The 57671-nt window shown below is 71.7% G+C and carries 52 protein-coding genes and 1 pseudogene (1 of these 53 running past the window's edge); 22 read left to right on the plus strand and 31 right to left on the minus strand.

The genetic code is table 11. The features are described from left to right. Positions 1-197 precede the first annotated feature (197 nt). Positions 198-611, minus strand: a complete 414-nt coding sequence (locus AC067M_RS24295; RefSeq protein WP_478699122.1) for a pyridoxamine 5'-phosphate oxidase family protein — start codon at positions 609-611, stop codon at positions 198-200. A 134-nt stretch (positions 612-745) separates the two neighbouring features. Here AC067M_RS24295 and clpB point away from each other — a divergent pair, with 134 nt between their 5' ends. Beyond that, positions 746-3367, plus strand: coding sequence for an ATP-dependent chaperone ClpB (gene clpB / locus AC067M_RS24300; RefSeq protein ID WP_478699123.1), 2622 nt, complete (start codon positions 746-748; stop codon positions 3365-3367). Between the two features lie 194 nt (positions 3368-3561). Continuing rightward, positions 3562-4092 (plus strand): YbjN domain-containing protein, encoded by a 531-nt coding sequence (locus tag AC067M_RS24305; RefSeq protein ID WP_393624973.1) that lies wholly within the window; start codon positions 3562-3564, stop codon positions 4090-4092. 42 nt (positions 4093-4134) lie between these two features. On the opposite strand, the gene AC067M_RS24310 is transcribed toward AC067M_RS24305, so the two are convergent. The 3 genes from AC067M_RS24310 to AC067M_RS24320 all read right to left on the minus strand — a co-directional run bounded on the left by AC067M_RS24310 (position 4135) and on the right by AC067M_RS24320 (position 7763). Then, complete coding sequence (locus AC067M_RS24310; RefSeq protein WP_478699124.1) at positions 4135-5304, minus strand: hypothetical protein; 1170 nt, start codon at positions 5302-5304, stop codon at positions 4135-4137. 255 nt (positions 5305-5559) lie between these two features. Continuing rightward, positions 5560-7092: a polyamine aminopropyltransferase gene (locus AC067M_RS24315; RefSeq protein ID WP_478699125.1), complete on the minus strand. Its 1533-nt coding sequence runs from the start codon at positions 7090-7092 to the stop codon at positions 5560-5562. A gap of 134 nt (positions 7093-7226) precedes the next feature. After that, positions 7227-7763, minus strand: a complete 537-nt coding sequence (locus AC067M_RS24320) for a DUF2617 family protein (RefSeq protein WP_478699126.1) — start codon at positions 7761-7763, stop codon at positions 7227-7229. Between the two features lie 1010 nt (positions 7764-8773). Between AC067M_RS24320 and AC067M_RS24325 the strand changes: the two genes are divergently transcribed. The 3 genes from AC067M_RS24325 to AC067M_RS24335 all read left to right on the plus strand — a co-directional run bounded on the left by AC067M_RS24325 (position 8774) and on the right by AC067M_RS24335 (position 11680). Next, positions 8774-9232, plus strand: coding sequence for a DUF8189 domain-containing protein (locus tag AC067M_RS24325; protein ID WP_478699127.1), 459 nt, complete (start codon positions 8774-8776; stop codon positions 9230-9232). Positions 9233-9374: 142 nt separating this feature from the next. Further along, a complete protein-coding gene (locus tag AC067M_RS24330; protein ID WP_478699128.1) occupies positions 9375-10568 on the plus strand; it encodes a pyridoxal phosphate-dependent aminotransferase in 1194 nt (397 codons plus the stop codon). Positions 10569-11092: 524 nt separating this feature from the next. Continuing rightward, positions 11093-11680, plus strand: a complete 588-nt coding sequence (locus AC067M_RS24335; protein ID WP_478699129.1) for a hypothetical protein — start codon at positions 11093-11095, stop codon at positions 11678-11680. 318 nt (positions 11681-11998) lie between these two features. Here the strand turns inward: AC067M_RS24335 and AC067M_RS24340 are convergent, their stop codons facing one another. Then, the gene (locus AC067M_RS24340; RefSeq protein ID WP_478699130.1) at positions 11999-15658 is read right to left on the minus strand and encodes a BTAD domain-containing putative transcriptional regulator; all 3660 of its coding nucleotides are present in this window, start codon (positions 15656-15658) and stop codon (positions 11999-12001) included. Positions 15659-15822: 164 nt separating this feature from the next. Here AC067M_RS24340 and AC067M_RS24345 point away from each other — a divergent pair. Next, a pseudogene (locus tag AC067M_RS24345) lies at positions 15823-16251 on the plus strand (aminotransferase class I/II-fold pyridoxal phosphate-dependent enzyme); the annotation flags it as partial. Between the two features lie 80 nt (positions 16252-16331). Here the strand turns inward: AC067M_RS24345 and AC067M_RS24350 are convergent. Further along, entirely contained in the window at positions 16332-16499 is a 168-nt protein-coding gene (locus AC067M_RS24350; RefSeq protein WP_478699131.1) for a hypothetical protein, read from the minus strand. 106 nt (positions 16500-16605) lie between these two features. On the opposite strand from AC067M_RS24350, the gene AC067M_RS24355 reads away from it, so the two are divergent. From AC067M_RS24355 to AC067M_RS24375, 5 genes are all read left to right on the plus strand, one after another. Continuing rightward, positions 16606-17175 carry a hypothetical protein gene (locus AC067M_RS24355; protein ID WP_478699132.1) on the plus strand — a complete coding sequence of 190 codons (570 nt, stop codon included), beginning with the start codon at positions 16606-16608 and terminating at the stop codon, positions 17173-17175. Positions 17176-17192: 17 nt separating this feature from the next. Further along, on the plus strand, positions 17193-18458 hold the full coding sequence (locus AC067M_RS24360; RefSeq protein ID WP_478699133.1) for a peptidoglycan-binding protein: 1266 nt from the start codon (positions 17193-17195) through the stop codon (positions 18456-18458). Then, positions 18455-19165: an ABC transporter ATP-binding protein gene (locus tag AC067M_RS24365; RefSeq protein WP_478699134.1), complete on the plus strand. Its 711-nt coding sequence runs from the start codon at positions 18455-18457 to the stop codon at positions 19163-19165. Before AC067M_RS24360 ends, AC067M_RS24365 begins: the two co-directional genes overlap by 4 nt. Further along, the gene (locus AC067M_RS24370) at positions 19162-20472 is read left to right on the plus strand and encodes an ABC transporter permease (RefSeq protein WP_478699135.1); all 1311 of its coding nucleotides are present in this window, start codon (positions 19162-19164) and stop codon (positions 20470-20472) included. The genes AC067M_RS24365 and AC067M_RS24370 overlap by 4 nt, the downstream gene beginning before the upstream one ends. A gap of 246 nt (positions 20473-20718) precedes the next feature. Continuing rightward, the gene (locus AC067M_RS24375; protein WP_478699136.1) at positions 20719-22356 is read left to right on the plus strand and encodes an ATP-binding protein; all 1638 of its coding nucleotides are present in this window, start codon (positions 20719-20721) and stop codon (positions 22354-22356) included. A 10-nt stretch (positions 22357-22366) separates the two neighbouring features. On the opposite strand, the gene AC067M_RS24380 is transcribed toward AC067M_RS24375, so the two are convergent. From AC067M_RS24380 to AC067M_RS24405, 6 genes are all read right to left on the minus strand, one after another. Then, the gene (locus AC067M_RS24380) at positions 22367-23086 is read right to left on the minus strand and encodes a response regulator transcription factor (protein WP_478699137.1); all 720 of its coding nucleotides are present in this window, start codon (positions 23084-23086) and stop codon (positions 22367-22369) included. Positions 23087-23252: 166 nt separating this feature from the next. Beyond that, the gene (locus AC067M_RS24385) at positions 23253-23438 is read right to left on the minus strand and encodes a hypothetical protein (protein ID WP_478699292.1); all 186 of its coding nucleotides are present in this window, start codon (positions 23436-23438) and stop codon (positions 23253-23255) included. A gap of 175 nt (positions 23439-23613) precedes the next feature. Further along, positions 23614-24270: a DUF433 domain-containing protein gene (locus AC067M_RS24390; RefSeq protein ID WP_478699138.1), complete on the minus strand. Its 657-nt coding sequence runs from the start codon at positions 24268-24270 to the stop codon at positions 23614-23616. 85 nt (positions 24271-24355) lie between these two features. Further along, positions 24356-25219 carry a hypothetical protein gene (locus AC067M_RS24395; protein ID WP_478699139.1) on the minus strand — a complete coding sequence of 288 codons (864 nt, stop codon included), beginning with the start codon at positions 25217-25219 and terminating at the stop codon, positions 24356-24358. Positions 25220-25496: 277 nt separating this feature from the next. After that, on the minus strand, positions 25497-25619 hold the full coding sequence (locus tag AC067M_RS24400; RefSeq protein ID WP_478699140.1) for a DUF397 domain-containing protein: 123 nt from the start codon (positions 25617-25619) through the stop codon (positions 25497-25499). Further along, positions 25576-26490, minus strand: a complete 915-nt coding sequence (locus AC067M_RS24405; protein ID WP_478699141.1) for a helix-turn-helix domain-containing protein — start codon at positions 26488-26490, stop codon at positions 25576-25578. The genes AC067M_RS24400 and AC067M_RS24405 overlap by 44 nt, the downstream gene beginning before the upstream one ends. Before the next feature lie 179 nt (positions 26491-26669). Here AC067M_RS24405 and AC067M_RS24410 point away from each other — a divergent pair, with 179 nt between their 5' ends. The 6 genes from AC067M_RS24410 (at position 26670) to AC067M_RS24435 (ending at position 32238) form a co-directional block, all read left to right on the plus strand. After that, a complete protein-coding gene (locus AC067M_RS24410) occupies positions 26670-27155 on the plus strand; it encodes an ATP-binding protein (protein ID WP_478699142.1) in 486 nt (161 codons plus the stop codon). A 64-nt stretch (positions 27156-27219) separates the two neighbouring features. Then, a complete protein-coding gene (locus AC067M_RS24415) occupies positions 27220-28101 on the plus strand; it encodes an SRPBCC family protein (protein ID WP_478699143.1) in 882 nt (293 codons plus the stop codon). A gap of 63 nt (positions 28102-28164) precedes the next feature. Beyond that, entirely contained in the window at positions 28165-28953 is a 789-nt protein-coding gene (locus AC067M_RS24420) for an aldose epimerase family protein (protein WP_478699144.1), read from the plus strand. A 10-nt stretch (positions 28954-28963) separates the two neighbouring features. Beyond that, on the plus strand, positions 28964-29512 hold the full coding sequence (gene pyrE / locus AC067M_RS24425) for an orotate phosphoribosyltransferase (protein WP_478699145.1): 549 nt from the start codon (positions 28964-28966) through the stop codon (positions 29510-29512). A gap of 146 nt (positions 29513-29658) precedes the next feature. Beyond that, positions 29659-30690, plus strand: coding sequence for a class II fructose-bisphosphate aldolase (gene fbaA / locus AC067M_RS24430; protein ID WP_478699146.1), 1032 nt, complete (start codon positions 29659-29661; stop codon positions 30688-30690). Positions 30691-30768: 78 nt separating this feature from the next. Then, the gene (locus AC067M_RS24435) at positions 30769-32238 is read left to right on the plus strand and encodes an MFS transporter (protein WP_478699147.1); all 1470 of its coding nucleotides are present in this window, start codon (positions 30769-30771) and stop codon (positions 32236-32238) included. A gap of 132 nt (positions 32239-32370) precedes the next feature. Here the strand turns inward: AC067M_RS24435 and AC067M_RS24440 are convergent, their stop codons facing one another. The 7 genes from AC067M_RS24440 to AC067M_RS24470 form a co-directional block, all read right to left on the minus strand. Then, complete coding sequence (locus tag AC067M_RS24440; RefSeq protein ID WP_478699148.1) at positions 32371-32790, minus strand: DUF3151 domain-containing protein; 420 nt, start codon at positions 32788-32790, stop codon at positions 32371-32373. Then, on the minus strand, positions 32787-34037 hold the full coding sequence (locus tag AC067M_RS24445) for an MFS transporter (protein WP_478699149.1): 1251 nt from the start codon (positions 34035-34037) through the stop codon (positions 32787-32789). The genes AC067M_RS24440 and AC067M_RS24445 overlap by 4 nt, the downstream gene beginning before the upstream one ends. Then, positions 34034-35263, minus strand: coding sequence for an ATP-grasp domain-containing protein (locus tag AC067M_RS24450; RefSeq protein ID WP_478699150.1), 1230 nt, complete (start codon positions 35261-35263; stop codon positions 34034-34036). The genes AC067M_RS24445 and AC067M_RS24450 overlap by 4 nt, the downstream gene beginning before the upstream one ends. Before the next feature lie 25 nt (positions 35264-35288). Beyond that, positions 35289-36383, minus strand: coding sequence for a hypothetical protein (locus AC067M_RS24455; protein WP_478699151.1), 1095 nt, complete (start codon positions 36381-36383; stop codon positions 35289-35291). After that, positions 36380-38176, minus strand: a complete 1797-nt coding sequence (locus AC067M_RS24460) for a B12-binding domain-containing radical SAM protein (protein WP_478699152.1) — start codon at positions 38174-38176, stop codon at positions 36380-36382. The genes AC067M_RS24455 and AC067M_RS24460 overlap by 4 nt, the downstream gene beginning before the upstream one ends. 206 nt (positions 38177-38382) lie before the next feature. Continuing rightward, a complete protein-coding gene (locus AC067M_RS24465; protein WP_478699153.1) occupies positions 38383-39279 on the minus strand; it encodes a homocysteine S-methyltransferase family protein in 897 nt (298 codons plus the stop codon). Beyond that, positions 39276-39926 carry a hypothetical protein gene (locus tag AC067M_RS24470; RefSeq protein ID WP_478699154.1) on the minus strand — a complete coding sequence of 217 codons (651 nt, stop codon included), beginning with the start codon at positions 39924-39926 and terminating at the stop codon, positions 39276-39278. The genes AC067M_RS24465 and AC067M_RS24470 overlap by 4 nt, the downstream gene beginning before the upstream one ends. Before the next feature lie 237 nt (positions 39927-40163). On the opposite strand from AC067M_RS24470, the gene AC067M_RS24475 reads away from it, so the two are divergent. Next, positions 40164-40712 (plus strand): response regulator transcription factor, encoded by a 549-nt coding sequence (locus AC067M_RS24475; RefSeq protein ID WP_478699155.1) that lies wholly within the window; start codon positions 40164-40166, stop codon positions 40710-40712. 136 nt (positions 40713-40848) lie between these two features. Beyond that, positions 40849-43926: an AfsR/SARP family transcriptional regulator gene (locus AC067M_RS24480; protein WP_478699156.1), complete on the plus strand. Its 3078-nt coding sequence runs from the start codon at positions 40849-40851 to the stop codon at positions 43924-43926. Here the strand turns inward: AC067M_RS24480 and AC067M_RS24485 are convergent. The 12 genes from AC067M_RS24485 to AC067M_RS24540 form a co-directional block, all read right to left on the minus strand. Then, the gene (locus tag AC067M_RS24485) at positions 43916-44068 is read right to left on the minus strand and encodes a hypothetical protein (protein ID WP_478699157.1); all 153 of its coding nucleotides are present in this window, start codon (positions 44066-44068) and stop codon (positions 43916-43918) included. The two genes, AC067M_RS24480 and AC067M_RS24485, sit on opposite strands and share 11 nt — an antisense overlap. Positions 44069-44146: 78 nt before the next feature. Beyond that, positions 44147-45325: an ATP-grasp domain-containing protein gene (locus tag AC067M_RS24490; RefSeq protein ID WP_478699158.1), complete on the minus strand. Its 1179-nt coding sequence runs from the start codon at positions 45323-45325 to the stop codon at positions 44147-44149. A 23-nt stretch (positions 45326-45348) separates the two neighbouring features. Next, positions 45349-45834: an SAM-dependent methyltransferase gene (locus AC067M_RS24495; protein WP_478699159.1), complete on the minus strand. Its 486-nt coding sequence runs from the start codon at positions 45832-45834 to the stop codon at positions 45349-45351. Positions 45835-45864: 30 nt separating this feature from the next. Then, positions 45865-47151, minus strand: coding sequence for an ATP-grasp domain-containing protein (locus tag AC067M_RS24500; RefSeq protein ID WP_478699160.1), 1287 nt, complete (start codon positions 47149-47151; stop codon positions 45865-45867). A gap of 123 nt (positions 47152-47274) precedes the next feature. Then, positions 47275-48024 carry a class I SAM-dependent methyltransferase gene (locus AC067M_RS24505; protein ID WP_478699161.1) on the minus strand — a complete coding sequence of 250 codons (750 nt, stop codon included), beginning with the start codon at positions 48022-48024 and terminating at the stop codon, positions 47275-47277. Between the two features lie 4 nt (positions 48025-48028). After that, positions 48029-49081, minus strand: a complete 1053-nt coding sequence (locus tag AC067M_RS24510) for an OsmC family protein (protein WP_478699162.1) — start codon at positions 49079-49081, stop codon at positions 48029-48031. Continuing rightward, complete coding sequence (locus tag AC067M_RS24515) at positions 49075-50151, minus strand: PLP-dependent transferase (RefSeq protein WP_478699163.1); 1077 nt, start codon at positions 50149-50151, stop codon at positions 49075-49077. Before AC067M_RS24515 ends, AC067M_RS24510 begins: the two co-directional genes overlap by 7 nt. Further along, the gene (locus AC067M_RS24520; RefSeq protein WP_478699164.1) at positions 50148-51632 is read right to left on the minus strand and encodes a radical SAM protein; all 1485 of its coding nucleotides are present in this window, start codon (positions 51630-51632) and stop codon (positions 50148-50150) included. The genes AC067M_RS24515 and AC067M_RS24520 overlap by 4 nt, the downstream gene beginning before the upstream one ends. 72 nt (positions 51633-51704) lie before the next feature. Then, positions 51705-52211 (minus strand): SAM-dependent methyltransferase, encoded by a 507-nt coding sequence (locus tag AC067M_RS24525; protein ID WP_478699165.1) that lies wholly within the window; start codon positions 52209-52211, stop codon positions 51705-51707. Then, on the minus strand, positions 52208-53287 hold the full coding sequence (locus AC067M_RS24530) for a thioesterase domain-containing protein (RefSeq protein WP_478699166.1): 1080 nt from the start codon (positions 53285-53287) through the stop codon (positions 52208-52210). Before AC067M_RS24530 ends, AC067M_RS24525 begins: the two co-directional genes overlap by 4 nt. Before the next feature lie 65 nt (positions 53288-53352). After that, positions 53353-54591 carry an MFS transporter gene (locus AC067M_RS24535; RefSeq protein ID WP_478699167.1) on the minus strand — a complete coding sequence of 413 codons (1239 nt, stop codon included), beginning with the start codon at positions 54589-54591 and terminating at the stop codon, positions 53353-53355. Beyond that, positions 54588-55349: an alpha/beta fold hydrolase gene (locus AC067M_RS24540; protein WP_478699168.1), complete on the minus strand. Its 762-nt coding sequence runs from the start codon at positions 55347-55349 to the stop codon at positions 54588-54590. Before AC067M_RS24540 ends, AC067M_RS24535 begins: the two co-directional genes overlap by 4 nt. Positions 55350-55567: 218 nt before the next feature. On the opposite strand from AC067M_RS24540, the gene AC067M_RS24545 reads away from it, so the two are divergent. The 3 genes from AC067M_RS24545 to metK all read left to right on the plus strand — a co-directional run. Next, positions 55568-57094: an amino acid adenylation domain-containing protein gene (locus tag AC067M_RS24545; protein WP_478699169.1), complete on the plus strand. Its 1527-nt coding sequence runs from the start codon at positions 55568-55570 to the stop codon at positions 57092-57094. A gap of 50 nt (positions 57095-57144) precedes the next feature. Next, positions 57145-57510, plus strand: a complete 366-nt coding sequence (locus AC067M_RS24550) for a hypothetical protein (protein ID WP_478699170.1) — start codon at positions 57145-57147, stop codon at positions 57508-57510. A 66-nt stretch (positions 57511-57576) separates the two neighbouring features. Next, positions 57577-57671 carry the 5' portion of a methionine adenosyltransferase gene (metK, locus tag AC067M_RS24555; protein ID WP_478699171.1) on the plus strand. Its footprint extends 1120 nt past the window's final position, so the window shows 95 of its 1215 coding nt (coding positions 1-95); its start codon is at positions 57577-57579; its stop codon lies off the right edge, out of view.

Consider the following 57671-nt stretch of genomic DNA (forward strand, 5'->3'; position numbering starts at 1 on the left):
AACCCCCCCCCCCCCCCCCCCCACCTCCCCCCCCCCCCCCCCCCGACCCCCCCCCCCCCCCCCCCCCCCCCCCCCCCCCCCCCCCCCCCCCCCCCCCCCCCCCCCCCCCCCCGCTGCAGTTTTCGGGGCATTCGTGCTGCTCCCGCCCTGTTTCCGACGCGTTCTGAATCGGCCGAAAATCATCTTGGCCGGACGGGTCAGCCCCGCCCCATCGCCCGCGTCAGCTCGATCTCGATCACCACGCGGGACGGGTTCGGCGCGGGCGTGCGCCCGTAGCGCTCCTCGTAGCGCCGCTCCGCCTGCGCCACGCGCTCCGGCTCGGTGCGGACGAAGGCCCGGCCCTCCAGCGTGGCCCAGCGGCGCCCCTCCACCTGGCACACGGCGACCCTGGCGCCCTGCGGGCCCGCCGCCCGCACGAAGCCCGCCTTCGCGCTCGCCTTGTTCGTGATGACCCGCGCCAGCCGGGCCTCGGGGTCGTACGTCACCCCCACCGGGACGACATGGGGAGTGCCGTCCGGGCGCAGGGTCGTCAGCGTGCACAGGTGACGTTCGCGCCAGAAGGCGAGATACGGCGCGTCGGGTGCGCCAGGATCCTGAGGGTATGCGGCCATGAGCCCGGAATTTAGCGGACGCCCGGGCCTACCGGACTCCCGCTCCCCGCCTTGGCTCACCACCTTGAGTGGAATAGACTCAACTTTACGTATGTTGATTGAGTCACGGCTGACGCAAGGAGGAGACAGGCAACGTGGACGCCGAGCTGACCAACCGGAGCCGGGACGCGATCAACGCGGCCAGCAACCGCGCCGTGTCCGAGGGACACGCCGACCTCACCCCCGCCCACCTGCTGCTCGCGCTGCTGGAGGGCAAGGACAACGAGAACATCATCGACCTGCTGGTCGCGGTCGACGCGGACCAGGCCTCCGTACGGGCGGGCGCCGACCGCGCCCTCGCCGCGCTGCCCAGCGTGACCGGGTCGACGGTCGCGCCCCCGCAGCCCAACCGCGAGCTGCTCACCGTCATCGCGGACGCGCAGGCCAGGGCGAAGGAACTCGGGGACGAGTACCTCTCCACCGAGCACCTGCTCATCGGGATCGCCGCCAAGGGGGGCGCAGCCGGTGAGGTGCTCTCCCGGCAGGGCGCCGACGCGAAGAAGCTGCTGGCGGCGTTCCAGAAGTCGCGCGGCGGGCGCCGGGTCACCAGCGCCGATCCCGAAGGCCAGTACAAGGCCCTGGAGAAGTTCGGCACCGACTTCACCGCCGCCGCCCGCGAGGGCAAGCTCGACCCGGTCATCGGCCGGGACCAGGAGATCCGCCGCGTCGTGCAGGTCCTGTCCCGCCGCACGAAGAACAACCCCGTCCTCATCGGCGAGCCCGGCGTCGGCAAGACCGCCGTCGTCGAGGGGCTCGCCCAGCGGATCATCAAGGGCGACGTGCCCGAGTCCCTGAAGGACAAGCGGCTGGTCGCGCTGGACCTGGGCGCGATGGTCGCGGGCGCCAAGTACCGCGGCGAGTTCGAGGAGCGCCTGAAGACCGTCCTCGCGGAGATCAAGGACTCCGAGGGGCAGATCATCACCTTCATCGACGAGCTGCACACGGTCGTCGGCGCGGGCGCCGGCGGCGACTCCGCCATGGACGCCGGCAACATGCTGAAGCCGATGCTGGCCCGCGGCGAGCTGCGCATGGTCGGCGCGACCACCCTGGACGAGTACCGCGAGCGGATCGAGAAGGACCCGGCGCTGGAGCGGCGCTTCCAGCAGGTGCTGGTCGCCGAGCCGACCGTCGAGGACACCATCGCCATCCTGCGCGGCCTCAAGGGCCGCTACGAGGCCCACCACAAAGTCCAGATCGCCGACGCCGCGCTGGTCGCCGCGTCCACCCTCTCCGACCGGTACATCACCTCCCGCTTCCTGCCCGACAAGGCCATCGACCTCGTCGACGAGGCGGCCTCCCGCCTCCGCATGGAGATCGACTCGTCCCCCGTCGAGATCGACGAACTCCAGCGCGGCGTCGACCGGCTGAAGATGGAGGAGCTGGCCCTCGACAAGGAGACCGACCCGGCCTCCCGCGAACGCCTGGAGAAGCTGCGCCGCGACCTCGCCGACAAGGAGGAGGAGCTGCGGGGCCTCACCGCCCGCTGGGAGAAGGAGAAGCAGTCCCTCAACCGCGTCGGTGAGCTGAAGGAACGCCTCGACGACCTGCGCGGGCAGGCCGAACGCGCCCAGCGCGACGGCGACTTCGACACCGCGTCCAAGCTGCTGTACGGCGAGATCCCGGCCCTGGAGCGCGACCTGGAGGCCGCGTCCGAGGCCGAGGAGGCGTTGACATCTTCCGCCTCCGGCGGGGGCGCCAAGGACACGATGGTCAAGGAGGAGGTCGGTTCCGACGACATCGCCGACGTCGTCTCCTCCTGGACCGGCATCCCTGCCGGGCGCCTCATGGAGGGCGAGACGCAGAAGCTGCTGCGCATGGAGGACGAGATCGGCAAGCGGCTCATCGGCCAGAGCGAGGCGGTACGGGCGGTGAGCGACGCCGTACGCCGGTCCCGCGCCGGCATCTCCGACCCCGACCGCCCGACCGGCTCCTTCCTCTTCCTCGGCCCGACCGGTGTCGGCAAGACCGAACTGGCCAAGGCCCTCGCCGACTTCCTCTTCGACGACGAGCGGGCGATGGTCCGCATCGACATGTCGGAGTACAGCGAGAAGCACAGCGTGGCCCGGCTCGTCGGCGCGCCTCCCGGGTACGTCGGCTACGAGGAGGGCGGCCAGCTGACCGAGGCGGTGCGCAGGCGGCCGTACAGCGTGGTGCTGCTCGACGAGGTGGAGAAGGCGCACCCCGAGGTCTTCGACATCCTCCTGCAGGTGCTCGACGACGGACGGCTGACGGACGGTCAGGGCCGCACGGTCGACTTCCGCAACACGATCCTGGTCCTCACCTCCAACCTGGGCAGCCAGTACCTGGTCGACCCGGTGTCGACCGAGGAGGAGAAGAAGGAGCAGGTGCTGGAGGTCGTACGCACCTCCTTCAAGCCGGAGTTCCTCAACCGGCTCGACGACCTGGTGGTCTTCTCGGCGCTCAACAAGGACGAGCTGAGCCGGATCGCCCGGCTCCAGATCGACCGGCTGGCCAAGCGTCTCGCCGACCGCCGCCTCACCCTGGAGGTCACCGACGCGGCCCTGGTCTGGCTCGCCGACGAGGGCATGGACCCGGCGTACGGCGCCCGCCCGCTGCGCCGCCTCGTCCAGACCGCCATCGGCGACCGCCTCGCCAAGGAGATCCTCTCCGGCGAGGTCAAGGACGGCGACACGGTCCGCGTCGACGCCTTCGGTGAGGGGCTGATCGTGGGCCCGGCGGCGGGCAAGACCCTGTAACGGCGGCACACGGCACGACGGGCCGCCCCGGATTCCGGGGCGGCCCGTCGTTCACATCGAGTACGCCTCTGGTCCGTTTCCGCCTCGTGACCGTCAGGATCATGTCAGCCCAGGGCTGACACCGTCCGTCGCACTTGCCACCCCCCTCCCCGGATGGGGGAGGATGGCAGGATCCGTACGAAGGGAAAATCACGGTGACCATCGACCCGTCCTCGATTCCGAATTTCGGGGGCCAGCCCGAGCCGCAGCCCCAAGGACCGGCGGGCCCCGTCGTCCCGGATCAGGACCTCGTGAAGCAGCTCCTCGACCAGATGGAGCTGAAGTACGTCGTCGACGAGGAGGGCGACCTCGCGGCGCCCTGGGAACAGTTCCGTACGTACTTCATGTTCCGTGGCGAGGAGGACCAGGCGGTCTTCTCGGTTCGGACCTTCTACGACCGCCCCCACAAGATCGACGAGAAGCCGCAGCTGCTCGAGTCCATCGACGACTGGAACCGCCGCACCCTGTGGCCGAAGGTCTACACCCACACCCACGACGACGGCACCGTCCGCCTCATCGGCGAGGCGCAGATGCTGATCGGCGCCGGTGTCAACATCGAGTTCTTCGTCTCCTCGACGGTCAGCTGGGTACGCGCCGCCATCGAGTTCGACAAGTGGCTCGTCGAGCAGCTCGGCCTCGAGCAGGAGGTCAACGACGCGGAGAAGCCCGAGGACGACGAGGAGTAGTCCTCGGGGCCCGGACGGACCGGATCCACCGGTCCGCCAGATCTACAGCGGCGTGTTCGCCAGGACGACCAGGTACGCGCCGTAAGCGAACGAGAGCCCGGCCAGGCTCGCGACCACCACGGTCGCGTGCCAGGGCCGGGCTCTCGCCGTCCGCACCAGCGCCCGCGCCAGTGGCAGCATCAGCGGGAACGCCGGCAGCAGGAAGCGCGGTTTGGACTCGAAGAAGCCCGAGCCGCCCAGCGTGATCAGCAGCAGGACACCGCTGTAGACGACCAGCGGCAGCGGCGCGCGGTCCACGAGCAGCAGCGCGTACAGCAGGACGGCCGCCGCGACGATCACCATGGTCATCGGGAAGACGAGCCGGTCCGCGTGCAGCAGCAGATGGCGGACGACGTGCAGCGAGCCGTGGCCGAGGTCGAAGCGCGAGCCCCACAGCCGCTGCACGGCGAAGTACCCGCCGAGCAGGTCGCCCCTGCGGTGACCGACCCACAGGACGTACCCCGTCCAGCCGATCGGGGCGAGCGCCACGCCCGTCCACAGCCTGTGGGAAACCCGTCCGCGCGACCGCCACACCTCCTGCGCCGCCGCCACGAGCACCGCCGCCGTGACCGCGACCCCGTTGGGCCGCGCGAGCCCAGCCAGCGCGGCGAGGGCGCCCGCCCACACCCAGTTCCGGTTCAGCACCGCGTACAACGACCAGGCGGCGAACGCGGTGAGCACCGGCTCCGTGTACGCCATCGACAGCACCACGGAGTGCGGCAGCAGCGCCCAGAGCAGTACGAGCGCGGTGGCGACGGCCCGGCCGTGCAGACGGGCGCCGAGGGCGTGGATCCCCCAGGCGGCCACCGCGGCCGCCGTCCACGACACGAGCAGTCCCGCGGTGCCCCCGTTCAGCGGGCCGAGCTCCGTCACCGCGCGGACCAGGGCCGGGTAGAGCGGGAAGAAGGCCAGGTCGCTGTGGACGATGCCGGGGCCGAAGGTCAGGGTGTGGCCGTAGCCGTGGGCGGCGATTCCCACGTACCAGAGGGAGTCCCAGGACCGGCCGAGCAGCGCCAGGGGCTGCCTGCCCGTCGCCCAGGCGGTCAGCGCGAGGACGGCAGCGCCGGTGAGGCGGGCGGCGGCGAAGAGGCCCAGGGCGGTGGGCGCTGCCGCCAGGGGGCGTCGGGAGAGGGCGACTGTGGGGCGGGAGGTGAGGGTGCTGGCGTGGCTCACACTCCCGCACCTTGCAGGGCCACGGCGTGGGGCGCGAGCTGGGGGAGCCGTTCAGGTGGGCCTGGGCTGTCGGGGCGCGGTGTGCTGGTGCCCGGGCCTGCTGGGGGCTGCCGCCCCCGGTCCCCCGCTTTCGGCCCTGAACGGGCCTCGTCCTCAAGCGCCGGACGGGCTGAAAGGGCTAGGGCCTCTCGTTTGGATCATGCCGGGCTCGCGGGGTCCGGCATGATCCAAACGAAAGACCCTAGCCCCTCTTCCTCAGTACCGCGGATGCACCAACGTCGACGCCGGCAGCTCCTCGGACCACGGGTCCGTCTGCTCTCTCATGTCCGCGGTGTCCAGCAGCGGCCGCGTGTCCGGGGACGCCAGGACGAAGCCGGCGTCGTGGCCGATCGCGGCGTAGGGGACGGTGTGCAGGCCCGCGGAGCGGATCGTCGTCTCTACGGTCCAGAAGACACGGGGGCGGGTGGTGAGGGAGCCGGCGTGGACGGCGAGGCGGCCGTCGGGGGCCAGGGCGCGTCGGGTGAGGCCGTAGAACTCCTGGGAGTGGAGCTTGGTGCCGGCCGTCGTCGTCGGGTCGGGGAGGTCGGCGATGACGACGTCGTAGGACGCCGTCGGCACCTCGCGCAGGCGGCTGAAGGCGTCGCCGGTGGTGATGCGGACGCGGGGATCGTCGTAGGCGTGGGCGTTCAGGGCGGACAGGGCCGGGTCGGTGCGGGCCAGGTCGATCACGGCCGGGTCGAGCTCGACGACGTCGACCCGGCGGACCCCGGGGTGCCGCAGCACCTCGCGCACGGCCAGTCCATCGCCGCCGCCGAGGACGAGCACATGGGCGTGCCGGCCGTGCATCGCGGGGCGGACGAGTGCCTCGTGGTAGGGGCGCTCGTCGTGGCCGTCGACGCTCAGTCGGCCGTCGAGGTAGAGGTCCAGGGAGCGGCCGTCCGTGCCGCCGGTGACGACGAGCTCCTGGACGTCGGTGCGCACGGCCACGCGCACGTCGTCGCCGTACACCGCGTGCCGGGCGGCCCGCTCGAAGTCGTCGGCGAGGACGGCGGCCGTGGCGAGGACGGCGAGCACGACGACGTTGGTGACCACGAGGAGACGGCGGGCCCGGCCGGTCAGGTCGCGGCGGAAGAGGCCGAGGACCAGAGCGCCGCCGGCGATGACGTTCACCGTGCCGGTGAGGAGTGAGCTCGTCAACTGGCCCAGGAACGGCAGGAGCAGGAAGGGGAAGGCCAGGCCGCCGACGAGCGCGCCGACGTAGTCCGCCGCGAACAGGTCGGCGACCGCGCCGCCCGCGTCCTGGCGGCGGATGCGCTGGATCAACTCCATCAGCAGGGGGACCTCGGCGCCGATGAGCAGGCCGATGGCGAGGGAGAAGACCACCAGGAGGCAGCGCGGGCCGTTCAGCCACAGGCCGCCCCAGTCGCCGGCCCAGGCGAACACCGCGTACAGCGCGGGCGCGCTGCAGCCGCCGACGAGCGCGAGCGTCGCCTCGATCGAGCCGAACGCGGCCGCGGCGAGCAGGCGCAGCCGCTTCGCGACGAGGGAACCGACGCCCATCGCGAAGACCATGACGGACAGCACGACGGACGTCTGTGTGACCGAGTCACCGATCAAGTACGAGGCGAGGGCGACGAGTTCGAGTTCGTACACCAGTCCGCAGGCCGCGCACACGAACACGCCCGCGAGCACCAGGAACCGTCCGGTGTCCGGCCGGACGGGGAGCCGCGCGGGGCCGCGCCAGGGCAGTGGGGTACCCGGCGGGGCCGGCGCGTGCGGTTCGATCACGACTGCGACGTTACGTCACGGGTGCGGCACGCTTCGTCACCCACATGAGTGGAACTCGGGGTTGATGGGAGGACCATGCGTTTGTGCGGGCGTCTTCGGGGCAGCCGCAGACGCCCGTCGGATCAGGCGTCGGGTCAGGCGCAGGACGGGCTCACCCGCTGCACCGGCACCCGCGTCCCCACGCGCGTCCTGGTCGCCACCAACTGCCCGTCCTGCGGGTACGCGTGCCAGGTGCGCCAGTGCACATGCCCGTCATGGCGCTGGGCGAGCATCGCGGTGAAGGCGTGCGGGCTGCCCGGGAAGACACCGGCGAGTCCATGGGGGTGGTCGGAGACGAGGGCGAGCAACTCCTGGGCGCGGCCCGCGAAGGAGCCCGGCGAGAGGACCTCGACATGGGCCGCGAACTCGTACTCCCAGTCGCCCACCCGCTTGGCGACGCCCAGCGGGAGCGGGGTGCTGCTGCCCGGAATGCACGCCACCGTCTCCGAACAACGGCCGCGCTCCTCCTCGAGAAGCACCTGGTGGGACGCGCCCAGCAGTCTCAACTGAAGCTTCGTGCCGGCCATTTCGAGATCCAGTGTGGCCAGCGCGGGGAGCGGCTCGCGCCCCAGGGTCCAGGCCAGGTCGGCCGCGCGCGTGTCGGTGTATGCGGTGTTCAGGGTCGTGAGCATGCATCGGCTCCACAAGCGCACAAAGATGAGGATGAGGAGGGGGTGTGGGTCCCGCGCACCCCGGTCGACTCCGGGAGATCGGCCCCGCTCAGCCCGGCCGGAAAGGCGTCCCGCTGTCCCGCTGGACGTCCGAGGGCTGCGTTGGTGATGGAGAGGGAATCATGAACAGCGGCGCTGCCACAGCGCTTTTACCCAACATATTGGGATTTCCACCCCTCAGAGGGCTCCCCAGCTCAACTGTTCAAACGCGGCGTACGCCGGGGCGCTCCGGGCATACGCGAACGCGGGGCCCGTGGTAGAGACGGGCCCCGCGTTGCGGATGCGTTTCCCCCTTGCCGGAGCTCGGCTGCCCCGTGTCAGCTGCCTCCGCCGCATCCGCCGCCCCCGCCACAGGAAGAACCGCCGCCTCCACAGGAGGAGGAGCTGCTTCCGCAGGAGGAGGAGCCCCCACCGCAGGAGTGGTGGCTGTCCGAGGACGAGCCGCACGACGCCGCGACTCCTCCCCCGGCGACCCACCAGCTGCTGCCGCTGTCACTGCTGGAGCTGGAACTGCTTCCCCCGCTGTAGGACCGCCTGGAGCCGCGGTACCGCCTGGCCCGCCGGTCCCTGCGTGCGGCGGAGATCACCATCGCCAGGGCGAAGAGCACGAACACCGCAAGGATGATGCCGAAAACCATGACGTCACCCTCCTTCCGTTTCCCCCGAAGCGGCCCCCCGTGGGCGCCTCGCTCGTTGCGTGAACGGGGGATGCCCGGCCCGAATCGCGGCCAAAGCAGAGTTGAGGAAGTTCTGAGGCTCCATCAGCGGTTCACCGAGCCGGACCCAGGCCGACCTTGACCGTCGCCCGTTCAACAATGGGCCGCCGGCCGAGCACGGTCCGGCCGGTTCTGGTACCCGCGCCCACCGCCCGGTGCCCGACTTGCGGATCCACCCGGCCGCGCGAACGCTGGAACGTACGCGGGGACTTAGGGACGTGAATGCCCGTTTGGACATGAGAAGGAGACGGATCTATGTCTGTTCGAAGCATGACGTCAGCACGGCTCACGGACGGCCGACCGCAGCTGTTCGCGGGAAGCGCCCAGGGGATGTACACCACCTGGAAGGTGACCGAGCACCCGGACGCCGCCTGGACCGGCTGGCAGCAGTTCCACTTCGACCATGGCCGCGCGGTGTCGCTCGCCGCGGCCCCGCTCACGGACGAACGGCCCCAGATATTCGCCGTGTCCGACGGCGGCGAGCTGTGGTCCACCTGGAAGCTGACCACCGACGCGAGCGCCGCCTGGGCCGACTGGACAAAGTTCAACGGTCTTCCGGGATCGGCCCGCAGCGTGGGTGTGGCAACCCTGACCGACGGCCGCCCGCAGATCGTGGTCGGCACCGACAGCGGTTCGGTGTCCTCGTGGAAGGTGAGCACCGACCCCGACGACGCCTGGTCCGACTGGACCTCCTTCGGCGGCCCGCCCGCCTGATCCCGGGGACAGCTGATCAACCGGCTGTGGCCAGGACCGCGGCGAGACGCCCGGCCGGGGGTTTCCGGCCGGGCGTTGTCCGGCGGCCGGCGCCGGACACGACCCCCGGACCGGTTGAGGAACTCCCGGGCTTCGGCGCAGGATGACCGGCATGACCTCCAGCGCACGTCCGATCCTCAATCGCCGCCTCGCCGAGTTCGGGACGACGATCTTCGCCGAGATGTCCGCCCTGGCCCTGACGACCGGATCCATCAATCTAGGGCAGGGCTTCCCCGACACGGACGGCCCCGAGGAGATCCGCGAGGCCGCTGTGCGCGCCCTGCGCGACGGCCGGGGCAACCAGTACCCGCCGGGCCCTGGCGTCCCGGAGCTGCGCACCGCGATCGTGGAGCACCAGCGCCGCCGCTACGACCTGTCGTACGACCCCGACACGGAGGTGCTGGTCACGGCGGGCGCGACGGAGGCCATCGCGGCGTCGCTGCTGGCGCTCCTGGAGCCGGGTGACGAGGTCGTCGCCCTGGAGCCGTACTACGACTCGTACGCGGCCTGCATCGCGATGGCGGGCGGCAAGCGGGTGCCGGTGACGCTGCGGCCGCACGAGAGCAGCTTCCGGCTGGACCTGGACGAGCTGCGGGACGCGGTGACCGACCGCACCCGGCTGCTGCTGATCAACACCCCGCACAACCCGACCGGCACGGTCCTCACCCGCGCGGAGCTGACCGCGATCGCCGAGCTGGCGGTCGAACGGGACCTGCTCGTGGTCACCGACGAGGTGTACGAGCACCTGGTGTTCGACGAGGCCGAGCACGTGCCGCTGGCGACGTTCCCCGGTATGCGGGAGCGGACGGTCACGATCGGGTCGAGCGGCAAGACGTTCTCGTACACGGGTTGGAAGGTCGGGTGGGTCACCAGCACCGCGGAACTCGTGACCGCCGTCCGTTCCGCCAAGCAATTCCTGACGTACGTCGCCTCCGGCCCCTTCCAGCACGCCGTCGCGGAGGCCCTGCGCCTGCCGGACAGCTACTTCGAGGAGTTCCGCACCGACATGCGGGGCAAGAGGGAGCTGCTCGCGGACGGGCTGGAGCAGGCGGGCTTCAAGGTGTTCCGGCCCGCAGGCACATACTTCGTCACCACCGACATCCGCCCCCTCGGCGAGAGCGACGGCTTCGCCTTCTGCCGCGCCCTCCCCGAGCGGGCGGGTGTCGTCGCCATCCCGAACGCGGTCTTCTACGACCACAAAGAGACGGGGGCACCCTACGTCCGGTTCGCGTTCTGTAAGCGCGTCGAGGTGCTGGCGGACGCGACGGAACGGCTCCGCAAGGCATTCGCGCGCTGACCACCGTCATACGCGGCCGGTCGTCCTCGGCCTTCTCTTCGGCTCCGGTCGGCCCAGCACCTGCACCGTCTGCCGAGCCGGTGCGTACAAGGCGGACGGAGCGCTTCATGTCGGGCGCGTCTCGGTGCGTCACACGCAGGCATCCCAGAGCGGCGGCTCTGGCTGCGACATGTCGGCCAGGGGGCCCGGCGGAGCGGGGAGGCGATCCGCGGCGCCTGCCCGCCGCAGGAGCTGAGCCGCTCGCCGAGAGCGGGCTCCCCAGGACATGCCCACCACCCGCCTGGCTGTGGAGAGCGTGCCCACAGCGGTAAGCGGCACCGCCGGGCAGCCGCACGCCTTGCCGGTTCTTGCCCCATCACCGTTGCCAGCAGGGGATTTCCGTTGCGTTGCGCGTGCGGCGGGTTGCACACGCCCACCCATAGTTTTGACATGTCCACTCCGGAGCTGGTGGAGGGGACACACACCTGGCAGGGGAGCCTGTCCAGGCTCTCAGCCCTCGGACAACAGGTAGGGAGTGCCTTCACATGTCTTCATCCACACGGGTTTCTCAGAGCCGACGCCGCCTCGGAGCCCGCCTCGCCGCAGCGGCCGGCCTCGCCGCGCTCTGCATCACCGCTGCGCCGGCCACGTCGGCCTCGGCCGCCGCCACCGCTTCGGGGATGTGGCTGCAGAACGGCAGGTTCACCGACGCCGTGCTGTGCGCCTCGCCCGACAACAACGGAACCTGGATGATGTCCAAGGAGGCCGCCAAGGGCAACTTCTACTGCCGGTGGAAGCAGTTCGGCATCGACGGGCAGTTCACGCTGTACAACCTGGGCAAGGACCAGGTGATGGCCTTCCACGGTGGCAACGAGACCCCTGTGGTGATGGAGCCCGAGGGGAGCAGCGGCAGCGGCGCGCACGACGAACTCTGGTCCTGGGGAGGACAGGAGAGCGGGGACGGCTGGGATGCCGCGGCGCTGCAGTCCTACTACGACAGCGGGCAGAACGTCGACGCCAGGAGCCCCTATCTCGACCAGCGCGACAAGCCCCGCACCGACCAGGTCCGCACCCGCGGCTGGCGCCACGGCGACCAGAGAGAACTGACCTGGAAGAAGGTCACAGCGCTCTGACCTCAACCAGGTCCACGACCGGGACGCGTTCGGCCGCCACACGTCGTCCGGTACGTCGTCCTGCGGCACGGGCGTCCGAACCGCTGCAACCAGCCGCGGGTCTGACCGTCCTCCCGGCCGGGCTCCCCGCTCAGGGGTGCCCGGCCGGGGCTCTGCCGCGCTTGGGCTCCCCACTCTCACCCAAGGCGTCAGCGCCCGCTGCCTCGACACCGCCCGGCAGCGCTTCGGCAGGCAGGCCCCGATCGCCGCGGTCCCGCTGCACCTGCTCGACGCCGCATGGGCCCCACCGGCTCACAGCGTGGTCCGGGCGGCACAAGGTCATGGCACTGGTGCGGGCGAGGCGCCCGGTCCAGGTGCTGTCGAATCGGCAGAGGTGTCGGGGGTGTCCCGGTGCCGGCGGCACACGCCCCTTTCCGCGGTGACGAGCCGCTGTCGTGCTGCTGCGGCGTGGCGGTCGCCAAGCGTGTCGAAGATCTCCAGGGCCTCTCGCCAGTACGGCGCAGGGTCCTCCTCGCCCGTCGCGTCGACGGCCTGGCCGAGCAGGTCCAGGGCCTGGGCCTGACCCTTGCGGTGACCGGAGCGGCGGTGCATGGCCAGGGCCTGCCGGGCGTACTCGGCCGCGACGGCGGGTTCGCCGTGCTCAAGGCCGCCGCGGGCCAGGACGGTCAGTGCCTCGCCTTCCACCAGGACGTACTCCGTGCGGCGGGCGATGCCCAGCGCTGTGGCCACCTGTTCGCGGTCCAGGGGACGCCGGCCGGACGCCAGCCCGATCAGGGAGCGCGCCTCCAGGTCATGCGCGCCGCGCTCACGGGCCAGCTTCAGCGCCTCCCACCACGCCTCGGAGGCTTCGCCGTACCGGCCGAGGGCGAGCAGTGCACTGCCGAGGGTGAGACGGGCGGCAGCCCGGAAATAGTCGTCGACGTCCTGGTCGCTGAGGACGGTGGCGGTCCGTGCCAGTTCCAGGGCGCGGACGAGGTCGCCCGCGTCCCTGCGGGAGGAGGCCGTCAGCCGCAGCACGTACGCCTCGCCTCCCAGATCGCCGCACTCCCGGGCCATCACCAGAGCCGCCTGAAGGTGGCGCGCCGCCTCCGCCGTGTCGCCGAGCAGGTGCCGGGTACGACCGAGGTCGGCCAGCCTGCGTATCCGGTTGTGCTGATTGTCCAGGGCGGCCGGAAGGCGCTCCGCCCGAACGAGGCAGTCGAGCGACTCGGACAGGCGGCCCAGGTCACGCAGTACGTGGGCCAGGTTGCCGAGGACGACAGGGTGCCCGTCCGACAGGCCGCCCCGCTGGTCGAGTTCCGCGGCCCGCTCCAGGTGCTCCGCGCTGCGCCGCAGCCGGCCGCTGAGCCGGGTGACCATGCTGAGGTTGGTGTGCGCGATGGCGGCGCCCTCCAGCCAGCCGACGGCCTCGGCGAGGGCGAGCAGCCGCTCGAAGTGGGTGATCGCGGTGCCGACGCGGCCCTGCTGCACGTGCGCGTGGCCGAGTAAGTGGTGCATGGCGGCCTCGGCGAGAGGCTCTCCGGCGGCGCAGGCAGCGGCCAGAGCGGCCTGGCCGAGGGCCGTCCAGTCCACAGTGTGCTTGCGGATCCAGGCATAGCCGCGCAGGGCGTTGGCGAGCAGCCAGGCCGCCGGATGGCCCTCGGCGGCGGCCCGGTGAACGGCCGCCGCCAGGTTGGGCAGTTCGGCATCCAGCCAGCGCATCGCCGCTGCGGCGTCAGTGATCTCCGGCAGTGCCGCATCGCTCCGGGCAGCGTCCTCGTCACCGGGCAGGCGCTGTTTCATCCCGGGGTAGAGCAGGAGCGCGCAGCGATCCACCGCGGCCAGCAGCCAGGTGTAGAGGGCATCCGAGGCGGATCGGCGGGAGGTGTCGGTCTCCTCCAGGCGGAGCCGTTCGGCGGCGTACAGTGCCACAAGGTCGTGGAAGCGGTAGCGTCCGGGCCGGTGCTCGCGGAGCAGGTGGGCGGCGGTGAGCCGCTCCACCAGCCGGGCGGCGTCCTCGATCGTGGTGCCCGTGACGACGGCGGCGGCCTGAAGGCCCGTTTCCGGGCCGGGCAGCAGGGCCAGCAAGCGGAACACCCGCCGGACCGGGGCGTCGAGAGCGTGGTAGGAGAGACTGAAGGCAGTCCGTACGGCGGTGGTCTGGTCGCCGGTGACGGACAGGGCGGTCAGCCGGTCGCCCTCGCGCAGCTCGTCGGCCTGGTCGCGCAGAGTACGCCAGGGGGTGTGGTCGAGGTTGGCGGCCGAGATCCGCAGGGCCAGGGGGAGGTGGCCGCAGGCGTGAGCGAGGTCCGCCGCAGCCTGCGGGTCCGCGTCGACCCGGCTCTCGCCCAGCGTGCGGCGCAGCAGCAGCCTGGACTCCTCGGGAGCCAGTACGTCCACCCCGATACGTCGGGCCCCGTCACGGGCGGCCAACCCGGTCAGCCGGTCACGGCTGGTGACCAGCACCACGCAGCCGGGCCCGCCGGGCAGCAACGGCCGGACCTGCTCCGGGTCCACGGCGTTGTCCAGCACGACAAGCATCCGCCGTCCGGCGGACAGTGTGCGGTACAGGTCGGCAGCAGCCTCGGGCGTCCCGGGAATGCGCTCCGCTGCCACGCCCAGCGCCAGCAGGAACCGGGCCAGCGCCTCGACCGGACGCACCGGAGCCTGCGCCGAGTGACCTCGCAGGTCCACGAACAGCTCGCCGTCCGGGAAGCGATCGCGTACCCGGTGCGCCCAGTGCACCGCCAGGGCGGTCTTGCCCACGCCACCGGTACCGGTGATCGCCGCCAGCACCGTCCCCTGCGTCCGGTGATGGCCGTCCCTCGTCGTCGGGTCGGGAAGCAGGGCGTCCAACTGCCGCAACTGCTCATCCCGGCCGGTGAAGCCGAGCGTCGGCCCGGGAAGCTGCGCCGGGACCGGCCTGTCGGCAGCGGGAGGTGACACCCGCCCGGGTAAGGCGGGTAGCGCGGGTGGCTTCGGGGGTATCTCTCCGCGGAGTACCCGCAGATGCGCGGCGCGCAGTGCAGCAGAGGGCTGAAGACCCAATTCGGCGTCGAGCCGCCTGCTGATCCGTGTGAAGACGTCGAGCGCAGCCGCCTGCTGCCCGCGCGAGGCCAGGGCCAGCATCAGCCGGCCGGCGAGCTCTTCGTGCAGTGGCTCTCGCGTACTGAGCTCACGCAGGTCGGCGACCACTTCCTCCGCGCTGCCGAGCACGAGCGCCAGGTCCGCCCGGGCCACAGCCGCCGCGACCTGACGACCGCCGATCGCAACCGCCGTCGGATGTGCCCGGATCCGCTCGCCGCCATCGGCCAACACCGGTCCTCGCCAGCACCCCAGCGCTCGGCCGTACGCCTCAAGCGCGGCGGCACGGTCGCCACCGGTCTCGGCACGCCGGGCCTGGCCGAGCAACTCGTCGAAGGCGGCCACATCGGACTCTTCGGCCGACAGATCGGCCCAATACCCGCCTTTGGTCGCCCGCAGCACGCGCCCCTCGTCGGGCCCCGGCCGGTCGGGGTCGATCAGATCACGGAGGCGTCTGACGTAGGTCTGCACCAACTGCCGGCAGGTACGTGGCGGCTGCTCCCCCCACAGCACGTCGACAATCTCGTCGGTACCGACCACCACGCCCGGCTGCATGGCCAGCAGTCCCAGCAGGCTGCGCTGCAGCACCGAGGGGAGCTCGACGAGGCTGCCGTCGCGGTGCAGTGCCAAAGGACCGAGGACCGTCACGCGCAGTCCTGCCGTCCGAGGCGGGGACGCCGCGGCTTCGCCGGCCTCCAGCAGCCGGGTGCGCGCGGCATCGGACAGGTTCAGCGCCGCCACCAGTCGCTGGATCGAGTCGGCGTGCGGTCGGCGGATCTGGCCCTGCTCCAGGTAACGCAGGGTCCGGACGCTGACCCCCGCCCGCTCGGCCAGCGCCTGCTGGCCGAGCCCGGCCGCGAACCGGTACCCGCGCAGCAGTTCCCCCAGTGTGCCGGGCCTTGGACGCCGACTCATCGTTGCCTGCCTCCCCCTGTGTCTGGCCCCGCAGCGGGGCCAGGATAGGGTCATGGGCCGATCAAGCAGGCAGGGTGTGAGATCTCGGCGTGGCGAGCGCAAGCCATGGCGGGGAAGAGGCGCGACGTGCCGCAGACGCGGATGCGTGCGTGCGTGAACGAGGAGTCGCTTGGTTCACGGCGGCGCCCGAGCTGGTGACGGCGGTGCGGTCGGCGAAGCAGTATCTGACGTACGCCGCCTCCGGCCCGTTCCAGTACGCCGTCGCCGAGGCGCTCGCCCTTCCCGACAGCTACTTCTCCGGCTTCCGCGCGGACATGCGGGCCAAGCGGGACCTGCTGTCGAGCGGCCTGGCGGAGGCCGGGTTCAAGGTCTTCAAGCCGGCCGGCACCTACTTCGTCACCACCGACATCCGTCCCCTCGGCGAGAGAGACGGCTTCGCCTTCTGCCGCGCCCTGCCCGAGCGCGCGGGAGTCGTCGCCATCCCGGACGCGGTCTTCTACGACTACCGGGAGGCGGGCGCGCCGTTCGTGCGGTTCGCGTTCTGCAAGCAGACGGAGGTACTTCAGGAGGCCGTGAAGCGCCTGAAGTCGTAGCTCAGGCCGCAGGGGCCCCACCCGCCCAGGGGAGACACCGGCGACTTGCCGACCGCGGACGGTCAGCCGGCAGGTGAGGGTCACAGCCGTGGGCAGGTGTCCGTCTCACGGCGGGCCGGCTCGACGACGCGTGACTGCCGGCCTGCCGCACCGGGCAGTGCCGGCACGGCGGGCTCGCCGAGCGGTTGATTCCGCGCCACCGTCGAGCGGGAGTCGCCGGCTGCCGTGGTGTCCTGTCCGAAGCGCACCGCATGATCGGATGACAGGTTCTTCAAAGGTTCTTCATCACCTCCGGCCTACGGTCGGCAGGCCCGCCGCGCCCGCGGTCGGGCGCGACAGGAGGCGGGAGAACCGATGAGGACGAACCGGGTGCTGATGGCCGTGGTGACGGCGTCGGTCATGGCGATCACCCTGGCCGGCTGCGGGGGCGAGGGCGACACCCCGAAGGTCCCGACGGCGGGCGGCGACAAGGCGTCCGCCAAGACGACCGCGCCGAGTGGTGGCGACGACGTGGCCGCGTATGTGAACGCCCAGCGCGAGTGGGTGAAATGTCTGCGGGAGAACGGGGTCGACGCCCCCGACCCGGACGCCAAGGGGCAGGTCGACTTCGGCGACAACGCGGCGCTGAAGAAGAACACGAAGTTCCTGGACGCCTCCGAGAAGTGCGCCTCGCTCAAGGCGGCCGTCCCCGAGAGCCTCGAGAACGCCAACCAGCCCAAGCTCACCCCCGAGCAGATCAAGGTCAAGCGTGACTACGCCGACTGCATGCAGAAGAACGGCGCCCCCGACTTTCCTGATCCCGGCCCCGACGGGACCGCGCAGGGCTCCGAGTGGAACCAGACGTCGGCGGGAGCCAAGCGTGCCACCCGTGTCTGCGCTCCGATCATCGGTGACCCGGCGGACCAGCCCGCGGGCAAGGGCTGATGATGGCGGAGACGGTTGTGCGGACCGATCACGAGCGCGGGGCGGCTCCCGTGCCGCCGCCGCGCGGTCGGCGAACGGTCCTGGTGGCGTCGGCTTTGGTCGTCGTGGCGGCAGTCGCCGTGGTCGGTGCGCTGGGCCTCGGCGGAGGCGGGTCGCAGGCGGGCTCCTCCGCCCCGCCCCGCTCACGCTCCACCGTCCCGGTCACCCGGACCACACTGACCGAACGCACCACGGTGGACGGCCAGTTGGGCTACGGCACTGAGATACCGCTGCCGGTCAAAGCGACGGGCACCGTGACCTGGCTGCCCACGGAGGGCACGACCGTGCAGCGCGGCGGCACTCTGCTGCGCGTCGACGACCGGCCGGTGGTGCTGCTGCACGGGACGCTGCCGATGTACCGGGAGCTGGGCCTGACCGCGGGCACCCAGCAGGGCACCGGGCAGGAGGCCGGGACCGAGGGGGACATCCAGGGCTCGGGTGACCAGGGCCGCACGGACGAGACCTCCGGGGCTCCGGACCCCTCCGGATCGCCGACGCCAGGTGGCGCCGGGGCCGGGGCCGGGGCCGGAGGGACAGGGGGCACTCTGCGCGGGATGGACGTCCTGCAGTTCGAGAGCAATCTCGCCGCTCTCGGCTACACCGGCTTCACAGTCGACGAGGAGTTCACCGACCTCACCGCCCGCGCGGTCAAGCGCTGGCAGAAATCCCTCGGACTCCCCCAGACCGGCACGGTCGGCATCGGGGACGTCGTCTACTCCACCGGCAAGGTACGGATCGGCCACGCGAGTGTCCGGCTCGGCTCGCCGGCCACCGATGACGTCCTCACGTACACCGGTACGTCCCGGAAGGTCGTCGTGAACGCCTCGGCGGCGGAGGACTCCTGGGCCGTGCGCGGCACCGCCGTCACGATCGCGCTGCCCGACGGGAAATCGGTGAAGGGCGAGGTGGCCTCGGTGGGGAAGAGCGCGACCGCGCCCGAGGGGGAAGGCGGGGAGGGTGGCTCCGCGGCACCGACGGTTCCGGTGACCATCAGCATCAAGGACCAGAAATCCGTGGGCCGGCTGGAGAGCGCGCCAGTCACCGTCGAGTACGTGGGGCGGGAACGGGCGGACGTCCTCACCGTCCCGGTCGCCGCGCTGGTCGCCCTGGCCGAGGGCGGCCACGGCCTGGAGACAGCGGACGGCCGGTTCGTCGCGGTGAAGACCGGGCTCTTCGCCAACAGCCGGGTGGAAGTGAGCGGAAGCGCGGTTCGCGAGGGCATGAACGTGAGGATCCCGGAGTGAGCGGAGCATCGGCGGTCGTGGAGTTCGACGCGGTCTCCAAGACGTACCCCGGTGGTGTGGCGGCGGTACGGGACGTGAGCCTGAGCATCGGGCGCGGCGAACTCGTCGCGGTCGTCGGCCCGTCGGGCTCGGGCAAGTCCAGCATGTTGAACCTCATGGGCAGCCTCGACCGGCCCTCCGCCGGGCGGGTGCTGGTCGACGGCCACGACGTGGCGAAGCTGACGGACCGTGAGGTGTCAGCGCTGCGGGCCACCCGGATCGGCTTCGTCTTCCAGCAGTTCCATCTGGCGGTAGGGGTTCCGGTCCTGGACTCCGTGGCCGACGGGCTGCTGTACGCCGGAGTACCGCTACGCCGCCGCCGGGCCGACGCGGCGGTGGCGCTGGAACGGGTCGGCCTCAGCCACCGCGTCCACCACCTCCCACACCAGCTGTCCGGCGGCGAGCGCCAGCGGGTGGCGGTGGCCCGGGCGGTGATCGGCGAACCGGCGGTCCTGCTGGCGGACGAGCCGACCGGCAACCTGGACTCCGCTTCCGGGGAGGCCGTACTCGGTCTGCTGTGCGAGCTGAACGCCGCCGGGACCACGGTCGTGATCATCACCCACGACCGGGAGATCGCGGCCGGGCTGCCCCGCCGTATCGAGATGCGCGACGGCCGCGTGGTGGCGGACACCGCGACCGATGCCGCGCCGAACGAGGCGGTCCGATGACCGACGTCACGACGAACGGCCCGTCCATGGACGACGCCCCACCAGCCCTGCAGTCCGGCCCCCGCAGGGGCGACGGACGTGGCCGCGGACGAGCGAGCGGTGACATCGGTGGCACGGGCGGCCGACTGCGGGCCGCCCGCCTCGGTCCTCAGGACATCGTGCGGCTCGGCGGGACCGGGCTGCGGACTCGTCCCCTGCGGATCTTCCTCTCCGCGCTCGGGATCGCGATCGGCGTCGCCGCCATGATCGCGGTGGTCGGAATCTCCGGCTCCGGCCGGGCGGAGGTGGACCGCCGACTCGACGCGCTCGGCACCAACCTGCTGCGGGTCGCCCCCGGCGACTCACTCGACGGCACCGAGGCCGAGCTGCCCCACGAGGCCGTCGCGATGATCGGCCGCATCCCGCCCGTGCAGCAGGTCGCCGCCACCGGCGCCACCGGCGCACACATCTACCGCAATGAGCACATCGCCATCGGACGCACCGGCTCCCTCGAGGTCCTCGCGGCCGACACGCACCTGCTCCCGGCCGTCGGCGGCCACGTCCGCCGGGGCCGCTGGCTGGATTCCGCGACCGAGCAGTACCCGGCGGTCGTGCTCGGCTCCACGGCCGCAGGCCGGCTCGACGTGTACACACCGGGGACCCGGGTCTGGCTCGGCGACCGCTGGTTCTCCCTCGTCGGCGTCCTCGATCCCGTACCGCTCGCGCCGGAGATCGACAGCGCGGCGCTGGTCGGCTGGCCGGCGGCCCGGACGTACCTGCGCTTCGGCGGCCATCCGTCGACGGTCTACTTGCGCGCCGAGGACGGCCAGATCGCGCAGGTGCGGGCCGTGCTGCCGGCCACGGCGTACCCGGAGAAACCGGGAGAGGTCCGGATCTCCCGGCCCTCCGACGCGCTCGCCGCCCGCGAGGCCACCGAGTCGGCGCTTACCGGGCTGCTGCTCGGCCTCGGTGGCGTGGCGCTGCTCGTCGGTGGCGTCGGGGTCGGCAACACGATGGTCATCTCGGTCATGGAGCGGCGCCCCGAGATCGGCCTGCGCCGGGCGCTGGGGGCGACCCGCGGCCAGATCCGGACCCAGTTCGTGACGGAGTCGCTGCTGCTGTCGCTCATCGGCGGCCTCGGCGGGACGGTGCTGGGGACGGCGATCACGGCGGCCTACGCCCTCAGCCGCGACTGGCCGACGGTCGTCCCGGTGTGGGCGAGTGCGGCGGGGATCGGCTGCACCCTGGTCATCGGCATGATCGCCGGACTGTATCCGGCGGTACGGGCGAGCCGCCTGCCACCGACGGAGGCCCTGTCCGGCTCCTGAGCGGCCCGTCCGTGTCAAGGGCGGCCTCGGTGAGACCGCCCTTGACGCACCGTCAGTCCTGCTTGCCCAGCACTCCTGCGGGAGTGCCGGCGAGCGTACTAGGTCAATTACTGCCCACGAGAGACCGAAAATACCGGGAGAGGAAATGCGCCACTCCACAGTCCTTTCTGCCGGAAGCGCCCCCTTGACGAGCATCCGAGTCCCGTTGAGCACACACGTCCTGGCATATGGGCGGGGTGGCACGCGATGAGCTTCCGGCTCCGGGTACTCGGCCTGTTGATGCTGGTCGCGATGGCCGCCACCGCCGCCACCGCCTGGTTGACCCTGCGTCAGGCGAACCTCCAGGTCCAGGAGAGTGTCACCGCGGGACGGCAGGAGGTCTCCCGGATCACCGGCGACCTCCGCGCGTACGGGTTCGCGCACGGCACCTGGGAGGGCCTCTCGCCGACGGTGAGCCGCCTGGCCAAGGACACCGGCCAGCGCATCCGGGTCGCCACCGAGAACGACGTCCTGCTCGCCGATTCCGACGCGCTCGAGGGCCGTGCCCCCCGCCCGGTGAGCAGCCAGCCGCCCGTGCTGGTCGATCCGCGTCCCCTCCTGCGGATCCCCGCGGGACAGCTACCGCGGACCTCGATGAAGCTGACGGCGACCGCGATCGCCCAGTACCGGGCCGAAGCGGCGTACGCGGCCTGTCTGACCCGGGCGGGGGCCGAGGTGACGGCCCGGCCGGACGACACCGGCGTACCCCGGATCAGCACAGACCGCCGGCCGGAACAGTGCAAGGAGCCGAAAGGCGAACCGGACCCGCAGACTCCGCAGGACCTCGAGGTGATCCGGACATGCGAGTCGGAGCAGCAGTTCATCACCTGCCTGCAGCGGGTGTTCAACGAGCGCGTGGGCTCCGCCGCGCCGCCACGCCTGGTGATCCGTCTCGGCGTCCGGGACGAGTCCCCGCCCACCCTGGCCGCGGCACCCACGATGGCCGTCGCAGGCGGCGTCGCCCTCGCCGCCGTGCTCGGCGCCCTGCTCCTGAGCCGGGCGGTGCTGCGCCCGGTCCGTGCCATGACCCTGGCCGCCGCGGGGCTGGGCGAGGGAGACCTGGGACGGCGGGTCCCCGTCTCCGGCCGGGACGAGATCGCCCAACTCGGCCGTGCCTTCAACCGGATGGCGGAGTCCATACAGGCCGGCGAGGAACGCCAGCGCCGCCTCACCGGTGACATCGCCCACGAGCTGCGCACCCCGCTGGCCAATCTGCGCGGCTATCTGGAGGCCCTGCGGGACGGGGTCGTCGAGCCGACCCCCGAGCTGCTCGATTCCCTCCACGAGGAGGCACTGCTGCAGCAGCGGATCGTCGACGACCTCCAGGATCTCGCGCTGGCCGAGGCCGGTGCACTCACCTACCACCGGGTGCGCGTCGACCTGCGCGAGCTCCTCGAAGCCGCCGCCACGGCTCACCGTGCCCAGGCCGACGCGGCAGGAGTCGCTCTGCGGCTGGAGGCGCCGCGAGCTGTGGACGTCATCGCCGACGCCGACCGACTGCGCCAGGTCGTCGGCAATCTGGTCGGCAACGCGCTGAGGGCCACGGCACCGGGCGGCACGGTGACACTGGCCCTGGACCGGCACGGCGATCTCGCGTTCCTTCAGGTGCGGGACACCGGAAAGGGAATACCCGCCAAGGACCTGCCGCATGTCTTCGACCGCTTCTGGCGGGCGGACGCGGCACGGGGCCGCGCCACCGGAGGAAGTGGCCTGGGGCTGTCCATCGCCCGCCAGATCGTGACCGACCACCAGGGGACGATCGCCGTGGAGAGCACCGTAGGCGTCGGCACGGCCTTCACCGTCACGCTCGCCACGATCCCGCCGTCGCCGGCCGACGCCGGCTGATCGACCGCGGTCAGGACCCCGCGAGCGCTTGGGTGGGCGCCGACCCGTCCACCAGGCGGTACCCCCGGCCGTACACGGTCTCCAGATGGCGCGGCCGGGCGGGGTCGTCCCCCAGCTTCCGGCGCAGGTTGCGCACATGGGCGTCCACCGTGCGCTCGAGTACGTCGCTGTCGAAGCCGAAGGCGCGCTCGATGATCTGGGCCCGGGTGAACACCCGCCCCGGCTCGCGGGCCAAAGCCTCCAGGATCGAGAACTCCTTGGAGGTCAGCGCCACCGGACGGCCTGCCACCCGGACCTCGAAGCGGGCGGTGTCCAGTTCGACCGCGCCGACCCGCAGCACCTCGCTCCCGGCCGCGCCGCCTTTCCTGGAGCGCCGCAGCAGCGCCCGTACCCGCGCGGTGAGTTCGCGGGGACTGTACGGCTTGGTGAGGTAGTCGTCGGCCCCCAGGTCGAGGCCGAGGAGCATGTCCTCCTCGGTGCTGCGCGCGGTCAGCAGCAGAATCGGTACCTCGTAGGCCTCGGCACGCAGAATGCGGCATACGTCGAGTCCGTCGACGAGCGGCAGCATCACATCGAGAACGATGAGATCCAGCCCCGTCGAACGCGCCCGTTCCAGCGCTGCCCGGCCGTCGGCCACGACCTGCACCGCGTTGCCTTCCCGCTCCAGATAAATCCGGATGAGACGAGACTGTTTTTCGTCATCTTCGGCGACCAGGATGCGCGCGCTCAACGATTCTCCTCAGCGAGGCCTGCACGATTCCAGCACCGTAATATCAACGCGCCTCCGGAATTCCCGCCTCCGGAATTCCCGGGCTGACATAGCCGACTACCAGTCCGGCACCCCGACGGCCCTTGCGTGACTCGGGCCGTCTGCCGGTCATGGCGGCCAGGTGCGCTCATATGCGGTCGCGTCGTACCGCATATGCTGCGGGGCCGCCTTTGTCCACCGCCCGGTGGATCGCTTCACGGTGTGCGTCCAGGCGTTCGACCATCTGGACACTGCGTAGCTGCTGGTTGTCGAGGTAGAACAGCACCGCCTCGCGTTCAAGGACCGGCCGGATTTCCAGGTCCCGGCTCTTGATCCGGCCGTCTTTCGAGAGCGGAACCCATGAGCTGGTCGAGACCGTGAGCGATCCACTCCTCGTCGGCCACGTCCTGTCCGTCGTCGGAAAAGGCGTCCCCGATGCGGTGAACGGTCCAGCCGCACGCCCTCAGCCTTCCGCGACTCGGCGCCCGAGGTTGCGGTCGAGGAAGAACTCAGGCGGCAAGGCGCACCACTGCCCGGCACAACGCGTCGACCTGCTCGGGCGTCATGTCGAAGTCGTACGCGATGTCCTCGACGCTCTCTCCGGCCTCCCACAGGTCGGTGATGGCGTTGACCGCGACGCGATTGGCGGCCACGACCGGCCTGCCGTGCCCGAATCTCGGGTCGATCACTACGGGGACGGAGTCCGGGTACTGCCTGAGCCGCAGGCTGGAGGGAAAGTCGTCGTCGGGCTCCCAGTTCAGGTAGCGGAGGTAGCCGGAGACCACCTCATGAATGGGGGCCTGACCGTCCCGGGCCCTGCGGAGATCCCCGAGACCATGCTCGACGAAGATGTCCACACCATCCGTCGCGATCCGCCTCGACACAAGGCCGTAGGGCGTGGCGAAGGCGTCCCGTACGGCGGCGGCTGCCTCCCTGATCTCGCTCATACGGAGCCCCAGGGCGCGCAGGGAACGAAGGACGTGCGCCTCGGCCACCGCGATGAACGGCACCGAGGGCTGCCCCTTACGCAGCGGATCCACCTGGTGGACCAGCGGCGCCCCGGCGGCCCTGCCCTTCAGCCACGACGCGAGCGTCGACTGCGGAATCTCCAGGTAGGAGGCCGTTTCCGTGGGAGTCAGAAGTCCGTCCCCGAACCTGTCGACCATGCCCCGCCTCCTCTTGGTGCCAGGTTTCGCATCGTCGCACATCAAGACTCCCACCCGAGGTCCGGCCGCACACCCGCCCACCGGCTCAGCCGGCCGCGCGGAGTCGGTCCCGCGAGCGGCAGTCACGGCAACGGCCGGGGTGCGCCGCGCGGAACCCCCGGTCGCAGCCGTCGCAGTTGCGCATGGGTGCGACCGCCGGACGGGCTGGGGGTTCTGCGCTTCTGGCCGGTGCTCGCAGAGGAGTCTCCTTGAGCCGGTAGGCGAGGACGGCCGCGGGACGGGCGCGGAAGTGGTCGGGGAGGCGCGCGGTCAAGGACTCGGTGATCTGATGGGCTCCGACGCCCGCCGCGAGCCACTCGGCGACGGCTGGTGCCAGGCGGGCGGCCTCCTGGCCGGACAGGATCAGCCGCGGATCCACCCTGCGCAGGGCGGTGAGTACGGCGACCGCTTGGGGGTCGGCTTCAGCGAGGGGGGCCGGGGTCTCCGCCTCCGTCTTCGCCTTCGCCTTCGCCGGCGCCTGCGTTGGCACTGTGGCGGCGCGCTGCTTCCGGGGGCGGCGCGACTTCGGCGGTCCCGCAGGACCGTCCGGGTCCGGGGCGCCGCCGGGGACGTCGTAGAAGTATGTCCGGGTGCGGATCTGCCCGGCGGGCAGGCGCTCGCGGCGGCGTTCCAAGTACCCGGCGGCTTCGAGTTCCCTGAGCGCTCGCGAGATGAGGATCTCGCCCTCGCTGAAGTGCTCGCAGAGGGCGGTGATGGTCACGGGGGAGCCGTCGGGCAGGGAGGAGATGTACGCCGCGACGCCGACGGTGACCGCGCTGCCGCGTCGCTGGGCGAGGGCGTTGGAGATCACGGTGAAGTCGGCCGTCAGCCGGGTGCGTACGTGGATCACACCGGAGGTCGGAGCTCCGGCGTCGGCGCGCAGGCGCGCGTTAGACTGCGGGTCAGCCATCGGGAAGGTGCTTTCTTCCTGATCGGTGAGGCCCTCGTTCGGGATGCCAGTCCCGGCCGGGGGCCGTATCTGTTTGCGGTTGTCGCGGCGAAAGTAACCGCCCGGATCACGCGCCTGCAAGCCGGTCACTCGGACGGGTGACGCGGGCTTCGCGGACGGGGAGGGTGGGTGGGCGGGAAGTTCTTTCCCCCGGTTCTTTCAGGAGGTCAGTGGCCTGCCGGACCCTCGCGGGCAAGGGCCCGGTGAGCCCGGGAGACCTGGAAACCGGAGGGCGGCGTCAGGCCTTCAACTCGCCTATGAAGGCCGCCCAGGAGGCGGCTTCGAAGCACAGCGCCGGACCGTGCGGGACCTTGCTGTCACGGACGGGGACGACGGCCCGGAACCCGTCGGCCACCTCCACGCAGTCGCCCCCCGCCTGATTGCTGTAGCTGCTCCTGCGCCACACGACGCCGTTCAGATCGGGACGGGAGATTCGCGCCACGGTAGTTGCCCTCCATCGTGGACTGGATCATGTCGAGTGACATGAGCGGGGGCAGCGCAGCCGCCCGCAGTCGATCGTAAATCACCTTGTAGCGACTGACGTTGGCTGGTTCCTCGATGAGTTGGCCGTAGTCCGAACCCTCTGTGTAAGCCACTTCTGAGCCGTCCGGCAGGGTCAGGGTCGTCAAGGAGCCGCCCATGGCCTCATGCCCGCCTTGGTCGAACGGCAGTACCTGCACGGTGATGTGACGCTCCGCGGCAGCGTCGAGCAGCCGCGCCAACTGCTTTCGCATCACGGCATGGCCGCCGATGGGCCGCCTCAGTACCGCCTCATCCAGAATCACCCACAACTCCGGCCGGTCAGGCGAGGAGAGCCGTTCCTGCCGTCCCATACGGGCTGCGACGCGCTCCTCCAACTGCTCTTCGCCGTCCAGCAGAGCGTCCAGGCTGAGAACGGCATGTGCGTAGTCCTCCGTCTGCAACAGACCCGGCACCACATGAGCCGCGTACTGCCTGATGACCACCGCCCGCGCCGAGTACTCCATGAACCTGCGCGACCAGTCCGGAAACGCCTCCCGGTACACGTACGGCCACAGCTCCACGAGTAGATCGTCCGCACCGAGGGCCGCGTCCAGCGCACGCGCCAACTCCAGCGTCGGCTTCGCCCCGGACGCCCGCTCGATCTGCGTGATGCGCGTACTCACCACGTGTGTCCTGGCGCCGAGTTCGGCTTGGGTCAGTCCGGCCGCCGTACGGAGCCTGCGCACCCGCGAGCCGAACAGCGCCGCCATCGACGTGCTGGGGTCAATTCCGTTGGCCAAAGCGTCACTTCCGTTCCTTACCGACCGAGATGTAAGGCTGTTGCACCTGTCGAGCGTAGGGCGACCAGACGATTCTTGAGCACGGAACGTGACGACTTGTGTACGTCACGGCATGACGCAAGCTCGACAGAAGGCAAGGACGACAAGCCGTGCTGACAGGAACGACCACCCCGGGAGACGAACTCCACCCCTTCACGGAGCAGTTCGTCTCCTCACCCCGAGGTGCGCAGCTCGCCCGGCGGCTCGCCGTCCGGCATATGGGGGAGTGGGGGTACCCACCGGCGTCGGACGCCTCGTGCACCGTCGCCCTGGTCGTCGGCGAACTCGCCGCGAACGCCGTACAGCACGGCCGGCTCCCCGGACGCGACTTCGGTCTCCGGCTCGCTCTCGACTCGGCCGTGGGCCTGGTTCGCATCGAGGTCGCGGATGCCGCCTCCGCGAAGCGGCCGCCCGCGGTCCCGCCCTCGTCGTTCCCCGAGGGCGAGTCGGGTCGCGGCCTGCTCCTGGTGGACGCCCTGGCCGTGCGCTGGGGATCGGCGCCTCGTCGCCCGGTGGGCAAGACGGTATGGGCGGAGGTGTCCGTCGGGTCCGCCGACCGAGTTGGTGAGACCACTTCGGGAGCGCCGGCGGGGTGAGAGTGGGGGGCGGGACGTCCGATGGGAGGGTATTCGTGCCGCCCCGTGGGTAGGCTCCGCTGTCATGGAGCATGAGGTGTTCGTTCCGGTTCCGGCCGAGCGACTGCGGGTGGCGCTCGCCGACCCCGCGCAGGTGGCCCGGGCGCTCCCCGGCCTCCAGCAGGACGCCGGGAGCGAGCCCGTCGCCGGGCGACTGAAGCTCCGCGTCGGCGGCCACACCATCACCTACCGCGGCACGGCCCGCGTCTCTCCCAGGGACGACGACACGTACGCCGTCGAGGCCGAGGCCACGGAGGTCCGCGGCCACGGCACAGTCAAGCTGACGCTGACCCTGCGCCTGGCGGAGGCGGACGCCGGCTCCACCCTCACCTTCGCCGGTACGGCCTCCGCGGACGGCCGCATCACCGAGCAGCCCGCGGAGGTGGTGGACGCGGCGGTGACCCGGCTGCTGAGCCGCTTCGCGGAGAACCTGGGGGAGGGGGAGCCTCCGGCGGAAGGGACCGCCCGGGGGGAGCGAACCGCCCAGGCTGACGTGGACGCCGGTTCCGGGACGGTGGAGAGTGCGGCCGCCGAGGATTTCGAGCCTGCCGCGACCGGGGACTTCGAGGCCGCGCCGGACGCGGAGGACGCCCCGGCTCCCGAGCCGCCCGAGGCAGAGGCCGGTGCAGAGGCCGGCGCGGAGGCCGCCGAGGCCGCCGAGGCCGAGCCCCCCGACGGCTTCGAGGAAGTCGGTGAACCGCCGGCCGAGGCGGCGCATGCGCGGCGGACGATGATCGGGCGGAGCGCGGAGGAAGTGGATCACGCGCCGCCGCGGGGGCGGTACGCACCGGTGCCCGCGCCCCAGGCCGTTTCCCAGAACCAGGCGCTGCGGTGGGCCGTGCCCGCGGCCGCGTTCGCGGTGGCGTCGGCGATCGTCGTGGGACGAGCCCTGCGCAAGCGCCGCTGACGCCCGGCCTGCCGTGGGCCGTGGCGCCGATGCCCGCTTGATCGGACCAGTAGGGTCGCTCTCGTGAGTAGTGAAGACATCACGCTGACCGCGGGTGACGCGGAGGTGACCGTGCAGCCGGGGAACGGCGGACGGGTCGGAGGAGTGAGCGTCGGGGGTGTCGAGCTGCTGCGGCAGGGGGAGCGGTTCGGGTGCTTCCCGATGGTTCCCTGGTGCGGGCGGATCAGGGAGGGGCGGTTCCGGGACGGAGCCGTCGTGCACCAGATGCCGCTGAACTCGCCGCCGCACGCCATCCACGGCACCGTCCGCGACGGCGCCTGGAAGGTCGCCCGCGTCACGGCCGACGAGGCGGTCCTCACCTACGACCTGGTGGAGCCCTGGCCCTACACAGGGCGGGTCACGCAGATGGTGGCCCTCACCGGGGACGCGCTTACGCTCACCATGTCCGTGGAGACGTACGACTCCTCGTTCCCGGCGCAGATCGGCTGGCATCCGTGGTTCCGGCGGAACGTGGGAGGGGAGGACGTGCGCATCGATTTCCACGCCGCCTGGCAGGAGCAGCGCGGGGACGATCACCTGCCGACCGGGGACCGTGTCGAGCCGAAGCCGGGGCCGTGGGACGACTGCTTCGGGATGCCGGGCGGCGTCGACGTCACCCTCACCTGGCCGGGGCAGCTGGAGCTGAAGGTGACCAGCCCCGAGGAGTGGGTCGTCGTCTACGACGAGCAGGAGGCCGCGGTGTGCGTGGAGCCGCAGACCGGTCCGCCCAACGGGCTGAACACACTGCCCCGTCTGGTCACCCCGCTGGAGCCGCTGGAGGCCACGACCACATGGTCCTGGCGCCGCCTCTAAGCTGTTCGGCATGACGGACGTACGTGGCGCGCTGCTGCAGCAGATCAAGGACAAGGCCGTGGTGCACGGCAAGGTGACCCTCTCGTCGGGTCTCGAGGCCGACTACTACGTCGACCTGCGCCGCATCACCCTCGACGGTGCGGCCGCCCCGCTGGTCGGGCAGGTGCTCCTGGACCTGACCGCCGACCTCGACTTCGACGCGGTGGGCGGCCTGACCATGGGCGCCGACCCGGTCGCCGCCGCCATGCTGCACGCGGCCGCCGCGCGCGGGCGGAAGCTGGACGCCTTCGTCGTACGCAAGGCGGCCAAGGCGCACGGCCTGCAGCGGCGGGTCGAAGGGCCGGACATCGCCGGCCGCCGCGTCCTCGTCGTCGAGGACACCTCCACCACCGGAGGCTCCCCGCTCACCGCCGTCGAGGCCGTGCGCGAGGCAGGCGCGGAGGTCGTCGGCGTCGCGACGATCGTCGACCGGGCGACCGGTGCCGCCGAGAAGATCGAGGCGGGAGCGGGGGTGCCGTACCTGTACGCGTACGACAAGGACGAGCTGGGACTCGACTGACCGGGCGGCCGAAACCACGACTGACCGGCGCATTGAGCATCGCCCCATGTCTGGAAAGATGGGGACGACGATGACGTCGCCCCCAAGGTCTAGGTCAGGGCCGTAAACACGCAGAACGCCAACCCGCACACTCAAGGAGCGGACGTATGCCCATCGCAACCCCCGAGGTCTACAACGAGATGCTCGATCGGGCGAAGGCAGGCAAGTTCGCCTACCCGGCCATCAACGTCACCTCGACCCAGACTCTGCACGCGGCTCTGCGCGGCTTCGCGGAGGCGGAGAGCGACGGCATCGTCCAGATCTCCACGGGCGGCGCCGAGTTCCTGGGCGGCCAGTACAGCAAGGACATGGTGACCGGCTCCGTCGCCCTGGCGGAGTTCGCGCACATCGTCGCCGAGAAGTACCCCGTCAACATCGCCCTGCACACGGACCACTGCCCCAAGGACAAGCTCGACGGGTACGTGCGTCCGCTGCTCGCGGTCTCCGAGGAACGCGTCAAGGCCGGCCGCAACCCGCTGTTCCAGTCCCACATGTGGGATGGCTCCGCCGAGACCCTCGCGGACAACCTGTCCATCGCGCAGGAGCTCCTGGAGCGCGCCCGCGCCGCGAAGATCATCCTCGAGGTGGAGATCACCCCGACCGGTGGCGAGGAGGACGGCGTCTCCCACGAGATCAACGACTCCCTCTACACCACGGCCGACGACGCGATCCGTACGGCCGAGGCGCTCGGCCTCGGCGACCGGGGCCGCTACCTCCTGGCCGCGTCCTTCGGCAACGTGCACGGTGTGTACAAGCCGGGCAACGTCGTCCTCCGCCCCGACCTGCTGAAGGAGCTGAACGACGGCGTCGCCGCCAAGTTCGGCCTGCCGGGCGGCAGCCAGCCGTTCGACTTCGTCTTCCACGGCGGCTCCGGCTCCACGGAGGACGAGATCCGCACCGCGCTGGAGAACGGCGTCGTGAAGATGAACATCGACACGGACACGCAGTACGCCTTCACGCGTCCCGTCGCCGACCACATGTTCCGCAACTACGACGGCGTCCTGAAGGTCGACGGCGAGGTCGGCTCCAAGAAGACCTACGACCCGCGCACCTGGGGCAAGCTGGCCGAGGGCTCGATGGCCGCCCGGGTCGTCGAGGCCACGCAGAACCTGCGCTCGGCGGGTACGAAGATCAAGTAAACCCCGCGCGGTATCCCTTCGGGAAACTCGCGAGCCCGGTGCCTGCCCACGGCGCCGGGCTCGCTGTATACCTGGGGGATGCCCGATGTCAGGCTGGCCTCGCCCCAGGGCAAGTGGATCCTGTTCACCACGATCCTCGGCTCCAGCATGGCCCTGCTGGACTCGACCGTCGTCAACGTCGCCCTGCCCCGGATGGGCCGCGACCTCGGCGCCGACCTCGCGTCCCTCCAGTGGACCGTCAACGCCTACATGGTCACGCTGGCCGGGCTGATCCTCCTCGGCGGCTCGCTCGGCGACCGGTACGGCAGGCGCCGGATCTTCGTCATCGGGGTGGTGTGGTTCGCCGTCGCCTCCCTGCTGTGCGGGATCGCCCCGAACGCCGGGGTGCTCATCGCGGCCCGGGCACTGCAGGGCGTCGGGGGCGCGCTGCTCACGCCGGGCTCCCTCGCCCTCATCCAGGCCACCTTCCATGCCGAGGACCGGGGGCGGGCCGTCGGCCTGTGGTCCGGGTTCGGCGGGGTCGGGGCGGCCGTCGGGCCGTTCCTGGGCGGGTGGCTGGTGGACGGGCCGGGCTGGCGCTGGGTGTTCCTGATCAACGTGCCGCTGGCGCTGGTGTGCGCCCCGGTCGCCGTACGCCATGTGCCCGAGTCCAGGGACGAGCGGGCGCACGGGCACTTCGACGTGCTCGGTGCCGCGCTGGGCGCGCTCGCCCTCGCCCTGCTCACCTACGCCCTGATCGAGGCCCGCGAGGGCACCCTCGCCGTCGCCGTCAGCGGCGTCGCCGGGCTGGCCGCCGCGGTCGCCTTCGTGGTGGTCGAGCGGCGCAGCCCCGATCCGATGATGCCGCTCGGCATCTTCGCGTCCCGGCAGTTCAGCGCGGTCAACCTGGTCACCCTGTGCGTGTACGCGGCGTTCGGCGGCTTCTTCTTCCTCGCCGCGCTGCAACTCCAGGTCGTGGCCGGTTACTCGGCGCTCGGCGCCGGTACCGCACTGCTGCCGATCACCGTGCTGATGCTGCTGTTCTCCGCCCGCTCCGGAGCCCTCGGCGAGCGGATCGGGCCGCGGGCGCCGCTCACGGTGGGGCCGCTGGTAGCCGCGGTGGGGATCCTGCTGATGCTGCGGGTCGGGCCCGGTGCCTCGTACGCCACCGATGTGCTGCCCGCGCTGGTGGTCCTCGGCCTCGGCATGGTCACGCTGGTCGCGCCGCTGACCGCGACGGTGCTGGCGTCCGTGGACGTCACCCGCGCGGGGCTGGCGAGCGGGGTCAACAACGCGGCGGCGCGGGCGGCCGGGCTGGTCGCCGTGGCGGCGCTGCCGTTGCTGGCGGGGATGGGGGAGGAGGCGTATCGGTCGCCGGAGGCGTTCGATGATGCGTTCGGGCGGGCGATGGTGTGGTGTGCGGGGGCGTTGGTCGTGGGCGCGGTGGTCGCCTTCTCGACGGTACGGCGCCCGCCGCCGGACTGCCGGCGTCCTGAGTGCAGGACGCATGGCTCTGTGACGGCGCCGCCGCTGGAGGGGCGGGTCACTCCGGCGCGGCGCCTGGAGTGACCACTGTGCCTTCTCGTCTGCGTGGTTGCCGATCGTCGGCGGCTGCGGGTGTTCGATGGCTGGTCGCGGCCACGCGGCGGAGCCGCATGTGACACAGCCCCGCGCCCCTCAGGGGGTTGCAGGTGGCCTGCGCTACTGCTTCAGCTCCGTGTAGGCCTCCGCGCTGCTGTCCTGGAGGAACTGCCAGCAGCGGTCGGCCTCGGGCTTTTCGTTGATGGAGTCGGCGGCGCGGGCGAGGCCGGCGAGGCAGCGGAGGAAGCCTCGGTTGGGGCGGTGGTCCCAGGGGATGGGGCCGTGGCCCTTCCAGCCGGCGCGGCGGAGCTGGTCGAGGCCGCGGTGGTAGCCGGTGCGGGCGTAGGCGTACGACTCGACCACGCGCCCCGCCTCGAAGGCGTCGTCGGCGAGCATGGCCCAGGCAAGCGAGAACTCGGGGTGGTCCGCCGCGACCTGGGCCGGGGGCAGGGACTCCTCGCCCAGCTGCCGATAGGCGTCCTCGTTCTCCGGCAGGTACGTCGGGTCGGGGCCACCGAGCAGGTTCTTGTGCGTCGTCATGAGTGCAGTCTGCCACTCTCCTTCACCCCGCCACGGTCGACCTTCACCCGGTCACGGCCGAGCGCCGCGCTGAGCAGCGCGCCCAGGACGGCCACCGCGGCGAAGGCGGTCCACAGACCGGCGGGTGAGGCGAGCAGCAGCCAGGCACCCGCGACCGGCACGGCGACGGAGGCGATGGACCAGGACGCCTGGTACACCGCCATGCAGGGGGCCTCCATGCCGGGTGCGGCGAGTTCGGCGGCGTAGGCGTCGCTGGTCGGGGCGATCACGATCTCGCCGAGGGTGTACACGGTCATCGCGACGAGCGCCACGGCGACGGCGACCGCCGGGAGCTCCCGCAGGGGGGAGATCAGCGCGAACCCCAGCCCGGCGGACGCGTACAGGGCGCCGCCCGCAGCCATCATCCGGGGCGCGCTGTGGTCCGCCGTGCGTTTCACGAGTGACTGCTGGAACAGCACGACCAGCGCGCCGTTGAGTGCCAGCACGGTGCCGGCGGCCCAGCCGGCCAGGCGGGCGTCGTCCACGAGGTAGAGGCCGGTGAACGTCGACATGACCGTGGCGCACACCGTGAAGCACGTCTTGGCCGCGGTGAGCAGCGCGAAGCCCGGCAGGCGCAGCACCTGCGAGGCACCGGCCGAGTCGGGCTGCCGGGTCCCGGAGGAGGGAGGGGCCTCCGGTGCCGCCCGCCCCCGCAGCCGTAGCAGGACGACCGTGGTGACGGCGAAGCTCGCCGCGTTGACCAGCGCGATCGCCCGCAACCCCGTCGAGCTGTGCGCCGAGGCCAGCACGCCGCCGACGAGCGAGCCGAGGCACAGGCCGACGTTGCGGGCCCAGCCCACGGTGCTGAACGCGCGCCGGGAGGCGGGCCCGCGGGCCAGGCGGGCGATGGTGGCGCCGAGCGACACCCACACCGCCTTGTCGAGTACGGCGGACAGGACGAGCGCGCCCACGGCCACGGGCGCGGGCAGCGTCACCGCGTACAGGACGAACAGCGGCGCGCGTACCGCGTTGCCGATGATGAGGGAGCGCAGGTGGCCCACGGACTGCACGAGGCGTCCGAGGGCCGCGCTCGACACGATCAACGCCAGGTTCACCACGGTGAGCGTGGTGCCGACGGACGCGACGCCGAGGTCCTGCACCCGCACGAAGTACAGCAGCGCGAAGGGCATGAACATCCCCGAGCCGACCGCGTCGACGATCATCGCCGACACGAACAGCCGGGGCAGCGGCCCGTCCGTCCGGCTCACGCGTCGGGGACCCTGGTCAGCCCCAGGAGGTCGAGCAGCCGGGAGTTGGCCTCGGCGAGCTGGGCCAGGGTCTCGCCGCGGTCCGGGCCGCTGCCCAGGACGTAGCCGGCCCGCCACCAGTTGGCGTCGACGCTCGCGAGGGTCGAGCCGGGCGGCAGCAGGCGCTCGGCGTGCGAGACGAGCGGCAGGCCCTCGCGGACCCCGGCCATCGTGGGGGCGTCGGCGACGGTTCCGGTGCCCGCGACGAACTCGACCGCCGCGACGTGCGGGGTGACGTCGGGCCGGGTGCGGGCGGGGTCCTCGTCGCCGAGCGCGACGGAGAGCGCGGCGTCGTACAGGTCGAGTCCGGTGGCGCGCAGCAGCACGTCGCTGATGAGTCCGCCGGCGGGGCGGAAGGCGATCTCGATGAGGTGCCAGCGGTCGCCGTCGCGCTTGGCCTCCAGGTGGAGCACGGCGCTGTCGATGCCGAGCGCCTTGACCACGCTGTCGACGAAGCGGGTGGCCGACGGGCCCAGTTCGCGCTGCACCGCGGGGTCGATCACGTGCCGTGTCTCCACGAAGGAGGGCGGCGTGGTGCAGGTCTTCTCTGTGACCCCGACGAACAGGGTGCGCCCGGCCGTGACCACGGCCTCCAGGGACAGCTCGGGGCCCGGCACGAAGTGCTCGGCCAGCGCCCGCGGCTGGCCGGTGGTGGACATCACGGCCGACAGGGCGCCCGGAAGGTCGGCGGGGTCCGCCACGCGCCGGATGCCGAGGCTCGCCGCGCCGTCGACGGGCTTGACGATGACCTCGCCGGACGGTGCGGAGCGCAGGAGCGCCTCGGCCTCGGCGGGGTCGGAGGTGAGGACGAAGGGCAGGTCGGCACCGGTGCCGGCGAGCCTGCGCCGTACGTCGGCCTTGTGGGCGAGGTCGTCGGCGACGGCCGCTCCGGCGCCGGGCAGGCCCCACTCCTTCGCGAGACGGGCCGCGATGCGGGTGCCCCAGTCGTTGAAGGCGAGGATGCCGTCGACCTTGCCCTCGAAGGTCTTCAGGCGGTCCAGGTCGGGGCCCGGGTCCTGGTGGTCCGTCAGTCGCCAGGCGTGGTTCTCGGTGGCCAGCCGGTCGTAGCGCGAGTAGGCGGTCTCGTCGACGAGGATCGTGTCGACGCCTCTGCGCTCGGCCGCCGCGAAGAAGCGTTCACGCAGGGGGCCGATGCCGATGATCAGGACGGTGGGGCGTGCGTTCAAGGCACTCTGCTCCTTAAGAGGTGGTTCAAGCGGTGAGCGCGGCGAACGCCGCGTCCGTGCGGCGCAGCAGCGCGGTGTGGGCGGGCGCGCCGGGCGGTACGGCGCTCAGCAGCGGCCGTGCCGTGGCGCCCCTGCGCAGCTTGGCCGTCGCGGTTCCGGTGCTGAGCAGCACACTGCGGGCTCCGGCGTCGCGGGCCAGACGGGTCAGCTGGTGGTAGGCGACGTGGAAGTACGCGCCGATCTCCTCGCTTCCGGGGCCGAGCCCGACCATGCGCAGCAGCACGTCACGGGTGCCGAGGACCGAGGTGGAGCCGGCGACGGCGGTCCCGTGCCGGTCCCGGACGAGCGTGACGCGGTACCGTGCGCCGAAGGCGTGCCGCAGGCGCTCGTTCACGCGCAGCAGCCGGGCCGGGTCGCCGGGGATGCCGTGCTTCTCGTCGGAGCACGCCTCCAGCCAGGCGACCTCCTTCTGGATCTCCTCGGTCACCTCGTCGCCCCGGTGGATCTCGGCGCTCGCACCGGCCTCGTCCAGCGACGCCAGCTCCCGGCGCAGCCTGCGCCGCCGGTCCGCCGGGAAGCCCGCGAGGTAGGCGGCCTCGTCCTCGCCGACGTCGGCGATGCGGAAGTAGTGGTCGGTGACGCCCACGCTCCAGCCGCGTTCCCGCAGGCACGGCAGCACGGGGTCGTCCTCGTCGAGGTGCAGGAAGGTGAGCAGCCGCCCCTGCGCGCGGGCGTACTCCTCCAGCGCGGTCACCAGCGCGTCCGCGTCGAACTGCGCGCCGGCCGCGGGGAAGACGGACTGTCCGTATCCGAGGGCGCAGACGTTCAGCTGACGCAGCCCCTCCGCCCTGGCCTCCTCGAGGTCGCCCTCGGGCTGGGTCACGTCACGGCCCGCGCCCGCGGTCACCTCGGTGCAGTTCATCCGGGGGAAGCCGGAGTGGTCGTCCTGGGTGCGCACCGCGCAGGCGGCCCCGGCACCGGGTATCTCCAGGAACCGCACGCCGTCCTCGGGCCAGCGGTTCGCGGCGAGCCAGGCTTGCGAGGACCTGGGGTCCGGCGGGTCGGCGTTCCAGTACTCACCGGGCAGGCTCTCCGCCGTCGCGTACTCCGTGACCGTCACATCGCCACCGCTTCCACTCCGTTGCGCACCTGCCCCCACCGCACCCTCGACTCCCGGTGGATCCGCCAGATGTTGTCCTCCGTCAGCAGACGGGAGACGACACCGGGATACGCCTCCTCGAAGAAGGAGTACGGAGGGGGCACCTCGATTCCCTGGGAACCGTAGTCGAGCCGGTCTTCCATGCCGTGCCGTCGGGTGATCTCCGTACCGGGGTGGTACGTCAGGATGTTGGGGCTGGCGAGCATGAGGTAGCCGTCGTCGATGAGGCGGCCCACCTCCTCGATGGTCTCGGCAATGCTGTCGTCGTCCTCGCCGTCGAGCCCGAAGAGGACCGAACTGCCCACCCGTATCCCGGCGTCGCGCAACAGGCCCAGCGCCAGGCGCACCCGCTCCTTCCACGGGGTGCCGCGCCGGACGTTCTTGTGGACGTGCCGCATGACCTGCTCGGACATGCTTTCGATGCCCACGTAGACGTAGGTGCAGCCCGCCTCCCGCATCGCGGCCAAGCCCGCGCGTACGAGCTCGGGCTTCGGGCCGGTGAGCACGTCGACGGTGAGCTGGGCGCCCCACTGCAGGACGGCCAGACCGCGGTCGATCTGCCGCGCCTCGGCCAGCTCGGAGCAGAACTGCCGGATGCGGGGCCAGGATCCGGACCAGAAGATCGAGTCGTCGAAGAACGCGGCCTCGGCGCCGTACTCGACGTACTCCCGCAGCCGCTCCACCATCATCGCGGTGTCGCCGGGCGTCGGGCGCCGCACCTGGCCCAGCAGGGCCGACTCCGAGCAGAACGTGCACCGCATCGGGCAGGTGCCCGAGACGAGGACATGGGCGCACCGGGCCACCGTGCCGTCGTCCCGGGTGAAGATCGGGAACCGGGAACGGATCAGGAACGGGGCGTACGGCGACGGGGACCGCTCCGCCGGGACGGGCGGGCCCTCGACCCGGAACGCCGCCCAGTCGTCGCCGTCGCCGTCTTCGTCACGGACGAGGATGCTGCCGCGCCCGTACTCCTGGCCTCCCTCGCCCGCCATCCGCTCCAGCTCGGCGGCGACCGCCCCGGCGGTGGCCGTGCGCGTCGACAGGTCCATGGCGCGGGCGACGGCCCGCAGGGTGAGGTCGAGGAGGGGACCGCCGTCGCCGCTCACCAGGACGTCGACGGGGCGAGTGGCCGCGGTGGCGGTGGAGCTGGGCGCGAGGTACACCTCGGCCGACTGCTCGTGGCGCACCGTCTCGTCGGCGTGCCGTCCGCCCATCACCACCAGGGCGCCGGGGCACTCCTCCTTGACCAGCGCGGCGATCTCCAGGGCGTAGCGGTGTGCCGGTGAGACCGCGCTGACCAGGACGACGGACGGGGCGCGCCGGCGCAGCAGACCGACGAGGTCGGCACGGGTGCGCGGGGTCCACGTCCGGGGGTCGAAGATCGTGTCGTCGGTGGTCCGCACCTCCGTCTCCAGGCGGCGGGAGACGTCCGGCCGCTCCTTCTTGCCGGGCAGGCGCGGCCAGAGCGGACACAGGTCGTTGTACACGTCGGTGGGCCCGAAGGGGTCGGTGAAGGAGGCCGTCGCCCGGGACATGGGGTAACTGAGCGCCGAATAGAGGGCCATGGGGTCGCCCGGGTAGGCGACGTCGTTGTCCTCGTCGGTGATCACCGGTGCGAGGATCCCCAGCACCCCGAACGCGCGCACCGTCCCGACGGCTTCGAACCCGGCGTCGGCCAACTCCGCCCGCAGCCGCCCGCGTCGGGCCCGCAGGGCGTGTTTCGAAAGTCCCGTCTGGCCTGCGACGCCTGGCACGGCGCCTCGCTGCGTTGTCGGGATCGTCCGCGTACGCCCAGTACGCGGACGCCCCTCCGCCTTGCGATGCACCGCACCAGACGCCGCAGGCCCCGCCCTCCGGGCGGACGACGCTACTTTCGAAACACCCCCTGGGGCGGGGTCGGTGTCGCGGCCGCCGATGTGCAGCAGGGCGGACCCGAACGTGGCTCGTACCTGAAGCTTCGTCACGATGCCGCCTCTTCCTTCCACTGGTCCGCCAGGGCGCCGATGTGCGCGGGAGTCGTGCCGCAGCAGCCGCCGACGAAGGCCGGTCCGAACGCGGCGGCCCAGCCGTACGCCAGGTCGGCGAACGCCGACGGCGACAGGGCCGGGGGGAGCGTGTGCGCGCTGTGCTCCCACTGGTCGAGGGCCGTACGGTCCTCGAGGTTCGGGTAGACGCCGACGGGCACCCCGAGGCCGGTCAGCCGCTCCAGCGCGCGCGGTACGGCGGCGAGGGGCAGGCAGTTGACGGCCACCGCGGCCGCGCCCGCGTCGACGCAGGCCCGGGCCGCCTCGTCGAGGGCGTCACCGTCGGGCAGCGTGGCCTCGTCCGTGACGACGAAGCTCACCCAGGTCCGCAGCCCGTGCCGCACCGCGGCATCCACCGCGATCACCGCCTCCCGACGTGTGCACTGCGTCTCCACGAGGACGAGGTCGGGCGCCGCGTCCGCCAGGACGCCGGCCATCCAGTCGTGCTCGCGGCGCAGCGCGTCGTCGTCCGGGGTGAGCGCCGGGGTGTAGCAGTCCTCGACGGGGGCGACCGAGGCCGCCACCAGGGCGTGCGGTGTTCCGGCGGCCGCACGGGCGCGCTCGGCGCAGGTCACGGCCCGGCGCACGTAGGCGGCCTGCTCCGCCTCGGGCACGCCCATGCGGGTCAGGGCCCGGGCGCCCACGCGAAAGGTGTTGGCGGTGACGATGTCGCTGCCGCTCTCCAGGAACTCCGCGTGCACCTTCACCAGCGCGTCCATCCCGGCCGCGTCCCGCAGCGGCGCGCTGGTGAGCCACGGTTCCAGCATGGGGATCCCGGCCGCCTGGAGACCGGTGGCGGTGCCGCCGTCGAGGATCCTGGGAAGGCGGCTCATACGGTGTCCCCGCTGCCCCACGCCAGGAACTCCTCGACCCACGCGGCGGGCATCAGGTTGATCTTCTGGTCGGCGAAGGGGCGTTGCTCGGGGGCGATCCAGTCGTCGTCGCCGCGCAGGGGAACGGAGCCGTCGGGTCTGACGATGTGCGGACCGTAGTAGAACCAGGCGATCTGCCCCACGAACTCGTTCAGAACCGCCCGGTGGATGCCGGGCGAGAACATCCGCAGATGCGCGTACGCCACGGACAGTTCACCGAGGAGGTTGAAGGGGGCGCGCATGAGGTAGTGCCCGAAGTAGTCGTGCGTGGCGCGCAGTACGTCGTTGTGGAGGGCCGGCGCCCCGTCGATGTCGATGCCCGACGGCGACAGGAGCGGGTTGTCCGGGTCCTCGTACCCCTCCGGCCCGTGTCCGTGCTCCGTGGGGAACACATACAGGTCCTCGCCGGAGTCCATGGCCAGGCACAGCTCGCGGGAGGCGGTGTAGGGCTGCCCGGAACCGCGGAAGAAGCGCACCTTCAGCCCCATGTCGGTCATGCAGGCGAGCTGGTCCTGCGCCTCCAGGGCCATGCGCAGGTACTGGCCGCGGGCGTCGGGATCGTTGGGAAGGTGCTGTTGTTCGTGAAAACGCCGGGCTATCTTCCGCACCAGGCGTTCCGGAACGGCGGACGCCCGAAAGGGAGAACGGAGCCAGTCCTCTTCCGGATCGGCGCGGCGAAGATACAGCCGAGAGACCTCGCGTACATCAACGACCATGGCTTCCATGGTTGTTGCGGCCGCGCGCGAGGGCATGCCGCAGGATCCGGTGACACCGTTTCCGGGGACGTGACGGGGGCGGGAGCGTACCGGTATCGATTCGGGAAGGCCCGGGTGGATGGTCCCTACATGCGAACAGCGATATGCGAGCGGCGGCCGTTGGTGCTCATGGGCTTGGCGCACCTGCTGAGCACCCAGTCGTCCTACGAGGTGGTGTTCACGTCGACCGACGCGCTCCCCGGGCAGGGGGACCGGGTCGACGTCCTGGTCGTGGGGGAGAGCCTCGCGGACGACGTTCCGGGGCCGTGGGCGCGGTCCGTCGACGCGGGCGACGGGCCGTGCACGGTGGTCGTACGGGCGGACGCGACGGCCGAGGAGGTGTTGCGGTCGGTGAACGAGGCCGCGGCACGCCCCTCGGCGTCGTCGGTGACGTCGTCGGTGGCATCCGCGGCGTCGGCCGCCTCCGTGGCGGAGCGCTCCGTGGCCGCCGCGCTGTCCCCGCGGGAACAGGAGGTGCTGCGTTTCATCGCGCTGGGCATGACCCACGGGCAGGTGGCGCGCCGGATCGGCATCAGTCACCACACCGTCGACACCTACGTCAAGCGGGTCCGGTCGAAGTTCAGCGTGGGAAACAAGGCCGAGCTGACACGTATCGCACTGGGCTTGATGCCCATGTGAACGGCCCCCGCAACCCTGTGAATTTCGCCGTACCATTCGCCCCGCAAACCTCTTATGATCGCGAGGCGAGGCCCCACCCGGGCCTTCTGCAAGGCCCTCACCTGGGCCTGCTGGATGACGGGGGGACAGGGCATCCATGTCCGAACAGGGAGACGGAGCACTACGGTTCAACATCCTCGGACCGCTCGAAGGCTGGTCCGGGTCGACGCGACTGCGCCTGGGCGGAGCGATCCAGGAACGAGTTCTGACGACCCTGCTGCTCGAACCGGGCAGGGTGGTGCCGGTGGCGCGCCTGGTGCAGGCGGCGTGGGACGACGATCCCCCGGCCACCGCGACGCACCAGATCCGCAAGGCCGTCGCCGATCTGCGGCGGCGGATCCCGGGCGGCGGCGGAGTGATCCTGACCGACGGACCGGGCTACCGGGCGGTGGTGGCCGCCCGTGAACTGGACCTGACGGAGTTCGCCGACCACCTCCGCGACGCGGGCCGGGCCGTGTCCGACAGCAAACCCCGCGAGGCGGTGCAGGCACTGCACCGGGCGCTCGCGCTGTGGCGCGGGCCCGTCATGGCGGACACCGGCACCGCCGTGATCCAGGCCGCCGGCACCGCGCTCGACGAACGCCGGCTCGCGGCCGCCGAGCAGCTCTTCGAGCTGCGCCTCGGTCTCGGTGAGGCCGGTGAACTCATCGGCGACCTGCGCGACCTCATCGCCCAGAAACCCCTGCGCGAGACCCTGCGCGGTCACCTCATGCTGGCGCTGTACCGCACGGGCCGCCAGGCGGAGGCCCTGGAGGAGTACCAGAAGGTTCGCAGGCTGCTCCTGGAGGAGCTCGGTATCGACCCCGGCCCCCGGCTGGGCGAGCTGTACGCCGCGATCCTGCGCGAGGCCCCCGAACTGGCCGCCCCGGGGCTCCGGTTGCCGACGCTCACCGAGCCGACGCCACCGCCCGCCCCCCAGGCCCTGACTCCGGCCGCCGACCGGGCCGAACCTCCCTGCACCCTGCCCTACGACCTCTCCGACTTCACCGGCCGCAAGAGGGAGCTGGACGCGCTGGTCGAGTGCATCAGAGGCGGTGGGGGGCCGGGGCAGCGGCACAGCAGGATCGTGGCGATCGACGGGATGGGAGGCAGCGGCAAGACCTCGCTCGCCGTCCGCGCGGCCCACCAGGTGGCCGCGGACTTCCCCGACGGCCAACTCCAGCTCGACCTGCGCGGCTTCACCCCCGGGGAGTCGCCGGTCTCCCCGGCCACCGCACTCGACGTCCTGCTCAGGGCGCTCGGCACACCGGGCGACCGCATCCCCGACGACATCCAGGGCCGTACCGCGCTGTGGCGCTCCACCCTGGCGCACCGCCGGCTGCTGCTGCTGATCGACAACGCGATGGACGTCGGTCAGGTCCTGCCCCTGCTGCCCGCCTCGCAGGGCTGTCTGGTGCTGATCACCAGCCGGGCGCGGCTCGTCGACCTCGACGGGGCCGAGTGGTTCTCGATCGGCCCGATGTCCCACGAGGACAGCATGCTGCTGATCGAGGAGGTCCTCGGCTCTACGCGCGTGGCGTCGGAGCCGGCGGCGACGGCCGAACTGGTCCACCTGTGCGGCCGTCTGCCCCTCGCGCTGCGCATCGTGGCAGCGCGGCTGCGCAACCGGCCGCGCTGGACCGTGGAGTACCTGGTCGACCGGTTGCGGGACGAGACCCGCCGGCTCGAGGAGCTCAGCGCGGGGGAACGCAGCGTCGCCGCGTCGCTGCGCCTGTCGTACCAGATCATGGACGAGGAACACCGCGTCGCCTTCCGCATTCTGGGCCTGCACCCGGGCGCCGAGATCGACGTGTACGCGGCGGCCGCCCTCCTCGGCACCGACCGGCACGACGCGGAGCAGATCCTGGAACGGCTGCTGGACGTGCACCTGCTGCAGCAGCCGGCGATCGGCCTGTACCGGTTCCACGACCTGGTGCGCAACTTCGCGCAGAGCCAGTGCGGACCCGACACCGCCGAGGACGACGCCGAGGCCGTGCGACGCCTGCTGGACTACTACGTCACCACCACCGAGGCGGCGTGCGAGCTGCTCTTCCGCGGGCGAAAACGCCGTTCCACGGGACTCCCCGCCTACCGGGGCGAGCAGCCGTTGTTCGTGGACGCGGCCCGCACCGCCCACTGGTTCGACCGTGAGCACAACAATCTGGTCGCCGCCATCTCGCTCGCCTACCGCAGCGGCCTGGACCGCCACACGGTGTGCCTCACCCGCAACATCGTCTTCCGGCTCAACGCCCGTGGTCAGTTCAAGGAGTTCAGGGACGTCGGCCGGATCGCCGTCGAGGCCGCGCGGCGGCTCCAGGACGTGGAGCTGCTGGGCGTCAGCCTGTCCAACCTGGGCGTCGCCTGCTGGAAGCTCGGGCACTTCGACGAGGGCCTCGCGGTGGCCACGGAGGCGCGTGACGTCGCCGTCCGCCTGCGCGACCAGCACACCGAGGCCCACGGCGAGTCCACGATCGGGCTGCTGCTGACCGTCCTCGGGCGGCACACGGAGGCTCTGCTGCATCTGGAGCGCGCGATCACCCTGGAGCGGGAGCTGAACATCCCGCGCGCCGAGGCCGAGACGCTCACCAACCTCAGCACCCTGTACGCGCAGTGGGGCCGCTGCGAGGAGGCCGCCACGGCGGCGCGGCAGGCCCTGGAACTGCACCGGAGCTTCGACTACCGCGACAACCACGTGATGGCGCTGACCGATCTGGCCTTCGCGCACATCGGCCTCGGGCAGTACGAGGACGCCCACCAGTGTCTGGAGGAGGCCCGTGCCATGTGCGACTCCTCCAGCCCGCCGGGCGACGTGGCGCTGGCGCTGGCCCTGTCCGCCGAGGTCGCCGAGTGTCTGGGCCGACGGTCGGAGGCGGCGGGCTTCGCCGTCCAGGCGTTGGAACTCGCGCGGGTCAGCGGCAGCCCGACGCGGCAGGCGAAGGTCGAGAACCTCGTCGGCGAGTTCTGCCGGCGAAGGAACGAGCACGAGCGGTCGCTGTCACTCCACGCCCACGCCCATGAGCTCGCCACCGCGATCGAGTACCGCGCGGAGAAGGCGCGGGCACTGAGCGGGATGGCCTATGCGGCGGAGGCGCTCGGGGACCCCGACCTGGCTGTCGAGCACCGCGCGCAGGCGACGGCGCTGCTCGACTCCATGGGCTGCCCCGTCCCTCTGGTCGACGGCCGCCTCAACGTGTGACGACGGTCGGGCCCTGGTTGTCGGCGACGACGTGGTGGGCGCTGTGCGTGTGGCCGACGGACGAGCCGGCCGTCGCGCCCACGCCGAGGACCAGGGCCGTCGTACAGAGGGCGCCGATGAGGGTGGCCAGCATGCTGCGCATGTCTCTCCTTGGTGACCGGTGTTGCCTGGGGTGTGACGCCATGCTGGGCGTGACGCTTCCCGTACCGGTCCCGTCTCGTTACCGCCTCCCGGATCCCGCGCCCGTGCCGTGCGGGGAACGGCCCTCCCAGCGGCGCCGTACGGCGGCGAGCCCCTCGTCGACCTCCTGGTGGGAACCGCCGTGGACGATGACCTCGACGTGCTCGGGTGCGGCCGCGTCGGCGTCCACCACACGGATGTCGTCGACGTGGCGCATTCCGACGATGTCGTTCAGGACCGCCGCCAGGTCCTCTCCGGCGCGGCGCAGGGTCAGACGGGCGAGGGCAGCCGACCGCCCCGGCACCGGACGGCACCGAGGCGACCCGGCCAGCGCCGACAGGACGTCCTCCTCCGGGGCCCGGCCGGTCGCGGCCCGCACCAGACGCCGGATCGGCCGCGCCCCCAACCGTGCCTTGGAGGCGGCGATGCGGGGGCCGTTCGCGGTGACGACCACCTCGGTGTGGGCGGGCCCGGACTGGAGCCCCGCCAGATCCAGCAGGGCCCGTACCGCCGCGCGGATCTCGATGCGGTCCGCCTCGGCCAGGGCCCCGGGGTGCAGCAGCACGGCGTCGGCGTTGCGCCGTGTGGTCATGCCGGTGACCTGGTGCATGCCGTCGCAGGTGAGCGTGTCCACGCTGACCCGGGGTCCGGTCAGGAACTCCTCGACCAGATGTGGCCCGGCGGGAGCGTCGGCCAGCCATCGGTCGAGGTCGCCCCGGTTGCGGATGACGGTGGTCCCGGACGCCCGCCCGGCCTTGACGGCCACGGGCAGGGAGAAGTCCTCGACCAGCTCGCGTACGGCCTCGGCGGTCGTGGCCGGCCGGGCCCTGACCTCGGACACCCGGCTCTGGTTGAGGATCCGCCGCATGAGCGCGGGATCGCGCAGCCTGCGCAGCGGCTCGGCCCGCTGCGGCGCCAGTTCCCGCAGGGCCCGCTCCGCGGCGAGGTGCAGCACCTCCGCCTCGCCCAGGTACACGATGTGCGGGATCTCGTGCGTACGGGCGGTTTTCACCAGGGCGGAGTGCAGGGCGCCCGCGTCGGTGAGGTCCACGGCCACCCGTCGTGCGGTGGACCGCCCGGTGTCCGCGGGGCCCTCGACCGACCAGGTGTCGAATCCCGCGGCCGTCGCCGCCTCCCGTGCGACAGCGTCCGGACACAGCAGGAGGACCCGGTGGGGGTTCTCGCTCACCGGCTCCGGAGTGCACTGGCGACGGGACACGGCTCTCCTCAGTATTCGTGAGGTCAGTAGTAGTGGCGCATGATCTCGGTGGCCCAGCCGGGCTGGGTGGTGTCGCCGCCCTGGGGGCCGAACTCGCTCATGTACGGCTTGATGTCGAGGACGGGCGTGCCGTCGACGGCGTCGAGGCCCTGGACGTGGAGGTCGAGCCCGTCGGTGTGCAGGAGGCGGCAGCGGGAGACGCCGATGCGGTTGGGGCGGTTCTTGCCGCGCTGGGCGAAGATGCCCACCAGCGGCCAGTCGGTGTTGCCGCGCGGGTGGCGGGCACCGGTCTCGATCTTCGCCACGGGGACGCGGTCGAAGTGGTAGACGATCTCCAGGTGGGAGAAGGAGTCCAGGCCGGCCAGCGCGTCCGCGTCGAACCGGTCGGCGTCCAGGCGGATCACGGCCTCGACCTTGCCCCAGTCGTCGTCCTTGACCTCCTCGCGTCCGCCGACCACCCGGCCCACCGGAATCGAGACCACCTCGGCCGAGGCGCTGTTGTCAGACATCTGCCGTGCCTTTCGTCAAAAGATCAATTGTCACGCGGCGCCCGAGCGTACTGCAGGGGCGTGAGCGGCGCCGTACCAGAAGAGTTCCATGCGTTGCTGCAACAACCGCAGTATTTCCCGGAGTTGGGCGTGGTCGGCGGCGCTCCCGTACACCACGCCGAGCTGACCGAGGGTGCCCCTGCGCCAGTCGCCCGCTCGGTCGTCGGGCGCGGAGACGTCGACCAGATCGACCCCGGGGATCTCCTCCAGCGTCTCGAGCAGCGAGAGCGGGCCCGGTGCCAACGACTCCGCGGGAGGGATGAACATGTACTGGAAGACCACCGCCTGCGCTCCCCGCCCCGGCAACGACGGCTCCGGCACCGTGACGGGGAGCCCCAGCGCCATGCGGAGCGCCGCCGCCACCATGTCGTAGCCCGTACGGCGTTGCACGATCTCGGCGACGAACCCGCCCAGCCGCCCGTTGACCTCGATGATCCGGGGCCCGTCGGCGGTGAGCTTGATCTCGGTGTGGGTGACGCCGTGGCGGATGCCGAGCGCGCGCAGCGCCGCCTGTTCGAGCCGTACGACGTCCATGGCGAGGCCGGCCGGGACCGGCGCGGGCAGGATGTGCCCGGTCTCCCGGAACGGCGGGACGAGCGGCGGCTTTCCGGTGACGGCGACGGTGTGGGGTTCGCCGTCGACGACGAGGGACTCGACGGAGACGTAGTCGCCCCACCCCGAGCCCGCGAGCCCGGGGTCGCCCCGCAGGTACTCCTCCAGCACGAAGTCCCTGAGTGCCCTCCCGTCGGTGAACTCCACCAGCCGGCCCCGGCATTCGTCGACGGAACCGACCAGGCAGGTGTCCACGCTGCCCGCGCCGTGGCGCGGCTTGAGCACCGCGGGCGTGCCGGTGACGGCGAGCGCGTCGGCGCACTCGTCCGGGTGCCGCAGCAGGACGCACCCGGTGTCCTGCACGCCGGAAAGCGCCCGGCGCTGGCGGAACTTGTCGGTCAGGGTGTCCACCACCTCGGGGGAGTGGAACCGCAGTCCGCAGTGGGCGGCCACCGCGGCGGTCAGCCGCAGCCGGTGCTCGCTGAAGGTGACGACACCGTCCGGGGACAGCCCCGCCGCCAGCCGGCCCACCTCCTCGTCACCGAGCCCGGTGATGTCCACGACCTCGGCGTGCCCCGCGACCTGACGCAACTCGGCCGCCACCGACGGGTGTTCGGGCTCGCAGAGAAACACGACCCGGCACAGCCCCCTGGCCGACGACAGGATGCGCAGGGGGCCGGCGGAACCCTGGTCGTGGAGGACCAGGAGCGTGGGAAGCGTGGCCATGGCTGCTAGGGCCTTTCGTTTGGATCAGGTCGCAGGGAAGTGACGGGGGCTGTTCGACGCCGGTGAGCGGGGTCTGGTGCGTGCCGGGCCCCGCGTCTGCGGCGTTGATCCAGACGAAAGACCCTAGGCGCGCCGGGCGGTGATGTTCAGCCGGACGTAGTCGACGACCGGCTCGGGCAGGCGGGCGGCGACCGAGTGGACGAAGTCCTCGTGGTCGGCCTCGGGGAGGCGGTCCAGGTGGGAGCCGAGGACCACCGTGGCGAGGTAGCTCCACAGCTGCTCACCGGGCTCGAGGCGGGCCGGGTCGGGCAGCAGGTTGACCTCGATGTCGGTGAACCCGGCGTTGCGCAGCCGCTCGGTGGTCTCCTCGACGCCCGCGAAGTACCAGACCTTCTTCTTCTCGTCGGTGGCGCCCAGCACGTCCTCCACGGCCGCGTTGATCAGCGCCACGTTGCCCTGGCCGCCGCACTCCGCGACGAACTGGCCGCCCGGCCGCAGGTACTGGGCCAGGTTGTCGAACAGGGCGGCGTGGTCGGTGATCCAGTGGAACGTGGCCACACTGGTGATCGCGTCGACCTGGCCGGAGATCGGCAGCGGCTTGGTGAGGTCGGCGTTCACCACCTCGACCCGGTCGAGACGGTCGGCCAGCTTCACCCGGAGCTGGTCGAGCATCCGGCTGGACCCGTCGATCCCGATGACCCGGCCGTCCGGCACCAGGTCGAGCAGCGCGGCCGTGTCACGCCCCGTGCCGCAGCCGGCGTCGAGGACGGTCTCACCGCCCTTGAGGTTCAGCCGGCCGAGGGTGCGCTTGCCCCACTGCTGGTGCGGCAGGGGAAGCGAGTCGTACGTCTTGGCGTCCCATTCACGGGGCATGGTGTTACTCCTTGATGTCGCTGAGGTCGTTCATACGGTCACCGTCGAGCACCAGGGTGACCTCGATGTTGTGGGCGTCCCTGACCAGCCGCAGGGCGTCGCCCTCGGCGAGCCACCGGCGCATCGCCGCCACGGGATCGGCCGCGCCCTCGCCGCCGCCCGCAGAGGGGTCCGCGGGTAGCAACTGCACGAGGATGTTGCGCAGTCCGGCCGGGGCGTCCTGCGCGGAGTAGGGCCCCCGCAGGTCCATGCGTCCGGAGCTGTGCACGGAGACGGGCGGCCCGTCCGGGGTGGGCGCGGCCGCGGCCGCCGCCGTGTACCCGAGGGCCTCCGCCGCCAGCGCGGCCAGCACGTACTCCTGGGCGCTGGGCGCGAGATCGGCGCCGAAGAGCTGCTTGGGCTGGTCGGACTCGGCGTGCACCCCGTCCACCTCGGCGAGCACATGGGTGCCCACCTCCCACATCACCCGGGCCGCGCGCCGCCGTTCCGCCGAGAACGGCTCCGTGCCGGGCGGCTCGGGACTTCCGGTGAGGTGGACGTCCCGCGCGGTCTGCACGACGGCCCTGATCTCGTTGGGCTCGGCGAGCGTGCGATGGGCGCTGCCCCGCTCACCCGCCGCCGCGACCGCCCGCCGGGCCTGCTCGACGGAGACGTCCCCCTCGACGCGCACCTCGTACGACAGCCTGGCCGGGCCGCCGTCCGCCGCGAACTCCACGCACGGCTCGACCTCGACCAGGGCCGGGCCGCATCCCTCGCCGGTCAGCAGCGTGACGACGCTGTCCGCGACGGACGCGCCGAGCGCCACGAGCAGCGAGCCGACCGGGTCGAGACAGTCGGCGCCGCTCGTCGGCCGCCCGGAGGCACCGCAGCGCTGCTCGATCCCGAAGGCCCGCGCGACCCGGGTGGACCCCAGCCGCATCGGCTCGGTGCGTACCCGGCACCGGTCGGGGGACGTGGGCTGCGCCGCCACGCCGATGTTGAGCTGCGCCTCCCACGAGTCCTCACGGATCTGCTCGGCCAGGGCCTGTCTGGCGCGCAGATCGACGCCGTTCAGCATCGCTCTCCTCCGTTACGGTCGTTCTCCGCGAGGCCGTTCTCCGCGAGGCATGCGTCCAGGGCGCGCCTCAGCCCGCGCAGCAGCGCGTCGCAGTCCTCCACGCCCACCGCGAGCCGCACCAACTGCCGTGACACGCCCGCCTCCCGGCGCACCCGCTCGCTCAGGTGCGCGTGGGTGGTGTGGGCGGGCAGCCGGGCCGCGGTGGCGAGCGGTGTTCCGTCGCCGCGGCAGGCGTCCAGCACCGCGGACAGGTCGCGGATCTCGGGCCGGACCTCGAAGGACAGCAGTCCGCCGAAGCCCTCGTGGGTCTCCAGGGCCCAGGGGGCCTCCTCGAACGACGGCCGGTGCACGGCCCGTACGGCGGGGTGGGCGCGCAGCGCCTCGGCGACGCGTTCGGCGCCCGAGCGCTGGGCGGCGAGGCGCAGGTGCAGGGTGGACAGGGAGCGTTCCAGCAGGTGGGCCGCCCAACGGTCGACCTCGCCGCCGAAGCGCGCGCACTGTTCCTGGATCCGCGGCAGATACCGGCCGAGACCCGTCACCAGGGCGGCCCCGACCTCGCCCCAGCCGTCCAGGTAGGGCGAGGTGTCCTCGACGACGACCACGGCACCGGCCTCCAACGGCCGCAACTGGGCCGGTGACAGGTGGGTGTTGTCGACGACCAGGAGCAGGTCGTTCATCTGGGCGTGGATGGCGATGTCGTTGAGCGGATACAGCCGCATCAGCGGGTCGCTCAGGGACTGGGTGTACACGACCTGCGTCGCGGGCTCCACTGCCGCCGTCACGGCGTCCATGTCGGCGCAGTCGACGAAGGTGACCGTGCGGCCGAGACCGGTGAGCTCCTCGGTCAGGACGGCACGCAGCGGGTCGCAGGTCTGGTCGGAGGCGACGATGTGGCCTCCCGGGTTGGTCAGCGCGAGCAGGACGGCCGTCGTGGCGGCCACGGGGCCGGGCACCAGCAGCGCCGTCTCGGCCCCGTGCAGGGCCGCGAAGGCGTCCTCGACCCGGCGCGCGGCTGTGCCGGTGGGGGAGTCGGTGGTGGTCGTGGATGTCGTCGTCTGTCGCACGGTCACCGCCGGCACACGGGCGCGTCGGACAGGCCGATGCGCTGGTGGAAGTAGTGGAAGATGATCTCCTCGTGCAGCGCCTCGCCGTCCAGGGTCGGCTTCAGCGCGGCTCCGTCGTCGACCTTCTCGACCAGTCCGCGCTCCAGCAGCTCGGCGAAGGCGGACGCGAAGGGCTCCATGGTGAGCAGGTCGGCGCCGAAGCGCTGCTTGTAGCGGTCGAGGACGATCGGCTGGTTGGCCTTGAAGTTGAAGCCGAGCGCGGTGCCGATGGCCTTGTGACCGGACAGGCGCCGGCCGAAGTTGAGCGGCAGGCCCTCGTCGCTCTGCATGAAGGAGACGTACTTGCTGATGTCGGTGATGTTGTGCGTCTGGAGGAACTCCTCCTGGTCACCGGTCAGCCAGCCGTAGGCACCGGGACCGTACGCGATCATCGTGTTGTAGTGCTCCCACTTGTTCTTCGACGTCTGCGGGATGTTCCCGCCCTCGTACGTGTCGGGGCGGCTCCACCAGCCGCAGGGGCTCGGGTAGTACCCCCGCTCCAGCAGGACCTCCACGGCCTCCTGGCGCATCGCGTACGTCGACTCCAGGTCGGGGAAGCGGCCCTCGTTGATGAGACGTTGGCGCACGGCCGGGTTGTTCCAGACCGCCCGGTTGCCGATGCCCATCTCCTCGCGGTCGGCGTTGCGCAGCCGGTAGATGGTGATCGTCGGGACACCGAGGTCGGTGAGGATCTCCATGTCGCGGCGCACCGACTCGGGGGTCTGGTACGGCAGGCCGAACATCATGTCGACGTTGAACGGGCAGCCGGTCGCGAGCAGGTTCTTCACGGCCTCCAGGGACTGGGCCGAGGAGTGGCGGCGCTTGGTGAAGTCGTTCACCTCGTCCTGCAGGGACTGCACACCGAGGCTGAACCGGTTGAAGCCCAACTCCCGCGCTGTCTCCAGGTGGTGGTGCTGGAAGTTCTCCGGGTTGCCCTCGATGTTGAACTCGATGTTCTCCGACAGCTCGTAGTTCTCCCGCACGTGCCGCACCAGCGGCTCGATGAAGTCGGGGCTGTTGAGCAGCAGGGCCGCGGTGCCGCCGCCTATGTAGAAGGACTCGATGCGGGCCCGCGGTATCCAGTCGAAGCGGTCGAGGTAGCGGCGGGACTCCTCGATCAGCAGGTCGGACCACAGGCGCAGCGCGGAGTCCTCCTTGCCGCGCGGCACCAGCCGTTTCACGTAGTTGCAGAAGTGACAGATGTAGTTGCACAGCGGGAGGTGGAAGTACAGGTGCGCCGGGTGGCCCGCGCCCGGGAAGGAGCCGTACTCGGCGGCGAGTTCGTCGCTGCTGAGCCGGTCGCCCTCGTTCGACGTGACGTTGATGTTGTACTCGTCGCGCGGGATCTGGAGCTGGGGGTTGCGGTCGAGGAGGCGGCCGAGGTTGAGCTCCAGATCGACCGGGGCGGAGGCCGGGCTTTCGCCGTTGCCGGTGGTGAGGATGGACATGGTGGGTCTCCTTGGCTGTGGACGGCCCCCGGGCCGGCTTGTGGCCGGATGGCGGGGAGAGGGTCGGAAGCGTCAGAAGTAGTAGGCGGACATCGCCTCGTGGAGCCATCCCGGCTCGCGTACGGTCTCCGGGTCCGGCTGGAAGAGCCGCTGGTACGGCTTGACGTCGAGGACCGGGGTGCCCTCCAGCGCGTCGAGGGCACGCACGTGCAGCGTGAGTCCGTCGACGCGGACCAGTTCGCAGCGGGAGACACCCAGCCGGTTGGGGCGCTCCTTGAGCCGCTGGGCGAGGATGCCCAGACGCGGCAGGTCGGTACGGCCCCGGGGGTGGACGGCGCCGGTGACGGTGTCGGACGCGGGGACGAGATGGAAGTGGAAGACCACTTCGAGGTGCGAGAACTGCTCCAGACCGGTCACGGCCTCGGGCTCCAGCACGGTGGGGTCCAGCTCGATGAGCGAGGTGACCTGTCCCCAGTGGTCGTGCTGGGGGACGGTGCGGGGCGAGCGGACGACACCGATCGGCCGGAAACCGTAGGTGGGGCCGGTCGCGGTGGGGCCGGTCGCGTCGCCCGTGCTCACGAGGCCACGCTGTTCACGAGGTCCAGCTGCTCGCGCAGCCGACGGCCCAGGACCTCGACCTGGCCGGGCTCGACCATCGTGAAGTGGTCGCCCGGTACGTCGCACACCACCGCGCGGGCGGCGACCTCGCCCCAGCCCAGGTCCTCGGGGAGCGTGCCGTCCTCCATGGAGCGGTCCATCACCCGGAAGACGGTGACCGTGCCGTCGTAGGGCTTGATCCGGTAAGCGGCGAGGGCGTCGAGGTTGAACCCGTACATGTCGATCATGCGGCGCAGCCGGTCGGCGTCGAAGTCGGCCGGCATCGTGCCCGCGGCCACGGCACGCCGCACCAGCTCCGCCGCCCGGGTCTCCGGGTCGAGGCCGCGCAGCCAGTCGATGTCCAGCTCCAGCTTGAGGCCGCGCCACAGCAGCGCGCGCAGGGCGAAGTCCGGGTCGCCGCTGGGCTCGACGGTGATGCGGGTGTCGAGCAGCCCGACCAGTCCGACGCGCTCACCGCGTTCCCTGAGCCGGCGGGCGGTCTCGTAGGCGAGGAGGCCGCCCATGGAGTAGCCGATCAGGTTCCACTCGGCGCCCTCCGGGTGGACGGCGGTCATCTGCTCGATGAAGGCCTCGGAGATCTCCTCGATCGAGGTGAGCGGCTCCTCGCCCGGCAGCAGACCGACCGACTGCACGGCCCAGAACGGCTGGTCCAGGCCCATGGCCCGGGCGATGGGCGGGTACAGCAGCACCGTCCCGGAAACCGGCGGCAGGGCGTAGACCGGGCTGCCGCCCGAGCCGACCTGGATCCGCACCAACTGGCCCGGGCGGTCGGCGGTCCCGCGGCGGACGATCTCGGCGAGCTCCGCGACCGTCGCCGCGGACAGCAGGTCGGCGGCGGTGAGATCGACCTGGAAGAGCCTGCGCACCTCCACGGTGAGCTTGATGGCGAGCAGCGAGTGACCGCCCAGCGAGAAGAAGTCGTCGTGAATGCCGACGTCACTGCGGTTGAGCAACTTGCGCCACACATCGCACAGTTGGAGTTCCACCCCGTCGCGGCCGACGCCGCTCGACGGCACGGTGGATTCCCGGTTGACCATCGTCTTCCCCCATCAGGTGGTGTTGTACGGGACCCTGGTGTCGGTCCGGGATCGTCGATGCGTCCTCAGCCGGCGGTGAGCGGGGCCGGATCGGCCGTTCCCGCGCCGGCCTGGCGGCTCTGCGCCCAGCGCACGGCCGGTGCCATGGCCAGCCCGCCCGCCAGGAACACCGCGCCGAGCAGCAGCCAGCCGGGCGTTCCCCAGTCGATGAGGAGCAGGGTCAGCGAGACCGGCCCGAACATCTGGACCGCGGCGATCCCGGTGTTGAACAGGCCCTGGTACTGGCCTTGTTTGTCGGCGGGGGCGAGTTCGTAGCCGATCAGCCAGGAGCCCGCCGACTGCACCATCTCGCCGTAGACGTGCAGCGCCGCGGCCACCACCAGCACCGCCGTCGCCGTCACCGCGCCGCGGCCGGCCGACAGGGCGAAGGCCGCGCAGGAGGCCAGCAGGACCGCTCCCGCCACCCGGAAGGCGCGGACGGCCGGCTCCAGGGCGTCGATCTTCTTGGTGACCGGCACCTGCAACGCGACGACCGCGAGGGTGTTGAACAGCAGCAGGGCGGCGGTCAGCGAGTGCGGTGCGTCGGTGTGCAGCGAGATCCAGAGCGGGAGGATCACCTCCAGGATCGGGATGTGCAGCAGCATCACCATGTTGATCAGGGCGAGGACCGCGTACGGGGTGTCGCGCAGCACCGCGAGCCGCGGCTCACCCGGAGCACGGTCCGGCGACGGCGGCACGGCGGGCAGCCGCAGAAACAGCAGACCGCACACCACGAAGCTCAACGCGTTCCCGGCGAACGTCAGTTGATAGGCCGCCTTGGAGTCCCACAGCAGGGCCAGACCGCCCAGCGCGGCACCGGCCGACACCCCCACATTGGTGACCACGCGGATCTTGGCCCGGACCCGCACGAGGCTCTCCCCGCTCAGCACGGCCGGGATCAGCGCCTGCCGCGCCGCGTGCGCGCCCCGCTCGAACAGCGCGTACAGGAAGGCGATGACGACGAACAGGGCGTACGAGTCGGTCGTGAGGTACGCGGCGGTGGCGAGGCCGGCCAGCACCAGCAGCGCCGCCGAGGTGCCGCGCGGCCCCTTGCGGTCGGCGAGGTGACCGAGGGGGACCCCGGCGAAGAGGCCCGCGATTCCGGCGATGCTGAGGCCGAGGCCGAGCTGGGCCGGTGAGAAACCCACGATCCGGACGAAGTAGAGCGCGGAACACGTCAGGAAGACGCCGTTTCCGAGGGCGTTGGCGAGCTGCCCCAGCACGAGGGTGCGGGCGGGCCCCTCCTCGATGAAGGAGGCTTTCATGAGGTTTCTTCCTCCTTGGGGATCTCCTGGCGGATCGAGGAGACGTGGTCCCGGTAAAAGTCGCGCATGGCCGAGGTGATCTCGTCCGTATTGCGATAGCAGTCGGCGTGGGAGCCCTTGATGAATTCCATGCGGAAGGAAGCGCTGTTTCTGCGCGAGAGGCGTTCCCGTTCGTCGGCCAGGATGTTCCGGCTGTCGGCCGCGGCCAGGACCAGGACGGGAATTCCCAGCCGCTCCAGCAGATCGGGAAGGTGTCCGAAGTCGTAGGTCCAGCGCAGCAGACTTCCCTCGGCCCACTCGTCCGCCACGTGCAGGTCGGGGTGCGCGTCGAAGGACTGGTCGATCACCACCAGGCTGCGCACCCGGGAGGCGGCCCAGGTGACCGCCGAGACGGCCGCCACCAGCCCGCCGTACGAGTAGCCGACCAGGTGCAGGTCGCCGGGCAGCACGTCGCCGAAGCGGTGCAGGTCGGCGGCGAAGTCCAGCACCGAGTAGCCCCAGTCGGGCCGGTGGCTGTCGCCGTGGGCGCGCAGGGAGGGGTGGACGGCCACCGAGCCCTCGGGGCACAGCGCGTCGCCGACCGGCCGCAACTGCCCCTTGTCGCCGCCGAAGCCGTGCAGCAGCAGCATGCTGCCCGGCGCCCCGCCGGCGCCGGGCAGGCCGGGGACGACGTCGTGGTCCAGCAGTTCGATGCCGCTGCCGTGTCCCGCGAGAAGTGGTTCGGGAAGAATTCGTGCTTCCTGTGGGAAGGCCCTCATCGAAAAACCCCTTCGAGAAACGGCGACCGCGGCCCCAGTAAGATTCGCGACCGATTGGCCGGAAAGTCAACGTCGGCCTCCGTCCCCGGAACCGGGTACGTGACACCAGGTATGAGGGGCCCGTATATCTGCTGAGGGCTGCTGCGATTTCCGTCGCCCGGCGTCTTCCGCACCTTCTTCCGCACCTTCTTCCCACCGGCTGAACTGGAGGGCCTTCCATGGGGGTCGAGCTCATACACCGGGCCGTCGCGCACCGGGCCCGTACGGCGCCCGACGCGCTCGCGGTGGTGGACGGCGACCTCCGCCTCGACTACGCGACGCTCGACGCCACGGCGGACGACTGGGCCCGGCACCTCGCGGCGGCAGGCGCCGGGCCGGGCACCTTGATCCCCGTCCTCCTGCCGCGATCCGCCCGCCTGTACGTCGCGATGCTCGCGGTGCTCAAGTGCGGCGCCGGCTACGCGGCCCTCGACCCCAGGTGGCCGCGGGAGCGGATCGACGGCGTGCTGGGGCAGTTGGGCGCTCCCGTACTGGTGACGGACAGGGAAGAGCCGCTCGGGGGGCAGCCGTTGTGGCGGCCCCCGGCGGACCTCGCGCTGCGAAGCGGCCCGGGCGGCGAGGCGTTCAGGGCGTACGAGGGTCCTGCGGACGCACCCGCCGCGGTCTTCTTCACCTCCGGCACCAGCGGTACCCCCAAGGGCGTGGTGTCACCGCACGCGGCCACCACCCGCCTGTTCACCCCGGACGGGCCCCTCGCCTTCGGCCCGGGCACGGTCATGCTGCAGGCAGCGCCCGCCGCCTGGGACGCCTTCTCCCTCGAACTGTGGGGCATGCTCACCACCGGCGGCACCTGCGTCACCGCCCGGGACGACTACCTCCTCCCCGACACCCTGCGCCACCTGATCGACACCCACGGGGTGAACACCACCTGGCTGACCGCCTCCCTCTTCAACCTCTTCACCGAGATCGACCCGGACTGCTTCCAGGGCCTGGGCCGCCTCTACATCGGCGGCGAGAAACTCTCGACCACGCACGTCGGCGACTTCCTCGGCCGCCACCCCGACATCCGGCTGCTCAACGGGTACGGGCCGGTGGAGAGCTGTGTGTTCGCCACGGTCCATCCCATCACCGCCCAGGACTGCGAGGGGCGGTACGGCGTCCCCATAGGCCGCGAGGTTCCCGGCACGGAGGTACACGTCCTGGACGACGACGGCAGGGCCTGCCCGCCCGGCGTGGTGGGCGAGCTGTGCGTCAGCGGGGCCGGTCTGGCACGGGGATACCTCGGCGACCCGGCCCTGACGGCGGCCCGCTTCCAGGAGGGCCCGGCCTTCCAGGAGGGCAGCCAGGGCGCGGGAGCGCACCTCCGCTTCTACCGGACCGGCGACCGCGGTCTGCGCGACACCGACGGCGTCCTCCACTTCACCGGACGCACCGACCGCCAGGTGAAGATCCGCGGCTACCGCATCGAGCCCGAGGAGATCGAGGCACATGCGGCGGGCCTGCCCGGGATCACCCACTGCGTGGCCGTCCCCGTGCCCGGAGAACTGGGCAACTACGACCGGCTCGCGCTGTTCTACACCTCCCCCCACGACGACACCGAGGACCCCTCGGTGCTGCGCCGCTCCCTCGGCCGGCTGCTGCCCGCCCACGCCGTGCCGGACGTCGTCCGGCGTGTGGACCGGCTGCCGGTCACCGCCAACGGCAAGGTCGACCGTGCCGAGCTGCTGGCGCTGCTCCCGGGCTGAACCCGTCGCGTCGGTCGGCAACGACCCCTACCCCAGAGAGGCGCTGCCCCATGCCCGTCATCACCCTCATGTCGCCCGACCCGGGCCCCGGCTCCCCCGCACTGGCCCAGGTGGCCAAGGCGGTCACCGGACTGCTCGGCATCCAGCCCGAGCACTGCTGGGTGACCTGGCAGCGGCTCGACCCCGACGCGGCGCACCGCCCGGAATGGCAGCGCCCGTCCGGCCCGTACGCCCCGATCGGCTTCGTCACCTGCAAGGCGAGCTATCCGCGGGAGACCGTGGGGAGCCTGCTGCGGCTGCTGCGCGACGAGCTGAGCACGCTGCTGAACGTCCCGGCCGCCGAGGTCTATCTCGCCGTAAGGCGGGCGGTACCGGGCGAGCTGCTGGTCCGGGGGGACGTATGGGCGGGGGACTGACAGAGGTCGTAAAGAGGTCGTCCCATCGTTTCGCGCCCCTGCCACTCCCTACCACTGAGGAGACCCGTGTCCCGTCGCCTGTTCACTTCGGAGTCCGTGACCGAAGGACACCCCGACAAGATCGCCGACCAGATCAGCGACACCATTCTCGACGCGCTGCT

It is taken from the genome of Streptomyces sp. NPDC043427 (genome assembly GCF_056436655.1).

Excerpts from the sequence above, each read along its gene's own strand:
- AC067M_RS24485 (WP_478699157.1), bottom strand. The coding sequence starts at position 44,068 with ATGCGCAGCATGCTGGCCACCCTCATCGGCGCCCTCTGTACGACGGCC.
- AC067M_RS24395 (WP_478699139.1), bottom strand. The coding sequence starts at position 25,219 with ATGGCTGACCCGCAGTCTAACGCGCGCCTGCGCGCCGACGCCGGAGCT.
- AC067M_RS24330 (WP_478699128.1), top strand. The coding sequence starts at position 9,375 with ATGACCGGCATGACCTCCAGCGCACGTCCGATCCTCAATCGCCGCCTC.
- AC067M_RS24320 (WP_478699126.1), bottom strand. The coding sequence starts at position 7,763 with ATGCTCACGACCCTGAACACCGCATACACCGACACGCGCGCGGCCGAC.
- AC067M_RS24535 (WP_478699167.1), bottom strand. The coding sequence starts at position 54,591 with ATGAAAGCCTCCTTCATCGAGGAGGGGCCCGCCCGCACCCTCGTGCTG.
- AC067M_RS24495 (WP_478699159.1), bottom strand. The coding sequence starts at position 45,834 with ATGTCTGACAACAGCGCCTCGGCCGAGGTGGTCTCGATTCCGGTGGGC.
- AC067M_RS24415 (WP_478699143.1), top strand. The coding sequence starts at position 27,220 with ATGGAGCATGAGGTGTTCGTTCCGGTTCCGGCCGAGCGACTGCGGGTG.
- AC067M_RS24370 (WP_478699135.1), top strand. The coding sequence starts at position 19,162 with ATGACCGACGTCACGACGAACGGCCCGTCCATGGACGACGCCCCACCA.
- AC067M_RS24390 (WP_478699138.1), bottom strand. The coding sequence starts at position 24,270 with ATGGTCGACAGGTTCGGGGACGGACTTCTGACTCCCACGGAAACGGCC.
- AC067M_RS24325 (WP_478699127.1), top strand. The coding sequence starts at position 8,774 with ATGTCTGTTCGAAGCATGACGTCAGCACGGCTCACGGACGGCCGACCG.
- AC067M_RS24500 (WP_478699160.1), bottom strand. The coding sequence starts at position 47,151 with ATGGCCACGCTTCCCACGCTCCTGGTCCTCCACGACCAGGGTTCCGCC.
- AC067M_RS24550 (WP_478699170.1), top strand. The coding sequence starts at position 57,145 with ATGCCCGTCATCACCCTCATGTCGCCCGACCCGGGCCCCGGCTCCCCC.
- fbaA (WP_478699146.1), top strand. The coding sequence starts at position 29,659 with ATGCCCATCGCAACCCCCGAGGTCTACAACGAGATGCTCGATCGGGCG.
- AC067M_RS24375 (WP_478699136.1), top strand. The coding sequence starts at position 20,719 with ATGAGCTTCCGGCTCCGGGTACTCGGCCTGTTGATGCTGGTCGCGATG.
- AC067M_RS24520 (WP_478699164.1), bottom strand. The coding sequence starts at position 51,632 with ATGTCCATCCTCACCACCGGCAACGGCGAAAGCCCGGCCTCCGCCCCG.
- AC067M_RS24355 (WP_478699132.1), top strand. The coding sequence starts at position 16,606 with ATGAGGACGAACCGGGTGCTGATGGCCGTGGTGACGGCGTCGGTCATG.
- AC067M_RS24335 (WP_478699129.1), top strand. The coding sequence starts at position 11,093 with ATGTCTTCATCCACACGGGTTTCTCAGAGCCGACGCCGCCTCGGAGCC.
- AC067M_RS24340 (WP_478699130.1), bottom strand. The coding sequence starts at position 15,658 with ATGAGTCGGCGTCCAAGGCCCGGCACACTGGGGGAACTGCTGCGCGGG.
- AC067M_RS24545 (WP_478699169.1), top strand. The coding sequence starts at position 55,568 with ATGGGGGTCGAGCTCATACACCGGGCCGTCGCGCACCGGGCCCGTACG.
- AC067M_RS24465 (WP_478699153.1), bottom strand. The coding sequence starts at position 39,279 with ATGAGCCGCCTTCCCAGGATCCTCGACGGCGGCACCGCCACCGGTCTC.
- AC067M_RS24540 (WP_478699168.1), bottom strand. The coding sequence starts at position 55,349 with ATGAGGGCCTTCCCACAGGAAGCACGAATTCTTCCCGAACCACTTCTC.
- AC067M_RS24440 (WP_478699148.1), bottom strand. The coding sequence starts at position 32,790 with ATGACGACGCACAAGAACCTGCTCGGTGGCCCCGACCCGACGTACCTG.
- AC067M_RS24405 (WP_478699141.1), bottom strand. The coding sequence starts at position 26,490 with ATGGCGGCGCTGTTCGGCTCGCGGGTGCGCAGGCTCCGTACGGCGGCC.
- AC067M_RS24475 (WP_478699155.1), top strand. The coding sequence starts at position 40,164 with ATGCGAACAGCGATATGCGAGCGGCGGCCGTTGGTGCTCATGGGCTTG.
- AC067M_RS24530 (WP_478699166.1), bottom strand. The coding sequence starts at position 53,287 with ATGGTCAACCGGGAATCCACCGTGCCGTCGAGCGGCGTCGGCCGCGAC.
- AC067M_RS24295 (WP_478699122.1), bottom strand. The coding sequence starts at position 611 with ATGGCCGCATACCCTCAGGATCCTGGCGCACCCGACGCGCCGTATCTC.
- AC067M_RS24435 (WP_478699147.1), top strand. The coding sequence starts at position 30,769 with ATGCCCGATGTCAGGCTGGCCTCGCCCCAGGGCAAGTGGATCCTGTTC.
- AC067M_RS24510 (WP_478699162.1), bottom strand. The coding sequence starts at position 49,081 with ATGCTGAACGGCGTCGATCTGCGCGCCAGACAGGCCCTGGCCGAGCAG.
- pyrE (WP_478699145.1), top strand. The coding sequence starts at position 28,964 with ATGACGGACGTACGTGGCGCGCTGCTGCAGCAGATCAAGGACAAGGCC.
- AC067M_RS24480 (WP_478699156.1), top strand. The coding sequence starts at position 40,849 with ATGTCCGAACAGGGAGACGGAGCACTACGGTTCAACATCCTCGGACCG.
- AC067M_RS24505 (WP_478699161.1), bottom strand. The coding sequence starts at position 48,024 with ATGCCCCGTGAATGGGACGCCAAGACGTACGACTCGCTTCCCCTGCCG.